The organism is Aquisphaera insulae, from assembly GCF_011064615.1.
In the GTDB taxonomy this organism is placed as follows: Bacteria; Planctomycetota; Planctomycetia; order Isosphaerales; family Isosphaeraceae; genus Aquisphaera; species Aquisphaera insulae.
In genome coordinates this window covers 1-50305 of the sequence record NZ_JAALJH010000067.1, presented here as the reverse complement: position 1 = coordinate 50305, position 50305 = coordinate 1, and the positions used below count along the sequence as shown (strand labels likewise).

At 66.5% G+C, this 50305-nt stretch carries 37 protein-coding genes and 2 tRNA genes; 19 read left to right on the top strand and 20 right to left on the bottom strand.

All coding sequences use genetic code 11. The annotated features are described in order from the left end of the window. Positions 1-135: 135 nt before the first annotated feature. From G6O54_RS38925 to G6O54_RS26855, 3 genes are all read left to right on the top strand, one after another. A complete protein-coding gene (locus tag G6O54_RS38925; protein ID WP_165230272.1) occupies positions 136-489 on the top strand; it encodes a HEAT repeat domain-containing protein in 354 nt (117 codons plus the stop codon). 1140 nt (positions 490-1629) lie between these two features. Beyond that, entirely contained in the window at positions 1630-2502 is an 873-nt protein-coding gene (locus tag G6O54_RS26860; protein ID WP_165230268.1) for an FkbM family methyltransferase, read from the top strand. A gap of 88 nt (positions 2503-2590) precedes the next feature. Beyond that, on the top strand, positions 2591-3334 hold the full coding sequence (locus G6O54_RS26855) for an RNA polymerase sigma factor (RefSeq protein WP_165230265.1): 744 nt from the start codon (positions 2591-2593) through the stop codon (positions 3332-3334). A gap of 17 nt (positions 3335-3351) precedes the next feature. Here G6O54_RS26855 and G6O54_RS26850 read toward each other — a convergent pair whose 3' ends face one another. The 7 genes from G6O54_RS26850 to G6O54_RS26820 all read right to left on the bottom strand — a co-directional run bounded on the left by G6O54_RS26850 (position 3352) and on the right by G6O54_RS26820 (position 10787). Beyond that, positions 3352-4185 carry a hypothetical protein gene (locus G6O54_RS26850; RefSeq protein WP_205679052.1) on the bottom strand — a complete coding sequence of 278 codons (834 nt, stop codon included), beginning with the start codon at positions 4183-4185 and terminating at the stop codon, positions 3352-3354. A 165-nt stretch (positions 4186-4350) separates the two neighbouring features. Beyond that, positions 4351-6120: a tetratricopeptide repeat protein gene (locus G6O54_RS26845; RefSeq protein ID WP_165230262.1), complete on the bottom strand. Its 1770-nt coding sequence runs from the start codon at positions 6118-6120 to the stop codon at positions 4351-4353. Between the two features lie 241 nt (positions 6121-6361). Beyond that, positions 6362-7201 (bottom strand): 3-deoxy-8-phosphooctulonate synthase, encoded by an 840-nt coding sequence (gene kdsA, locus G6O54_RS26840; protein WP_165230259.1) that lies wholly within the window; start codon positions 7199-7201, stop codon positions 6362-6364. Positions 7202-7341: 140 nt separating this feature from the next. Beyond that, the gene (locus G6O54_RS26835; RefSeq protein ID WP_165230256.1) at positions 7342-8397 is read right to left on the bottom strand and encodes a diacylglycerol/lipid kinase family protein; all 1056 of its coding nucleotides are present in this window, start codon (positions 8395-8397) and stop codon (positions 7342-7344) included. A 128-nt stretch (positions 8398-8525) separates the two neighbouring features. Further along, on the bottom strand, positions 8526-9050 hold the full coding sequence (locus tag G6O54_RS26830) for a hypothetical protein (protein ID WP_165230253.1): 525 nt from the start codon (positions 9048-9050) through the stop codon (positions 8526-8528). A gap of 338 nt (positions 9051-9388) precedes the next feature. After that, positions 9389-10426: a DUF1559 domain-containing protein gene (locus G6O54_RS26825; RefSeq protein ID WP_250847107.1), complete on the bottom strand. Its 1038-nt coding sequence runs from the start codon at positions 10424-10426 to the stop codon at positions 9389-9391. Positions 10427-10520: 94 nt separating this feature from the next. Continuing rightward, the gene (locus G6O54_RS26820) at positions 10521-10787 is read right to left on the bottom strand and encodes a hypothetical protein (protein ID WP_165230250.1); all 267 of its coding nucleotides are present in this window, start codon (positions 10785-10787) and stop codon (positions 10521-10523) included. A gap of 349 nt (positions 10788-11136) precedes the next feature. Here G6O54_RS26820 and G6O54_RS26815 point away from each other — a divergent pair, with 349 nt between their 5' ends. Further along, entirely contained in the window at positions 11137-11679 is a 543-nt protein-coding gene (locus G6O54_RS26815) for a bacteriohemerythrin (RefSeq protein ID WP_165230247.1), read from the top strand. 33 nt (positions 11680-11712) lie between these two features. Here G6O54_RS26815 and G6O54_RS26810 read toward each other — a convergent pair whose 3' ends face one another. Beyond that, complete coding sequence (locus G6O54_RS26810; RefSeq protein ID WP_165230244.1) at positions 11713-12858, bottom strand: glycoside hydrolase family protein; 1146 nt, start codon at positions 12856-12858, stop codon at positions 11713-11715. Between the two features lie 258 nt (positions 12859-13116). Here G6O54_RS26810 and G6O54_RS26805 point away from each other — a divergent pair, with 258 nt between their 5' ends. Beyond that, positions 13117-14154: an isocitrate/isopropylmalate family dehydrogenase gene (locus tag G6O54_RS26805; protein WP_165230241.1), complete on the top strand. Its 1038-nt coding sequence runs from the start codon at positions 13117-13119 to the stop codon at positions 14152-14154. Positions 14155-14336: 182 nt separating this feature from the next. Continuing rightward, positions 14337-17021: an amino acid permease gene (locus G6O54_RS26800; protein ID WP_165230237.1), complete on the top strand. Its 2685-nt coding sequence runs from the start codon at positions 14337-14339 to the stop codon at positions 17019-17021. Here the strand turns inward: G6O54_RS26800 and G6O54_RS26795 are convergent. The 3 genes from G6O54_RS26795 to truB all read right to left on the bottom strand — a co-directional run bounded on the left by G6O54_RS26795 (position 17016) and on the right by truB (position 20225). Then, entirely contained in the window at positions 17016-17753 is a 738-nt protein-coding gene (locus G6O54_RS26795; RefSeq protein WP_165230234.1) for a DUF5131 family protein, read from the bottom strand. The two genes, G6O54_RS26800 and G6O54_RS26795, sit on opposite strands and share 6 nt — an antisense overlap. 111 nt (positions 17754-17864) lie before the next feature. Continuing rightward, entirely contained in the window at positions 17865-19166 is a 1302-nt protein-coding gene (gene hflX, locus G6O54_RS26790) for a GTPase HflX (protein ID WP_165230231.1), read from the bottom strand. A 180-nt stretch (positions 19167-19346) separates the two neighbouring features. Further along, positions 19347-20225 carry a tRNA pseudouridine(55) synthase TruB gene (gene truB / locus G6O54_RS26785; protein ID WP_250847106.1) on the bottom strand — a complete coding sequence of 293 codons (879 nt, stop codon included), beginning with the start codon at positions 20223-20225 and terminating at the stop codon, positions 19347-19349. Between the two features lie 133 nt (positions 20226-20358). Here truB and nusG point away from each other — a divergent pair, with 133 nt between their 5' ends. Continuing rightward, positions 20359-20985 (top strand): transcription termination/antitermination protein NusG, encoded by a 627-nt coding sequence (gene nusG, locus G6O54_RS26780; protein WP_250847105.1) that lies wholly within the window; start codon positions 20359-20361, stop codon positions 20983-20985. A 28-nt stretch (positions 20986-21013) separates the two neighbouring features. On the opposite strand, the gene G6O54_RS26775 is transcribed toward nusG, so the two are convergent. Beyond that, the gene (locus tag G6O54_RS26775) at positions 21014-23257 is read right to left on the bottom strand and encodes a spermidine synthase (RefSeq protein WP_165230228.1); all 2244 of its coding nucleotides are present in this window, start codon (positions 23255-23257) and stop codon (positions 21014-21016) included. Between the two features lie 386 nt (positions 23258-23643). Here G6O54_RS26775 and G6O54_RS26770 point away from each other — a divergent pair, with 386 nt between their 5' ends. Both G6O54_RS26770 and G6O54_RS26765 read left to right on the top strand, forming a co-directional pair. Then, on the top strand, positions 23644-25524 hold the full coding sequence (locus tag G6O54_RS26770; protein WP_165230225.1) for an Ig-like domain-containing protein: 1881 nt from the start codon (positions 23644-23646) through the stop codon (positions 25522-25524). Between the two features lie 164 nt (positions 25525-25688). Further along, positions 25689-25761, top strand: a tRNA-Thr gene (locus G6O54_RS26765). Between the two features lie 20 nt (positions 25762-25781). Here the strand turns inward: G6O54_RS26765 and G6O54_RS26760 are convergent. After that, positions 25782-27110 (bottom strand): hypothetical protein, encoded by a 1329-nt coding sequence (locus G6O54_RS26760; protein ID WP_165230222.1) that lies wholly within the window; start codon positions 27108-27110, stop codon positions 25782-25784. A 221-nt stretch (positions 27111-27331) separates the two neighbouring features. Here G6O54_RS26760 and G6O54_RS26755 point away from each other — a divergent pair. The 3 genes from G6O54_RS26755 to G6O54_RS26745 all read left to right on the top strand — a co-directional run bounded on the left by G6O54_RS26755 (position 27332) and on the right by G6O54_RS26745 (position 29115). After that, positions 27332-27404: transfer RNA gene (locus tag G6O54_RS26755), tRNA-Thr, on the top strand. A 224-nt stretch (positions 27405-27628) separates the two neighbouring features. Continuing rightward, on the top strand, positions 27629-28327 hold the full coding sequence (locus G6O54_RS26750) for a hypothetical protein (protein WP_165230219.1): 699 nt from the start codon (positions 27629-27631) through the stop codon (positions 28325-28327). Continuing rightward, positions 28327-29115, top strand: a complete 789-nt coding sequence (locus G6O54_RS26745) for a PIN domain-containing protein (RefSeq protein WP_165230216.1) — start codon at positions 28327-28329, stop codon at positions 29113-29115. Before G6O54_RS26750 ends, G6O54_RS26745 begins: the two co-directional genes overlap by 1 nt. A 34-nt stretch (positions 29116-29149) precedes the next feature. Here G6O54_RS26745 and G6O54_RS26740 read toward each other — a convergent pair whose 3' ends face one another. Then, positions 29150-30511, bottom strand: a complete 1362-nt coding sequence (locus tag G6O54_RS26740) for a Gfo/Idh/MocA family oxidoreductase (protein WP_165230213.1) — start codon at positions 30509-30511, stop codon at positions 29150-29152. Positions 30512-30700: 189 nt separating this feature from the next. Between G6O54_RS26740 and G6O54_RS26735 the strand changes: the two genes are divergently transcribed. After that, positions 30701-31111: a CidA/LrgA family protein gene (locus G6O54_RS26735; RefSeq protein WP_165230210.1), complete on the top strand. Its 411-nt coding sequence runs from the start codon at positions 30701-30703 to the stop codon at positions 31109-31111. Next, positions 31104-31799 (top strand): LrgB family protein, encoded by a 696-nt coding sequence (locus G6O54_RS26730; RefSeq protein ID WP_165230207.1) that lies wholly within the window; start codon positions 31104-31106, stop codon positions 31797-31799. The genes G6O54_RS26735 and G6O54_RS26730 overlap by 8 nt, the downstream gene beginning before the upstream one ends. A 24-nt stretch (positions 31800-31823) precedes the next feature. Here the strand turns inward: G6O54_RS26730 and G6O54_RS26725 are convergent, their stop codons facing one another. Next, a complete protein-coding gene (locus tag G6O54_RS26725; RefSeq protein WP_165230204.1) occupies positions 31824-33404 on the bottom strand; it encodes a N,N-dimethylformamidase beta subunit family domain-containing protein in 1581 nt (526 codons plus the stop codon). 300 nt (positions 33405-33704) lie between these two features. Here G6O54_RS26725 and G6O54_RS26720 point away from each other — a divergent pair, with 300 nt between their 5' ends. Next, positions 33705-34604, top strand: coding sequence for a hypothetical protein (locus G6O54_RS26720; protein ID WP_165230201.1), 900 nt, complete (start codon positions 33705-33707; stop codon positions 34602-34604). On the opposite strand, the gene G6O54_RS26715 is transcribed toward G6O54_RS26720, so the two are convergent. Both G6O54_RS26715 and G6O54_RS26710 read right to left on the bottom strand, forming a co-directional pair. Further along, entirely contained in the window at positions 34582-36840 is a 2259-nt protein-coding gene (locus G6O54_RS26715) for a DUF3500 domain-containing protein (RefSeq protein WP_165230199.1), read from the bottom strand. The genes G6O54_RS26720 and G6O54_RS26715 overlap by 23 nt on opposite strands. Position 36841: 1 nt before the next feature. After that, positions 36842-38254: a protoporphyrinogen/coproporphyrinogen oxidase gene (locus G6O54_RS26710; protein WP_165230196.1), complete on the bottom strand. Its 1413-nt coding sequence runs from the start codon at positions 38252-38254 to the stop codon at positions 36842-36844. Between the two features lie 316 nt (positions 38255-38570). Between G6O54_RS26710 and G6O54_RS26705 the strand changes: the two genes are divergently transcribed. Continuing rightward, a complete protein-coding gene (locus G6O54_RS26705) occupies positions 38571-39785 on the top strand; it encodes an aldo/keto reductase (RefSeq protein ID WP_165230193.1) in 1215 nt (404 codons plus the stop codon). 90 nt (positions 39786-39875) lie between these two features. Here G6O54_RS26705 and G6O54_RS26700 read toward each other — a convergent pair whose 3' ends face one another. Beyond that, positions 39876-43220 carry a DEAD/DEAH box helicase gene (locus G6O54_RS26700; protein ID WP_165230190.1) on the bottom strand — a complete coding sequence of 1115 codons (3345 nt, stop codon included), beginning with the start codon at positions 43218-43220 and terminating at the stop codon, positions 39876-39878. A gap of 364 nt (positions 43221-43584) precedes the next feature. Here G6O54_RS26700 and G6O54_RS26695 point away from each other — a divergent pair, with 364 nt between their 5' ends. Then, on the top strand, positions 43585-45720 hold the full coding sequence (locus G6O54_RS26695) for a glycoside hydrolase family 32 protein (protein WP_165230187.1): 2136 nt from the start codon (positions 43585-43587) through the stop codon (positions 45718-45720). A 548-nt stretch (positions 45721-46268) separates the two neighbouring features. On the opposite strand, the gene G6O54_RS26690 is transcribed toward G6O54_RS26695, so the two are convergent. Further along, positions 46269-46412 (bottom strand): hypothetical protein, encoded by a 144-nt coding sequence (locus G6O54_RS26690; RefSeq protein ID WP_165230183.1) that lies wholly within the window; start codon positions 46410-46412, stop codon positions 46269-46271. Between the two features lie 408 nt (positions 46413-46820). On the opposite strand from G6O54_RS26690, the gene G6O54_RS26685 reads away from it, so the two are divergent. Further along, a complete protein-coding gene (locus tag G6O54_RS26685; RefSeq protein WP_165230180.1) occupies positions 46821-47705 on the top strand; it encodes a hypothetical protein in 885 nt (294 codons plus the stop codon). A gap of 49 nt (positions 47706-47754) precedes the next feature. Then, positions 47755-49398 carry an FAD-dependent oxidoreductase gene (locus G6O54_RS26680; RefSeq protein WP_205679051.1) on the top strand — a complete coding sequence of 548 codons (1644 nt, stop codon included), beginning with the start codon at positions 47755-47757 and terminating at the stop codon, positions 49396-49398. Positions 49399-49403: 5 nt separating this feature from the next. Here G6O54_RS26680 and G6O54_RS26675 read toward each other — a convergent pair. Next, the coding region (locus G6O54_RS26675) for a DUF1559 family PulG-like putative transporter (RefSeq protein ID WP_165230177.1) at positions 49404-50305 on the bottom strand (902 nt) is incomplete at its 5' end.

The window sequence follows — 50305 nt, the reverse complement described above, 5'->3', positions numbered from 1 at the left end:
CTCGACAGCGAGACCGAGATCCTGGACAAATTCTGGCCCCGTCACGAGGCCAGGGCCACCGGCTTCCGCCCTCAAAGGAAAGCGGGATAAACCGCCGTCAATACAAACCGTGTCGTGCGCCCCGAACTCTCGGCGATGGATCCGTCCATCTCACCCGTGATCGCTCGGGCCGTCCACGACCGCTTCGACCCGGTTCGCAGGGAGGCGGCCCTGGCCACGGCCATTGAGATGAAGGAGCGTGGCCTCCCCATTGTGGTCGCGGAGTTGAATTCCGAAGACCCCGTCATGCGAGAGGATGCCGCGAGCGCCTTGCAGTCGATGGCCGAGGTCGCCGCTCCCGCGCTCCCCGCCCTCCGCTCTGCGTCTCAGGATCCCGATCCCTCGGTGCGCGAAACCGCCGAGAATACGATCAAGGCAATCGAGACCGCCCTCCGGAAGGAGCCTTCGGGTGAAGGAGAATCCGATCAAGGGTCAGCGAAACCGCAGTGAGGAGATCACGTCCATGCGAGCGCGTGGTCAGGGCCAGATGAAGGTGCAATGTTCGATCCCGCTCGTTCTATTCGTGCTGGTCGCACAGTCACGTGCGAGTCCGCCCGCGGCGAATCACGAGCCGCGTTCACAGGTTCTCGTCCCTCTCCGGCAAGGGGATCTCGGATCGAATCTCGAAGACATGAGCAAGCTCAGTATGCTGGGGAATCGAGCTACGGGAGCGATCCCGCCCTGATCGCCGCGCTCGATGACCTCTCGCCGCGTGGGCGTCTTTAAGCCGGAACGCACCATCTCGCCCAGCAGCGACCGGACCCGGCAGCGAAAGGTCGATCCCGTCATTGTCGAGGGCAGGGCGGGCATCACCACGAGCCCCCGGTCCGATACCGGCTCAACTGCGGACAAGCCCTGAATGACACGGGGGCACCAACCCAAATTCGGAAGCCACGGATTGACAGTGCTGCGCGAGCGTTCTGGACAGGTGACCACCCCAGTGAGCGGGGGGTTCGGACGGGGCGCCGCCCTCCAGCCTCCGGCGTAAGCCGGACCGCCTTCGAGCGAGCGACGGACTGCCCCGCAGATCGCACTGACTTGCGGGGCTGGAGGCTTCGCCAGTCCGAATCACAATTTGACGATCGTGGTCACCCATGCTTGCAGGGCCGTGCCGGCTGTCAACCCTCGGGAGCCGAATCCTCACCGCCTCGGGACAATGCCGACACGGCCGATCGGGTGCACTCGACGATCGTTGTCATCGCCACCGCGATCTAATCCTGCCGTCACCTGAATGCTCCGACATGCTTCTTTCCCTGGCGTTCTGTCCACGGAGTGATGCGAGGCCTCCGAGCACCTCCTTGAGGTGGGTGACCATGGACAGGAAATTGGCCTCTTGCGGCTTTTCCACGTGCTTGTCTATGATCGATCGCCGAACTGAACCGGTTCACCCTGATGAGATTCGATTACCTAGCGGCTTTCGTGTGCATCGGGGGTATGGGCGCTCTGTCGAAACAAGGAGGTTCGGCGAGGGTTGGCTTCCGGCGAACTCCCCAGTCGTTTCGAGTTCCGCAAGCCTGATCGATCAGGTTCTTCACTGGGGTATGGTTGCCCGGTCGTGTCATGCTCTCGCCCAACAGGGGCAGACATCTCATGGAAGCGACGGAAGTAGTCCGCGAGGTCCGGACGCGAGGCAGGCGTGCGGTTGGTCGTCTGGCGAGGACCCTGCTCCCGAGCTGGCAGGTCTCGCTCTCGCACGTCGAGCCGGGCCTTCGCCTGAGGGTCGACCTGAAGCGGAACCTGATGTTCTGGTGGGGCGGCCTCGCGCACTTCGAGCGCTATTCCGTCAGCATCGCCCGTGCGGCGATCCGGCCCGGAGATACGGTCATTGACGTCGGTGCGAACATCGGCTTCTTCACGACTCTCTTCGCACGCCTGGCCGGCCCAGGCGGACAGGTCGTCGCGTTCGAGCCGGATCCGGACAATCTCGCCCTCCTGCTCTCGAATGTCGGCGACCTGGATCCCCGTGATACACGCGTCGAGGTGATTCGAGCCGCGGTCGCCGCCGAACCCGGCACGGCGCATTTCAGCCGCGACAAGGCAACCGGTGCCACGGGCCACCTTGGAGACGACGTGACGATGGGCGGTTCCCTGTATGGGGACGGGACCCCGTTGGTCGAGGAGACGCCCGTCGAGACGGTGGATGCGGTCGTTCAACGTCTCGGGCTGAAGCCGTCCTTCCTCAAGCTGGACATCGAAGGCGGCGAATTCGATGCGCTCCGTGGCGCTCGCGAGACTCTCGCGGCGTCCCACCCGGTGGTCGTCTCCGAGCTCGGAGGAGAGCGCGGGCAGGACGTCCTGGGTCTGCTCTCTGATGCGGGCTACAGGCTGTGGAACATCGAGACCGGGCAGGCCGTACCGGACGTCGATCCCGATCCCGCCATGGTCGTGGCCGTTCACCATCTCGAGATCGACGACGATCGCGGACGACGGATTCTCCGCGCGTTGGAGAGTCTTTCGGAGTAGAGACAACCCAGGTGGTGCCTGTTCGGATCGTCCGCGAACGATTAATATTGCTCCCGGGATCGGTCAGGGAATCCTGGGGGCCAAGGCCTTGAGTGCGAGACGACCCCACGAGCACGACTCGTGCGAGACTCAGTTCCCGGAGACTCAGTGGAGCCTCGTGCTGAAGGCCAGGGAGCCCGGCACGGTCCGGGTCGAGGCGCTGAACACGCTCTTCTCGCGGTACTGGTATCCGATCTACTCGTTCATTCGCCGGAAGGGGAATTCCCCGGAGAAGTCCCGGGACCTGACCCAAAGCTACTTCTGCGAGCTGCTGCGAAAAGACCTCCTGATCCGGGCGGACCAGGAGAAGGGTCGATTTCGGGCCTTCCTGCGGGCCGACTGCTCTCATTTCCTGATCGATCAGCATCGGCGGGAGACCGCGGCTCGACGCGCCCCGGAGAATCCTCCCCTGTCGATCGACCTGGAGACGGCGGAGGGGCTCTACCTGATGGAGCCCTCGCACGACGAGACACCGGAGAGGATCTTCGAGCGGAACTGGGCCTGGACGTTGCTGGACCGGGTCCTGGAGCAGCTTCGGCAGGATGCCGAGCGATCCGGCGATCGAATCCGGTTCAAGGAGCTGGCCGCGGTCCTCGGCGGGTCCGAGGAGCGCCAGTCCTACGCGGTGATCGCCGATCGCCTGGGGCTCACCGAGCAGGCCGTGGCCACCGCCGTCCACCGCCTGCGACGCAAGTACGGCGAGCTCCTTCGCTCCGAGATTTCGGCCACGCTGGCCGATCAGGCGGACATCGACGACGAGATCAAGGCCCTCTTCGACGCGCTGGCCCCGTGAGCTCGCTCCCACTCCGCTCAGCCCCGCTTCGGATCGGGGACGGGGTAGACCACTCGGATCGGCTCGCGGCGGTGCCGGTGGGCATGACAGAGCGTGCCCCCCATGCGCCGGTCGAGGGCCTCGATCGCGGCGTCCAGCACGCCTCGAGCGGTGTCCAGATGGCGAGGTCGTAGTGCGTAAGGATCGCGCGGAAGGCCGGTCCGGGGATAGGTCAGGGTCTCGGTTCGGACATAGGGCTTGAGCGGGCCGGGGACGTTGTGGGGCTCCATCGGCTCATAGTCGCTCTCCCGTCGGACCGCGCGGTAATACGCACGTCGGGAGGTCGGGGGGCCCGGATAGACCCAGGATGTCTGGAGCATCAGGAGCTCCGCGAACTGCGGCCACGGCGGGGCCTCGGGCTCGAAAGGGCGGGTCGGGACCCCGGGCTCGGCGACGATCGCCGGCAGGAGCCGCCAGGCCTCGGCCAGCGGCAGGGGCCGGCTCGGATCGCCGAGCAACCCTCGGAGCTCGGGCCGGCCGAGCTCCGCGGCCGCCTGCCGGACGAGCGCCTCCGCGGCCGAGATGTAGAGGGTCAGGGCCGCCCTCGCCAGCCTCGACGCATCCCCTTCCGACTGGGCCAGACGACTCTGGGTGTGGAAGAAGAGGGCGTCCTGGTAGAGGCAGTGGAAAGGGCTGATGGTCGTCTCCACCACCCACCCCGCCTCGGAGACCTCATGGCCGTTGCCGGCCTCGAGGGGTGACCACGTCTCGACCCCCTGGGCGGCCGACGATCCGTTGTCCCCACGACGGCCGGGTCGATCCGGCGGCGAATGGCCAGGAGGCGATGCGGCCCGAGACGGATCATCGATCATGAAAAGTCCCCGGAGACGAGGGGATGACTCGCAATCCGCGTGGCGGCGCCATTGATGGGCACGTCCGGGCTGCAAAGTCATATATCACCATCATTTTAACATGGGCCTCCCGTTGTGGATAGCGACGATTCGCCGAATCCTCGATCGCCCCGGCGGTTCCTGGGTTCAACGGGCCGTCGTCCCGGCGGCGGGAGAGTCGGCGGAGAAGGGGTGACGGAAGACCAGGTCGCGGGCCCGAAGGAGATTGCCGTGACGCTGCCACGTCGGGTCGCTCACGCCCGTCATGGCGTAGTGCCGGATCGCCTGCCGTTCGTCCCCGAGTGCCTCGTAGATCCTGCCGAGATTCGCGCTCGCCCCCCATCGGAAGGCGACGTAGAAGGGCTTGCTGGGATCCGGCTCCGGGGCCATGGTCAGCACCTGCTCGAACATATCCCTGGCCGCGATCAGGTTCTTCCGCTCGAGCTGGGCGAGCGCCATGTTGACGGTCGCATACAGGTCCAGGCCCTGCTGGATCGGCTGGGGAATCGTCTTCACGGGCTCTTGCTTGCCGGCGGCATTCCTGGCCTTGTTCCTCTCCGAGATGAGGGGGATGTCGCTCATGAGGCGGAATGAGATGTAGTCCTGCAGTGCGCCTTCCAGGTCGCCGCGAAGCTGCTTGATCCTGGCGTAGATGAGGGGGAACTCGGAGGAGAAGAAGGTGAGAGACTGCTTGGTGGACTCCACGAACTGGGCGTTGGTGAAAAGCTCCTGCTCCACCTGCAAGGGCGTGACCCAGAGCTTGACATCCCCGAGCCTGGCGCCCAGGACCTTGGCGAAATGGTCGCGTTGTTCCGCCGGGTTGCGATAGAGGATCGTCCGGTTCTTGCCGGCGAGCTCGCTCTGGAGGAGCTTCATCTTGGGAGAGAAGTAGCCCTTGCTGGAATCGATCAGGACACCGATCTTGGTGGGGCTGGAAAGGAGCGATGCCCGGCTCGTGCCGTAGGCGAACTGGCCGGGAAGGTCCATCCGCTCGAGGATCGAGGCGTCGGACATCGCGTCTTCGAGGGTGGCCACTCCAACTCCCGACGGCCCCGGGATGGGCATGCCGAGCCTGGCGTCGAAGAGGTAGGCCTTGCCGTTGATGAGCGCGGCACAGGCCCAGGGGACGGCCGGGCGAGACGCCGCCTGCGTCGCGGCCTCCGCGGATCCGGCCTGTGCCCGGGCGCGGGGGCCCAGGATGTTGCCGCGGGTGTAGGTCAGCAGGCCCGTATCGATGTCGAGCTGACGGCAGAGCTCCATGAAGAGCCAGGCCCGCTCCGACCAGAACCCCTCGGATTCCGTGCCCATGCCGCGGAGCACCACGTCGTAAGGGCGAGCCGGGACCTGCGGGAGCTGCCGGGAACCGAGCCAACCTGCCGGCACGAGCTGGACCTGCTCCACGACCCAGTCGAAGACACGCCGGACCCTCTCCAGGTCATCCCCGGTCCCCGCAACGCGCCCGGCCACGCTCGAATAGAGCATGCAGTCTTCCAGGTGCCGGGCGTCGCCTCGAGGGCTCCATGACGGGGATTCCAGGTCCTGGAGCATGTGGGGGGGGAGCTGCTCGGCCAGGTATGCGCGAGCATTCTCCTCGAGCGCATAGCTGGTCGCCGGGGTCCCTTCGAAGAACTGGTTGAGCTGCTTGGTCGCCCTGCCGAAATTGTCGCCGCCGGGGCGGAGGACGGAGTTCTGGATCAACTCGATCGAGCTCCCCAGGATCGCGACACGATCGGCCCGCTCGCGCGGGCCGGCGGCATCGACGTTGCGGGGCTTGCTCGGCAACGGCCCCACGCCGGGATTGAACGTGCCGGTCGAAGGCTCCTCGATCTGACGGGAGGAATAATCGCAGCCCGCGACGACCGCCAGGAGGGTGACGCAGGTGATGAGTCCGGGATCGATCCTGTACGGGCGATTCAAAGGTGCAAGCTCCTGGAGGGTGACGACGCGCCGCGCGCCGGGGCGACGAGGTTCAAGTCGGCTCTCGAGCCCAGCATCGGGCTTCGGCCGGCCGGGATCATCCCATTGTGCGGATTTCGCCGGCGCGCATCGAGGGTAGAGCGGCCCGAACGGCGACAGAAGTCGTACGCCTCAGGCCGGCCGAGTGTTCGTCGACGCTCGAACTCGGGCGGGTCGCGCCGCCGTCGCCTAGCCTCGCGATTCAGTCGCCGATCGCCTGGCGGATTCGCAGGCAGGTCCTGAGCAGCGGCTCGAGGTCCTCGAGCCGCAAGGAGTTGGGGCCGTCGGAAAGGGCCCGGTCGGGGTCCGGATGGACCTCGACGAAGAGTGCATCGCAACCCGCCGCGACCGCCGCCCGAGCGAGCGTCGGGATCATCTCGCGCTGGCCGGCCGTGGTGGTCCCGCCCGTGCCGGCACCGGGGAGCTGGACGGAATGGGTGGCGTCGAAGACCACCGGTGCGCCGGTCTCCTGCATCTGAGGGATCGCCCGGAAGTCGTTGACCAGCCGGCCGTAACCGAATGTCGTCCCGCGCTCGGTCAGGATCGCCCCGGCCGATCCGAACGTGATCAGCTTGGTCACCACGTTGTTCATGTCCCAGGGGGCCATGAACTGCCCCTTCTTGACGTTGACGGGGCGCCTGGTCGCCGCCACGGCCTCCAGGAGGTCGGTCTGGCGGGCGAGGAACGCCGGGACCTGGAGCAGGTCCACGGTCTCCGCGATCGTCGTGGCCTGGTGCGTCTCGTGGACGTCGGTGGTTACGGGGAGCCCGGTCTCGGCCTTCACCCGCTGGAACACCTTCATCCCTTCCGCGAGCCCCGGGCCCCGGTAGCTGCTCACCGAGGTCCGATTGGCCTTGTCGAACGAGGCCTTGAAGATCAGCGGCACCTCCAACCGATCGCAGATCTCCCGGAGTCGGACGGCGATCCGCATCGTGAGGTCATTCGGCTCCATCACGCAGGGGCCGGCGATGAGAGCCAGCCGGCTCCCCTTGCCGATCCGCACCTCTCCGACCGCGACGGGATTGGGGATCGAATCGACCACGCCTGACTCCTTTCCCTGCGTTGGATCACGCACCTGGGGCCTCGTGCCCGTGGATGAAGTCGGATTCTAGCCGGCCCGCCCCGCCCTGGCGAGGGGAAGCGGCCGGGCCGGGGACGCGAACCGATCGCCTTACTGATAGTTCATCGGGGCCGGTAACCCCTGGCCAGGGGAAGGGCAAGCCCCTGCGAGGCATCGAGATGCGGCGAGGCAACCAGGACTTGTAGCGCCCCCGGGACGACCTCCATGACCCAGCCTGGTTCGCCGACTGACGTTTCGGTCGCCCGTTCGTCCGGGCCCGATTCAGCACTCAGGGTGCCGGCCGGATCCCCGTCGAGCTGGACGGGGACGGATTCGGCCGAGCTGACGAGCAGTCGGCGGACCCTGCGGTGGAAGACGCCGGGATGGTCCAGGTGGGTGCCGCGGAAGACCCTCCAGAGGTAATAGAGAGCTCGGAACGGACCGGGGTCGCGGAAGATCACCAGGTCCAGGAGCCCGTCGTCCTGCCGGGCTTGCGGAGCGAACGGGAGCCCCAGCGCGTATCGCGGCAGGTTGAAGACGAAGATGGTCGTGCCCGAGAGTTCTTCCTCCGCGCCGACGTCGAGGATCCGGGCGGTGATCGGCGGGAATCGATAGAAGAGGCTCGACCGGAGGATCGGTTCCACGTATGCGGCGCGATGGGTCGGCTTGACGCGTCCCGAGGACGTCCTGGCCCGATGGTGACGGCTCACCACGTCGCCGTCGAAACCGAAGCCGACCATCAAGAGGAACCGCCGGCCCGCCGCGGAGCCGACATCCACCCGCTCCACGTGCCCGGCGGCGATCACGCGCGCCAGCCAGGCTGGGTTCCGCCTCAGCTTGAAGTGCTGGGCAGCCAGGTTCTCGGTCCCGGAGGGGAGGACGGTGATCGGCACCCTGGGCTGATCGTTGACCAGCGCCGAAACCGTGCCGTCGCCCCCGACGGCCACCAGGCAACGGCAGCCGGATGACCGATCGGCCCCGGCCACGAGCGTGCGCCGTTCGTCGGGCGTCCAGGCGATTTCCGTTCCCAGCCCACGCGCGCTCAGCTCGCGGCAGAGTCTCCGAACCAGGGCCTGGCCGGCTCCCCGACCCGAGCCGCGATTGGCGACGATTCCCACCCAGTCACGCGGCGGAGTCTCGACCGATGACCGTCCGGCGCTCGATGGCGAATACTCCAAAGGGTGTTCTCCGGGCCGCCGGGCAGCATCGTCTGCGCTGGCGCCATCTCCTAAAGGACGAGCGGGGCCGATCGGTTTCCCGAACGGTCCCGCGCCTCGATCCCTCCTGGACGTCGCCTCGATTCCGCTCAGCGACGGGTGAGTGCCTCGGTATTGGCCGTCACGGTCTTCTTGAACTGGTCGCGAAGCTGGGTCAAGCGATCCACGAGCTCCTTGTCCTTCGCCTTGAGCCCTTCCACGGTCTCGCGGTCCTTGGCGAGATTCCGCGTCTCATTGGCGACCTCCTCGGCCCGCTGCCCCTGGGACCGCTTGGCGCCCTCGGCGTGCTCCTGGACCACGGAAAGCTCGTACTGGACGCGGGCGAGCTCGTCGCGGACCTTGGACGCGATGCGCTGGACGTCATTATGACGAGAGAACAGGACGGCCGCCTCGCGGTCGATCCTCTCCTGCAGGATGGTGCTCTGATCCTTGAATTTCGCGACGCTGGCCTGTGCCGTCTTCACGTCCAACTGGAGCTGCTCGATCTTCTTTTCCAGCTCCACGAGCGTGTTGTTGGCATTGCGGTTGAGCTCGTCCACTCCGGCCGCGAGGAACATCCAACCGATGGTCGCCAGGACGATGAGAACGATCAGAACCTTACCCGCGGTGGACATCGGTCCTCTCCTACCAGGAGACTGGGAGCAGGAATTCGGTGGATGGTGTCCGAGACGGCATCAAATCTCGACCATGCCTGGATCGGCCGGTGCAGCCAGGGGAGCTCGAGCTTCACTCGGCCCGAAGGAAGACACGGCAGGGCCATTCCGGCATCCCGGTTGAAGTTAACCCAATATACCCTGCTTTCCGGGATCCTGCCAATTCCACGCCCGTCCCTTTTCCGGTCCGTTGACGTTGGGTCCCATTCGGAAGGGGCCGAGGCGAGTCGGTGACGACGGTCGCATCGATCGAACGAGATGCGCCCGTCATCCCGATTCGCATGGCCCGGCCGCGTCGTTCAATACTGGTCGGCGCTCAGGACCTCGCCGCCGGCTCGGGTGGACAGGGCCTGCCAGACTCCGGGCTTGGCCGTCCCGAGATTCCAGTCCCCGCAACTGCCCGCCCAGGAGTTGACTCCGATGGGCGTGGCATACCCGGAAGGGGTATTGTCCACCGGCCAGGAATTGATGCTGTCCTTGATGAACCGCACCGACCCGTCGGCGAACGCGGCGTTGACGCCGCCGGGGTGGAAGCTCGAGGCGTCGAAGTTCATGACCCACCACCAGCCGTTGTTGATCTGATCCTTGAGCTGCTTGCAGGCGTTGGGGGCCAGGGACGTATCGAAGTGCGAATAGTACCAGTACCCGTTCTGCCAGAGGCCGTAATCGCCGCGGCTGGAGGGGCTGATCATGCCGAGGGCCTGTTCCGAATAGGTCATCGTGTTGCTCGATCCGTCGGTGATGCCCGAGTAGCGGACCGCGCTGTTGGGATAGATGACCCCGTAAGCCGAGGCCGAGAGCGTGGGGATGCACGGGTCGGCGGGGTTCTCGCGGGACTCGATGAACCAGAGCCCCCGGCAAGCGGCGTAATTGGAGTGCGCCTGCATGCCGCCTTTGGCGTAATTGGCCGTCAGCGTCGTGAGTTCCAGGGCCGACGGGTCGCTCGGACAGGCGAGCGCGGAGACGACGATCCCCGCGATGGTCGAGTTCTGGGCATCATGGACCGAGAGTGCGAAGTTCATCGCGTTGTAGACTGCCGACTGCTCCATCTGCGGCAGAATATGCGGGAACACGCTGGGCCCCGAATAATACACTCCCGCCCAGACCGGGGCGCCGAGGTGCCCCGGCGGGAACACGCCGGACGCGGATTCATAAGTCGCCGTCGCCAGGCCGATCTGCTTGAGGTTGTTGGTGCACTGCGCCCTCCGGGCAGCCTCCCGGGCAGACTGCACGGCCGGCAGGAGGAGCGAGATCAGGACGGCGATGATCGCGATCACGACCAACAGTTCGATCAGCGTGAAGCCCGAGGAACGCTCGCGACGAGTCAGGGATTGCATGCGCAATGTCTCTCTTGATCAAGGAAGATGAACGTGATCAGCCTGGAACAAGCTTCCGGAGAGGATTCAAGCCCGGCGGGGAAGATACCTGCGTTCACCGGGGCGCGGGGGCGACGGGAGAGGAGCCAGGCTGGCTCGGCCGGGCCGAGGCGCCCTTCTTCGACTTGCCCGCCGGCACCGTCGGGCCGCCGCCTCCCGGGCCGATCCCTCGCTCCGCCGCGATCGCCTTCGACCTGGCCATGTCGATGCTCCCGACCTCCGCCGGAGCACATCCGGCGATGGCCAGGAACGCCCCGAGCAGCACGGCCGGGCGCCAACAGGCGCGATCCGACGCCGGCGAAACCACTGAAGTTCGATCCACCGTCAACACTCCCGCGAAGGTACGTGGCGCGACCGTCCGGCCCGTCATCGTCGGGCGCGCGAGAAGCTCCATGATCCGGAAGTCACGAAAGGAACCTCGACCGCGCCGCGAGCGGGGCAAGCCGAGGGCCGAAGGTCGCTGCTCTGTTCCCTTTCGCGGATCTCGGGCCTGACGAGGGGCACGATACGGCGGGCGGGGCGTGGGCAAGCTCGTGAGGAGAGAATGATAGTATTCGGACTCGCATCTCGGAATGTCAAGGATCGTGCCTCGCACCCCCACGATGAACCCGGCGCCGGGCTCCCTCGGGAGAGACCCTTTCCGTCGCCATCGATAAGGTGTACGCTTATGGATGGAAGTGGACGGCGACGCCGCCGGGTGCTTCTCGAACACGATACTCCGCCGGTCGTCGATGTGGACGCAGTCGTTGACGCTGGAATGGCGACCGGAATCCTGGGCCCGACGTCATGGGATCATCGCCATGGGAATCGCCTGGAACGCCGATCGGATGAGCACCGGTTTCAAGCTGGTCGATGACCAGCATCAGGAGCTGATCCGACGATTCAATGAGTTTCACGACGCGATGGCGCACGGCAAGGGCCAGGCCACCGCGATCCGCCTGCTCGGCTTCCTGGCCGAGTACACGGAGACGCACTTCAAGTGCGAGGAAGAGTGCATGACCCAGCACCGATGCCCGGCCGCCATCTCCAACCTCTCGGCCCATAACGGCCTGCGGCGGGAAATCGCGGCGGTGAAGGGTCATATCACGGAGGGGAAGCTCTCGCTGGCGGACCTGGTGAAGGTGGAGCAGATGCTCGGCAACTGGATCCAGACCCACATCTGCACGATCGATGTCAAGCTGCGCGAGTGCGTCGGAGACCGGTCCCATTCATGACCGGGCTTCCCTCGGCGATGAGCCTCGAGCGATTCAACGTGGGGCGCCGATCGGCCTGCTGGTCAGCAGGGCGATGCCCCGGCCGCCGGTCGGGCCGGGGGTGCCCGGGACGGCGTCGTAGAAGAGATAGAAGGTCTCGTTGCGCGGGTTGAAGGCGAGCGAGGCCTTGTGCGCGTGCTGCCGGTCCAGGCCGCGAGGATGCCCGCCCGCCTTGTAGAGCGGCTCCGGGTGGGCCGTCCAGTGGACGAGATCGCGCGAGAAGGCCGCCATGATATGTGCGGCCCCGCGGCCGACGCCGAAATAGAACATGATCCAGTGATCGCCGTCGCGGTACACCTTCGGGTCGGAGCAGAAGTCGGCGTCGAAGCCCCCGGGATGGTTGCGGAGCACGGGGTTGGCCGGATACCGCATCCAGTCCAGAAGGTTCGTGGAGAGGGCCAGGCCCGACTGCTCGGTCCCGCCGTCGGCCGCGTTGTAGAAGTTGAAGAACCGGCCGCGGTGTTCCACGAGCCAGGGCTGATAGATGCAGCTCCGCTCCCACTCGCCGACGTCCGGATCGTGCACCGAGAGGATGGGTGCCTCCTTCTCCCGCCGCCAGGTGAGGCCGTCCACGCTCGTCGCCACTCCTTCATAGCCCGGGCGGAGCTCGTAGCCTCCCTGCCTCGGGTAGGCGCCGTAGAGCGTCCAGAACTTGGCATCGCGCCTCTTCAAGAGCCGGGGGGATTTCACGTCATAGGACTGGAGCAGGAAGGCCCCGATGACGCGTCCGCCGTGGTCGAATGAGCCCTCCGGCCCGTAGCCCATGGCCAGGCGATGGTGCTCCCAGCGGATCAGGTCGCGGCTCTCGGCGACGAAGGACTGGTAGCCCTTGCCGTCGAAGCCGATGAAGCTCATGAAGAAACGATCATCACCGGGGATCTGGAATATGGTGGGGCAATCCGTGCCCAGGATCCGGGCGGCACCATCGATCTCCGGACTGGACGGGATCACGAACTCGGGGTGGTACGTCCACCCCCGGTAAGGCTTCGACCATCGGTCGAGCGTGGCGCGATCGATGGCCTCGCGGCCATCCTCGGCGAGGAGCGGCTTCCCTGCCGCCAGCATGACCAGGAGGGACACGGCGGCGAGGAGTCCAGGCGGCGATCCGATCGCTCCGCGACCCGTGAATCGAGCGAGCATGAGCAACTCCGGGTTGGGTGGCCTCGTGGCCCGATCGCCGGACCTTAACGCGCCGGCGAGCGAAGTGCCAGCGGCCGACGCGGGGTCCATCGGTCGGCGGGACCGCGTCCGCGCGCCGTTTGACGCTCCGATCGGCACGGCCGTACAATCGGGAGATCAACCGCGACCGCCCGAGGCGAGCGGCCTCCCCCGATGAGGCACCTGCCGAGCCTCGACCTCACCCGGTCGGCCTTGTTTCATCAGGAGTGTTGCGGGACGATGCGACCCACGTATCAGGTCACGGAGCTGCTGGGCGACGGGATCGGCGCCGAGCTCTCGCGGGCGATCCACGAGCTGGCCGCGGCGCTGCCGGTGGACCTGCAATTCCGGCCGGTGGACATCAGGCTGGAGAACCGGCGGGCGAAGAAGGCGGCGATCTACGACGAGGCCGTCGAGGCCGTGACCGAGACGCGAGTGGCCCTCAAGTACCCCACGACCACGGCGGAGGAGTCCCCGAACCAGGTCCTGCGGCGACGGCTCGATCTCAGCGTGATCCACCGGCCCGTCTACACGATCCCGGGGGTCCCGAGCAATTTCCGCCGCGAGCTCGACCTGGACATCGTGCGGATCGCCACCGGGGGCACCTACGACGACCCCGGTCGGATGATCGGCGAGGACGGCGCCGTCAGCCTGCGGATCGTCGAGCGCAGGCCGGTCCTGGAGGCGGCACGGTACGCATTCACCCTGGCCCGGAAGACCGGCAAGAAGGTGACGAGCTCCTCCAAGTACACGATCCAGAAGGCGACCGACGGCCTCTTCGAGCGGGTGGCCACGGAGGTCGCGCGCCAGTTCCCGGAGGTGGCCCACTCCACCGAGCTGTTCGACGCCCTGCTCGGCAAGGTGATCATGGCGCCGGAGAAGTTCCAGATCGTCCTGGTCCTCAACGAATACGGCGATTTCCTCTCCGACATGGCGTGCGGCCTGGCGGGCTCGCTCGGCATCGGCGCCAGCGCGAATCTCGCCTTCGACGCGGCGGCCGTGGTTCGCGTCGCGCTCTTCGACGCCGCCCATGGGACCGCCCCGGACATCGCCGGCCAGAACAAGGCCAATCCCACCGCCATCTTCCTGGCACTCTCCCTGCTCCTCTACCAGGTGGGCGAGATCGAGGTCGGCCGCACCGTCAAGGTTGCGACCCTGGACCTCCTCCGCGAGGGCGTCCGCACCGGCGACCTCGGCGGCAAGGAGACCACCGAGAGCTTCACCGCGGCCGTCGCGGCCGAGGTGAGCCGTCGCCTGGCCGGGACCGGGACGAAGTAGGGGACGGATTCCCTAACTCCCGGAGCTTGCAAGATCTTGCTGCGTCCAGCCCCTTGACGGCGGTGGGTCGCGGCCGTCTAATCACCATCTTCGCAGCGGCCGGAAAGACGGCCCGCACGACTCGCCCGGCACGACCAGTCCGGCGACGCGACTCGCGTCCGCCCTCGAGCCGGGAATGAGCGATGGATCCGCAGGACCCCCACCCCATGTCCGCCGGCGACGACCCCGCGCAGCGCCCTCGACGAGGACCCTCCCCCTCACAGGTCCTCGTCGTCACGAGCGTGATGTTCACGTTCATTTCGTTCTGGCGGACCGCCGCCATCGTCCTCTGCGACCTGGCCAGCACGGCCTATTACATCGGCGGCATCGTCGAGTCCCAGATCGGCAAGGCGGCCCCCTGGTTCATCCTCGCGGTGATGCTCTTCAGCTACGCGGTGCGGAGTGTCTACATCGAGAGCTGCGCCATGTTCGTGCGCGGCGGCGTCTACCGGATCGTCAAGGAGGCCATGGGGGGCAAGCTGGCGCGACTGGCCGTCTCCGCCCTGCTGTTCGACTACATCCTCACCGGGCCGATCAGCGGCGTGACGGCCGGGCAGTACGTGATCGGCCTGGTCAACGAGCTGTTCCACCTCGGCCCGGGCAGCGCGCTCATGGCCGCGCAGAACTGGCTCTCCGTGCTGATCGCGCTGGGGATCACGGCCTATTTCTGGAGGGTCAACACCCGGGGCATCCACGAGTCGAGCGACCAGGCCTTGCGGATCATGGGGGCGACCACGGTCATGGCGGTGATCATGATCGTCTGGTGCCTCGTCACTCTGGCCGTCCAGCCCGAGAAGCGACACCTGCCGCCGATCACGCCCGACCTCTCGAAGAAGGTGGATGCCGAGGGGAAGGCGATCCCGGATCCGTTCGGCAAGCAGGTCGACCCGCTGGGGATCGTCGGCGAGACGAAGCTCGGCGAGCAGCTCCGCCCCAACGAGATCAACGGCAACTGGTGGGGCCTGATCGGGATGTTCGGCATCCTGGTCTCGTTCGGCCACTCGATCCTGGCGATGAGCGGAGAGGAGACCCTGGCGCAGGTCTATCGCGAGGTCGAGAGCCCCAAGCTCACGAATTTCAAACGCGCGGCGTTCATCGTCTTCCTCTACAGCATGCTCCTGACGACCCTGATCAGCTTCTTCGCGGTCATGATCATCCCCGATGACGTGCGGATGTCGCAGTACAGCGGGAACCTGATCGGCGGCCTGGCGATGAGCGTCGTCGGCCCGCAGTGGGCCAAGCTGCTGCTCAACATCCTGGTCGTGCTGGTCGGCTCGCTCATCCTCTCGGGCGCCGTGAACACCGCGATCGTGGGCTCCAACGGCGTCCTCAACCGGGTCTCCGAGGATGGCGTCCTCCCCGACTGGTTCCTGAAGCCGCACCCCAAGTTCGGGACCTCGTCGAGGCTCATCAACCTGGTCGTGATCCTCCAGGTGGTCACGATCGTGCTCAGCCGGGGCGACGTGCTGGCCCTGGGCGAGGCGTATGCGTTCGGCGTCGTCTGGAGCTTCGTGTTCATGTCGCTCTCGATGCTGGTACTCCGCTTCAAGAAGCCGGGGCATCGCGAATACGAGGTCCCGCTCAACTTCACGGTCGGGAAGTACGACATACCGCTGGGCATGACCCTGATCTTCCTGGTGCTGGCCCTGTGCGCGATCACCAACCTCCTGACCAAGGAGGTCGCCACGATCACGGGCATCCTGTTCACGGCCGCCTTCTACGCGGTCTTCTGGATCAGCGAGCGTTGGCATCACCGCCGCCTGGGGAGGGGGCACGGGGAGCACGAGCACCTCGAGCAGTTCAATCAGAGTGAGGCCGACCAGCTCAGCGTCGCGTCGCTGAACCTGACCCATCCCTACCGCAAGCTGGTGGCGATCCGCTCGCCTCACAACCTGGGGATGCTCGAGCAGTGCCTCAACGAGACCGACCCGGAGACGACCGACGTGGTCGTGATGACGGCCGTCGTCCTCCCCAAGGGCTCTTCCGACTTCACCCCGACGATCACCGAGTACGATCGCCAGCTCCTCACCGCCGTGGTCAACATGGCGGAGCACGTGGGCAAGACGGTGAAGCCCCTCATCGTGCCCACTAACGAGCCCTTCTACGCGATGGTCCAGACGGCCCGGACGATCGGCGCCCAGGAGCTAATCATGGGGATGTCCAACAAGTTTCCCCCTGAGGACCAGCTCGACCAGGTGGCGCTCTACTGGATCAACGCCTGCGGCAAGAAGGCCGACCCCCTGTCCATCCGCGTCCTCGGCGGCAACAAGGACGTCCGCCTCGACGTCGCCGGCGGCAGCCAGATCCCCAAGCCGGGCGCCGCGGCCGCCGACGTCGCCCGTCAGCTCATCGAGCTCCGCAAGAGCTGGCACGGCGTGGAACGCCTGTTGATGGCCTACGACGGCAGCCCGCTCTCGGCGGACTTCCTCGATACGGTCATGAGCTTCCTGGATCCGGCCATCGGCGTGACGCTCATCGACATCGCCGAGGCCGGCGAGGATCCCGACGAGACGCCGGAGGCCGTCGTCGGCGAGGCCAAGCGGATCCTCGAGCGCGGGACGCTTCGGGCTCGCGAGCTCGGTCGGACGGTCGAGTCGATGGTCGCGACCGGCGATCCCGGACCCCAGATCGTCAAGGCCGCCGTCGAGGGGAAGTTCGACGCCATCTTCATGAGCCTGCGCGGGGTCTATCGTCGCGGCGATACCACGGCCTTCGCCTCCAACACGAAGTACGTCCTCGAGCATGCCCCGTGCCGCGTCATCCTCGGCTTCGCCCCCAAGAGCATCGCCTCCGGCGGCGCCGAGAACGCCCCCGCCAACGGGTCATGAGTCGGCGTGGACGGGCGGCCGTTCGTCATGAGTTCGGCCGTCGAGCTCTCTGCCGGCCTTCGCCTTGCGCACGCCCCCCCACTGCTTGAAGAAGAAGGGGACGCCCTGCTCCTGGCACTGGTCCCGAATGGAGCGCGCCCATTCGATGGCCATCGGCCGGGCGCGTGGGCCGCTCTCGCCGCCAAGGATCACCCAGCCGATGCCGTTCAGGTTGAGCGTGCCGAGGTCCTCCAGGAGCGGCTCGACCGAGAGCATCCGCAGTCCCGCCGGGGCATCGCGAAGGTGCTCGATGCGGGGGAGGCCGTATTTCCGATCTTCCACGCTCACGCCGAACCAGATGTGCGGAGCCTCGGCCGCGAACCCGAGCGGCCCCTGGAGCAGGTCTCGCATCCGCTCGGATCGCTTGGTCAGGACCTGGAAGGTGTGCCGGTTCGCCTCTTGCATGACCCGGCAAACCCGGATGATGTACTCTTCGGGGACGTCCTTGTGGAAGAGGTCGCTCATCGAGTTGACGAAAACCATCCGAGGGGACTTCCGCCGCCGCGGCTCGTCGAGCTTCTCCGGGACCAGCCGCAGGTCGAAGCCCTGCTCATAGGGATGCCCAGGCACACCCCGGAAGCGCTCCGCGAAGGTCTCGGCATAGCAATGGACGCATCCGGGGCTGATCCTCGTGCAGCCCCGGATCGGATTCCAGGTGGCGTCGGTCCACTCAATCTTCGTCCGCTCGCTCAAGGTGGACTCTCGTTCTCTCTCCTTTTCAGTTTCCCATCTCTTCCCTCGGTCCGAATTGTCTTCGCTTCCGTGTCTTCTCCGTGTCCTCTGTGCCTCGGTGGTTCGTTTCCTTTATGCATACATCCTTTGACCGTTGGAGCGGACCTCGACCCCGTTCTCCTGGAGATAGTTCAGGCACCGCCGCGGGATCCGGCATTTGAGGATGACGCGGTCCTCGTCGTAGGCCCGGTCCTGGATCTGGGCGTGCTGGGCGAGGTACGCCAGCACCCTCCCGTTGGAGACCCCCGTCTCCACCTCCGCCTCGAGCTCGCGTTCGAGCAACGCCTCGCGGACGGCCGACTCGAGGTCGTCGAGGCCTTCCTGGCCGCGAGCGCTGATCGTGACGGAGTTCCTGTGATGGGCCCGCAGGACGTCCAGGAACGAGCGGTCGGGTACCTGGTCCGCCTTGTTCAGGACCAGGAGCGTGGGGTGCTCTTCGAGGCCGAGCTCCCTGAGGACCTCGACGACGGCCTTCACCTGACTCTCGGCCTCGGGGCTGGAGGCGTCGACGACATGGAGCAGCAGATCGGCCTGGCGGGCCTCTTCCAGGGTCGCCTTGAATGAGGCCACCAGCGCGTGCGGCAGATTGCGGATGAACCCGACCGTATCCGACAGGAGCGCCTGACCGCCCCCCTTGAATCGCCACTTGCGGGTGCGGGTGTCGAGCGTGGCGAACAGCATGTCTTCGACGAGCACCCCGGCGCCGGTGAGGGCGTTCATGAGGGTGCTCTTGCCGGCGTTCGTGTAGCCGACGAGCGAGATCGTGGGGATGTCGGCCCGGCCGGCGACCTCCCGCTCCTTCCGAGCCTGGATCTTGGCGAGCTTGGCCTTGAGCTCCTGGATCCGATGGCCGACCAGCCGCCGGTCCTCCTCGAGCTGCTTCTCGCCGGGTCCGCGGACGCCGATACCCCCCTTGTAGCGAGAGAGGTGCGTCCACATTCGCTTCAACCTCGGCATCGCATATTCGAGCTGGGCGAGCTCCACCTGGAGGTGGGCCTCATGGGTCCTCGCATGGGTGGCGAAGATGTCGAGGATCACCTCGGTGCGATCCACGACCTTGGCCCCCAGGGCCCGTTCCAGGTTCCGGGTCTGACCCGGGCCAAGGTCGTTGTCGAAGACGACGACATCGGCCTCGTGGGCCTCCACCAACCCCTTGAGCTCCTCCACCTTACCCGACCCGATGTAGGTGGCGATGTCCACCTGGTGACGCTTCTGGAGCATCGTGCCGACGACCTGGAGAGAGGCCGTCTTGGCCAGCCCCCGGATCTCCTCGAGAGGGTCCTCCGGGTTGCCGTCGAATTCCGGGAGGATCACCCCGACCAGGATCGCCCGCTCGTGCTGATCCGGCCGCTCGGTTTGCTTGATATCGATCAAGAAGTTCTGACCTCGTTTCCGCGAAGGGACACACCCACGACACCGACCCGTCGTGGGAATCTTATGCCAGTCGCCCGGGGGCGTCAACGAAAGTCAGGCCCCGAGCCCGCCGGTTCGGACACCCGCGATCGATCGCAGGTTCAGGGTCCGACGAGGGTCAGGGGCTCCGGCCGCCCCGACTCAGATCAGGACCTTGCGCGGCCGGACCGCGCCCATCGCGAGATCCGCCACCCCGAGCGCCGCCAGCGAGCCGTCCGGCGCGATGAGCGCCACGTCACCGTCGGCCGACGGCCGCACCGAGAGCCGCGCGGCGTCGAGCGGCCGCCCGTTCGCCACCAGGCCGAGCTGGACGTCGTCCAGGGGGATCGCCGCCAGGTGGGACACGGCGGCCCGCGGCGAGAGCAGCGATCCGCGGATGTTCTCCTCCGTCAGGTCGTCCGGGTTGAGGGAGTCGGCGATCGCGAACATGCCGATGCGGGTCCGGCAGAGCACCTCGATGAACCCGCCGCAGCCGAGGGCTTCGCCGACGTCCCGGGCGATCGAGCGGATATACGTGCCCCCTCCGCAGTCCACCTCCAGCTCGAGCCGAGGCCATTCGTAGGAAAGCCTCTCGACGCGGTCGATTCGGACGGGCCTCGGGGCGAGTTCCGTGGCCCGGCCCGCCCGCGCCAGGTCGTAGGAACGCTTGCCCCCCACCCGGATCGCGGAGTACGCGGGCGGCCGCTGGAGGATCGTTCCGACCTGGGTCTTCAGGGCCGAATCCACCTGCTCGACCGTCGGAATGGGCGCAGATTCCTCCCAGACGACCTCGCCGTCGGCGTCCAGGGTGTCGCTCCGCCCGCCGAGCCGGATCGTCGCTCGATAGGTCTTGGGCAACTCCTGGATGGTCTCGACCAACCGCGTCGCTCGTCCCACTCCCATGACCAGCACTCCGGAGGCCAGGGGATCCAGTGTCCCCGCATGACCGACCTTCGTACGGGGCAGCAATCGCTCCACGCGATCCACGACCGACCTCGAGCTGATCCCCACCGGCTTGTTGATATTCAGGATCCCGATCACGACCCTTCCCACTCCCATCGTGTTGCCCGGGCGTGACGAATGACGCTCCGCGGCGCTTGTTTTCTGAAATATCCTGGAAATTACCGATGCGTCGTTTAGGATGCACGTTTGTGGACCCGATGAAGCGGACACGATGAATCTGCTACCGGTGCGCGGTCTGGGCGACACCTCCATGCCGATCCTCCGTCCCGAGCCAGATTACTACCCGCCGTGGTTATGGGACGAGCCCGAATCGAAATCGGGACGATCGCGGACTTCTCCGGAATGCGGAATCACCTGGTGGTGCCTCCATACGCGGTCGCGACAGGAGAAGGCGGTCGCCAGAGACCTCCTGAAGCATGGGATCGCGTATTATCTCCCCCAGGTCGTCCGTGAGCACTGGACTCCGCAGGGTCGGAAAGTCCGCTCGATCATCCCCCTCTTCCCGGGCTATCTCTTCATGTATGGCTCTCAGGAGGATCGACTCGCCTCGCTCCGCGGAGGACGCTTGATTGCAGCCCTCGCCGTGGGGGATCAGCCGGCCCTGGAGCATGACCTGCGACAGGTTCGAATCATGATCGCGTCCGGCCTCGGCATCCAGCCGGAGCCCGCCGCGCCGGCCGGAGCCCGGATCCGGATCGCATCGGGGCCCCTCGCCGGCATCGAGGGTACCGTTCTTCGTCAGGCCTCTCGCGAACGCCTCGTCGCAATCGTCCGATTCCTGGGCCGTGGCGCATCGGTCGATCTGGAGGGCTGGCAGGTCGTACAGCTCCTGGATTGACGCCCCCGTAGCGTCAAGTCGAGGGGCGTCAGGCAGGTGCCAGGACCGACGCCGTACCCCGCCGACCCATGACGACGGAGATCGCGTAGAAGACCACGGCCGCGAGCAGCAGGCGATCGAAGCCGAGCACCATCGACAGATTCTCGCTCAGGCCGCCGAGCACCACCCCCGCCACGTTCCATCCGAAGGCCACGTCCGGGTACGTCCGATCGCGGAAGGTGGCGGCGAAGATCACTCCGGCGAAGAAGACCGGGACGAACACCACCGCGCACGATGCCAAGGTCTTCCAGGTACCGGGGAGGTCCAGGAAGGCGTGCATCGGCACGAGTGCGTTAACCGCCAGCGAGCCCAGCAGCAGGACGTAATAAGGCCAGAGCTTATGCGGCCGGACGGTGGATACGTAGAGATTGCTCAGCAGGATCATCACCAGGATCGAGAAGAAGACCAGGGAGTTGACCACCCACGTCGCCCCGAAGAGGAGCGCCATGTGGACCACGCCCTTCGTCTCCAGGAGCATGAACCCCGCGCCCAGGAAGAACATCCGGCCGTCGAACCGAGCCAGCGATCCACGGGGCGCGAAGGCCATCAGGAGGGACGCGGAGAGGATCGCGATGATGGCCATGCCACGGAGATTCAGGTCAGGAATCCGAGCCCGGCGGAGGTAGAGGAACGGCCAGTCATCCGCCGGTAAGGGGGCGACGTCGGGAGTGTTTACGGCGGACTCGGCGATCTTCTGCCAATCGCCCGCTGCCCCTTCTGCGAGCGGGGGCTTCTCGCCGAACCCATTTACCGGGCCGTTCCTCGACGGCACCCCATTCGCCCAGAAGGCCCCATGCCTTTCCAGCCGCTCGCGGATCTTCGCCACGGGGGAACCGTCCGAAGCCCCGACCAGGATCAGGGTGAAGCCCCCCGCCGCGCGGTCGTCGATCGTCGCCTGATACGGGAGCGAGATCACCAGCGGCTTCGTCCCGAAGACCTTCTCCGCCAGTTGCACAAGCCGACCGATGACCCAGCCCTGCCGATAGTAATTGCACATCAGGAAGACGCCGTTCGGCTTGAGCCGAGCCTTCACGTCCCGCATCGCCTCCTCGGTGAACAGGAAGCTTTCGAGCCTGAGGCTCGTATATCCCGAATGGAGCACGAGCGAGTCCACCAGGGCGTACTTGATCAGGTCGAAGGTCTTCTCGGTCCGGCGGAGGAAGCTCCTCCCGTCGTCCAGTCGGATCGTCACGCGAGGATCGCCGTAGGGGCGGGCCGGATGGTCGCGGCGGCCGATCGCGTTGAGGACGGGCTCGATCTCCACCGCGTCCACCGATTTCGCCCCGTAGGCCAGGGCCGCCGCCACGTCGTTGCCCGACCCCGCGCCGATGATCGCCACGTCGGCGAAATCCCCAGTCCCGGCGTCGCGAGCCATGAGATGGGGCAACGAGTAGGCGCTCCCCGTCCTCGGGACGTCCACCATCTGCTGATGGCCGATGTTGTTGGTCGTCAGCAGGCCGAGCCTGGGATCGTAGACGACCTTGTAGTACGGGGACCAGAAGACCTCGGCACGTCGCCCTTCGTCGTAGGCCGTCCAGGCCAGGGCCAGGAGGAGCACCCACTGGGCCGTCGCTTGCGGCCAGGTCAGGTTTCGGACCAGGCCTATGCCCGCGGCGCCGATGATCGCGAACCAGGCATACGCCGGCAACTCCTGGTAGGAACAGAGTCCGAAGGCGGCGATCCCGAACAGGCTCCCCAGGACGTCGGTCGTGTACGCGGCGATGCGGCCCGGGATGGCGTCGAAGGCTCGGCCCATCGCCTGCCCCAGGCCGATGAAGGACGCGGCGATGAGGACGAAGAAGCAGGCCGCAGCCGCCTCGATCGGCACCAGGAACTGCGCCGGGTTTCGGCCGGAGTTCTCCGCCCCGAAGAAGATCTGCTGCGGCGACTTCTGCTGTCCGCCGACCTCGATCGCCAGTTGGCCCCAGTGGTCATGGGCTCGAGCCGCCAGCAATGAAATCACCACCGCCGTCGCCAGCAGCGGCAGCCAGGTTCGCGTCAGGTCCGACCGGCCGGAGGCCGTCATCAGGCCGATCGACATGCCGAGGAAGCTCGCCAGCAGGACGATGTTCGTGAAGAACGTCAGGAAGGCGACCGTGCTGCCAAACCATCGGATACACGCCAACTCGGCGAAGAGGATCAGGAAGCTGATCAGGAAGAGGTCGAGATACGGGCGGATCTCGACCCACCGCGACGTCCCGACGGCCTTCCTCGATTCGCGATCGTCCCCCACTCGAACCTCCACGCAGATAGCTCCCGAAAGGCCCTGCCTCCGTAGGCCCTCGTCCGACGGGGCCGATTAGACCCGCCCTCCGACCGACTGGCAAGTCCCGGGACGCCGCGCCCCGAGCCGACCGGCCGAGGATCTTTCTCCTCCTCCAGCTAGAATGTGGACTCCCGCCGGGATATCATGGAATTGTGGCGTCACGAATCGGTGCAACCGAAGTTGACGGCCCCCGACTCGACTCGGAGTCGTTCCCGGACCCCCCGCTCGATGACGGCGGTGCGTGGACGGTGCCCTCGAGGTGACGAGGCTGCACCCTCCCCCGGACTTTGAGCATCTCTCTCGCGAAGCCATCGGTGTCCTACCCCGGATTCCACACCTGGGAGGTCTCGAAAATGGTCCTCACATCTCGGCACGCGCGTGGGTTTCGCCTCCTGTGTGATGCGCTGGAGGAGCGCGTCCTGCTCACGATCGGCCTGCCTCACGACGGCTACCTCGACATCTCGTTCATCGGGGACAGGTACGCGGACATGGCCCAGTTCCACGCCGACGTGGACCGTGCCGCGTCGGCGCTCATGACCTATGAACCATTCAAGAGCCGGGCGGATCAGATTCGGGTTCACGCGGTCGAGAACACCACGTCGCTGGGATCAGCCTATTCCGGCGGGCCGATCGAGCGGTTGCTCGTGGTCAACGAGGCGACGGCTCGCTCGATCGTCGACGCCTCCGGGTTCCCGACGGATGTGGTCGGGGTCCTCGTCAACGCGTCCACCTACGGGGGCTCGGGAGGCTCGGTCGCGGTGAGCTACAACGGCGACCAGATGGGGCCGGTCTTCGCCCATGAGTTCTGCCACTCGTTCGGACGGCTCTATGACGAGTACTCCTACGGGACGAGCGGACCACTCGACGGCCAGATTCACGATCTGGATGGCGCGGTCCCCGGCGGAAACGTTTACGCGGGAGTCCCCCCGGCGGCCTCCTGGAGCGCCCTCGTCGCTCCCGACGAATACTACCTCGGCGCGGGGCTCACCAACTGGTATCGAACCTCGCTGACCAGCCTCATGAGCTCGGTTCAGGCCAGCCTCAATCCGGTCTCGATGCTCCAAGTCGAATCCCAGATCGACTACTGGGCGGGGCCATCGGCCGACCATCAGGCGCCGCATGTTGCCATCACCGGCCTCCACGACGGCGACGCGGTCTCCGGCATGGTGTCCGTCAATGTGGCCCAGGACGACGACCGGTCCGTGATCTTCACCCAGCTTTGGGTCGACGGCTCGCTCGCCCGCAACTCCTGGGAATCCCCCTTCACGCTCGCCTGGACGACCGGCCATACGACGCTGGGGCCTCACACCCTGGTGGTGAAGGCTTTCGATGCGTCGGGCAACGTCGGCGTCTCCGCGCCGGTGCAGGTCAACCTGACGAGCGGTGCGGACCTGCAGATCGTCAGCCCCGCGAGCGGGACCGTCATTTCCGGCTCGATGTTCCCGTTACAGGTCTCCTTTTGGAGCGGCGGGGTCTCTCAGGTCAGCGTCTACCTCGAAGGTGCTCCGGTAGGATATTCCCCCCAGATCACCCCCAACTCCGCCGTCACGGCCTTCCTGTTCAGCCCGCTCGGAGCGGGGAGCCATACCCTCACGGTGATCGGCTCGGTGATCGGCGTCGACGGACAGCTGACGGAACGGTATCGGGCCTCGACGACGATCGTCTCGTCCGCGAGCGTCGATCAGCCGAGTTTGGCGCTCAACTCCCCGGGCGACGGGGCGACGGTCAAGGGGGTTGTTGGGGTCTCGGTCCAGGCCGTTAACGGGACGCCAGCGAATGTCCAGTACCTGATTGATGGTGTCCAGATTGGGACGAGCAACAAGGCGCCATTCCGCTTCTCCTGGAACACCAAGAAGCAGAAGGATGGTCCGCACACGTTGCAGGTGATCGCGCACTATGCCGATGGATCATCGTCCACGGATCAGCACTCCGTCGTCGTCAAGAACGTCGTCGATCGCAAGCCTCCCAAGGTCAAGCTCATCGCGCCGAAGATGAACGCGAAGTACTCGACCGGTAGCATCGTGATCGCGGGCAACGCGACGGACAACGTGGCCGTGGCCCTGGTGAGCCTCTACGTCGACGGCAACCTGGTCGGTGCCGAGACCTCGCCACAATTCTCGTGGAGCTACGGGGTCGATGCCCTCACGATGGGCAAGCACAAGGTTCGGGTTCGCGCCACCGATACCTCCGGCAAATCCGCATGGTCCTCGATCGTCACCATCCGGCGCGTGTAGGGCGGCGAACGATCGGATGGAACTCGGGAGCAGACTCGCGATCCTCGGACGGCCCGGATGTGTCGGTATGCGGTAGGTCGGGGCGGAGCGTTCGCGCCGCTTCGCCCGTTGATCCCCAAAGTGTCGTCCGATACGATGTCCTGCATCCGAGGCATGCACGCACCGCCACCTTAGCTCAGTCGGTAGAGCGCAGCTTTCGTAAAGCTGAAATCCAGGGTTCGAGTCCCTGAGGTGGCTTTTCCTGGCCAACCACCCGGTCAGACGTGGTTGGGCGACGGATCGGTCAGAGGCGCCCGGATGAATCCGGAGTCCTCCGGGGCCTCATAGTCGATGCCAGCGAGCTCCGGCGTCTCGACGGCGACGTGGCCTCGGATCCGGCTGTCCATGGCGGCGTCGAGGATTCCGGTGGTCAGGAGCGTGCGCTCGATGGGGTAGGGGGGCCGACCGGTCCGGAAGAAGTCCTCGATCCGCAGGACGAGCGGGTCGAAGAAGCGGGCACCCGGCGGCGCCGGGAGGTACGTCAACGTCGAGGCGATCGTCTCCTTCCCCTTCGCATCCACCGTGCGGACGGCGACGGTGCCGTCCTGGACGTGGCCATTGAGAAGCAAGACCGTGCCGCGAAGGCCGTCGTCGTAATCGACCACGAAGCCGACCGGACCCTTGCCGGAGACCCCCAGGTCCCGGCAGTTCTGGCGGATGTCGCCGATGTTCACGGTCCGGCTCCGGCCCAGGGCGTGCCTCAGCAGCTCCCACGACCAGATTCCCTTGTCGCCAGCCTCCCAGACCGCATCTCCCTCAAGACAGGTGACCGCCTTCGCGCCCTGTGACCTGCCCCTGCGATCGCGACGCTCGGCCATGCACTGGAGGATCTCCAGGCCGTGGAATCCATAGGGTTCCGTCGGACCGTAGAAGGCCGTCAGGATGTCTCGGATGGGACGCTTAAGGGGAATCTCGAGTGCCGGATAGCGCCAGGTGACCGGCAGGCTCGAACCGGCCATGAACGGCACTTTCAGTGCCCGCGCCTGGTCGACCATCTGGAGGGCCTCGGTCCGGCTGAAGCTGAGATGTTTGTCGTTGAAGACCGGGACGACGCGGCCGGAAGAGCGGAAGACGTCGAGGATCTGGCGGAAGAAGGCGCCGCGGGGATACTGCCGCTGGAGCTTCTCGTTCTCCGGGTAGTTCCCGTGTTCGCCGATCAGGAGGACGGCGTCGACGGCGAGCTTTCCGGTGCCGAGGGTGAGCGCATCCTCGATCGTCGGGCTCAGCCGGATCGCGTGTCGCTTCGCCTTGGCCCGGCCAAGGTCGGTGGCGTCGGGCGTCTGGTCGATGAACAGGCTCGAGACCTCGAACTCGGGACGGTGGAGGACTTCCCCCGGGGCCTCTCCCTCGCGATGGACGGGGAAACCGTCGATGAATCGGCCGACGATGTGGTAGGCGTGCGAGAGATAGAAGTAGGTCGTCGCGATCGCGGCCACGCGGGGCTTGCGGCCGGGCTGGCTGGCGAGCGACGCCGGGGCATTCGCCCCGAGCACCGCGACGGCCGTCGTTTCGAGGAAGTGGCGGCGGGAGGGATGGGGTGGCTGCATGGCGGCTGGCTCCGTGGTTCGGCGGGGTGGGCAAACGGGAGCGGATGCAGGAGTGCGGGCGACGGACGTTGTCGCCGCCACGATACTCGACCCTGGAGGCGATTCCAACCCGCCAGGCCCGCTGCCCGGCCGCCGGACCGGGCTTCGTCCGGCGGGATCTTGCGGTTGATCCCCGCCGCACGGTCGGCTAGCATGGTTCTCGGTCGACGAACGATCGCATCGCCACCTTAGCTCAGTTGGTAGAGCGCAGCTTTCGTAAAGCTGAAGTCCAGGGTTCGAGTCCCTGAGGTGGCTCTTACTCCTCGCCGCGGGTTCCACTCGCGGCGTTGCTGCTCCCAACACCTTCGAGATCACACGCGAAGTCTCCATCATGCTCAACTCGGTGGCCTCGTCATCGACTTTGCTGTAGCCCGACGCCAGCGCATCACGGACCGTTTGAGGTAGGACGCCCTCCGACTGTTCCAGGGTGTTAGAATCATCACGGTTCGCCCTTTCCAGTCTGGTTGAGGGGAGAGAGCATGGAACCCATCGATGCCAGTTCGCGCTGGAATGCGTGGTCGGTGTCGGGCACACCGACGCAAATCGACGATGTCCTGAATCGGCTGAATCGTTCTCTCCCCCCGGGGTGGCGCTCGTTGACCCGGAGTGAAATTCTCGAGCTCGGTCTGAATCCATTTCAATCCGCCTTCTCTCCGGCGACGCCAGCCTGGTATTCACTAGATCCGGCATCCGACCATCTCGGCGCCATAGTCACCGTAAACCGGATTCAGCCGACTCAACTTCGCGGAGGGACCGTGTGGTTCCGGGAAGGCCCAGATCGGCCCGCTCGGCCACTCGAGGAATCCGACTGGGCACCCCTCGTTTCGCTCGTGGACCACTCCATCGTCCCCGCGGCGATGGCGGCCGGAGCCATCGTCAAGGCGCCGGAGCCCGAGGAAATCTTCTTTGGGGATTTGCCGCTCGCGGTCAGGAGCAAGCTGCGCGGGTTCTCTGATTTTGCGCGAAAGACCTTGCCGTTGAATGATGGGGAAGCAGAGAAATGGCGAGAGTTCGTGGTAACGACCTTTCGCGCAGGTGCGGTCATTGATTCTCGATTATTCGTGAACTGGCTGGTTCGGGAAGGCTGGAGCCGGACAACCTCGGAGGAGCTAGACCATCTCTTCTTCGATCAATGCCTCCTTCTGTCACGATACTCCGAGCAACTTCAGGTGGTCTGATGCTGATCGTCGAGGCCGCCCGACGGATTATCGAGAATCCATCTCCAGTCATTTTCATTGATACATGTGCGTTTGTGGACCTATTTCGCCACCAGGAAAAAGAACCGCTTCCGACGTTCAAAGCCGATGATCTGAGCGCTGCGATCGAGGTCCGCAACTCGATCCAGATGGAATTCGTCGAAGGTGCTCGCAGGTCGCTTGAAGGCTCCGTTCATCTCGTCGTGCCGGAATTGGTGCCAATCGAATTCAAAGATCATGTGGATAGGATTGAGTCGAATTTCCGAAGGTGGGTCGAGGCCCAGAACGAGAGCCAGAAGTGGCTCGGCGAGGTGATGGCGATACTTCCTCAAGTCGCTCCGAGTGAAACGGCATCCGTCAGCCTGGAGATCTCAAGAAGGTGCCGGTCGATCGCGGAGGAGTTGCTCGACGCAGCCGTGGTACTTGATCGCGACCGTGCTTGCCTCGATCGGGCCATAGGGAGATTGATCGGGAAAATACGGCCATCGCATTGCAAGGAGGTGAAGGACTCGATGAACCTCGAACAGAGCCTGGAGCTTTGTCGGCAACTCAAGGCGGGAGGGCACTCGCACCGACGCGCTTTCGTGAGTTCGAATACCAGCGACTTTGCAGCCGCGAAGACCAGTTCTCACGTCCACCCCGATCTTGATCGTGATTTCCGCAACGTCAGCCTCGAGTATTTCACGTCGATTCGAGCCGCATGGGGGGCAATTCGGTCCCAACCACGAATCCAGGGAGGACCCACCGGTCCAGCCGCTCCTGCGACGTAATCAGTTCATGAGAGATTCCCGCAGCCGATACGACCTACAAGCGATTCGGTCTCGGTTCCGCCAGGGGCGTCCGGATGAATCCCGAATCCGCAGGCGCCTCGTAATCGATGCCGGCCAGCTCCGGCGTCGGGACGGGGACGTGTCCTCTGACGCGGCTGTCGAGTGCGGCGTCGAGGATGCCGCCGGTCAGGAGCGTGCGCTCGGCGGGGTAGGGGGGCTTTTTCGTCCGGAAGAAGTCCTCGATCCGGAGGACGAGCGGGTCGAAGAAGCGGGCACCCGGCGGCGCGGGGAGGTACGTCAGGGTGGAGACGATCGTCTCCCGACCCTGCGAATCCTGCGTGCGGACGGCGACCGTGGTGTCGTCGACGTGACCATTGAGGATGATCGACGTGGCCCGCAGGCCGTCGACGTACTCCACCACAAACGCGTTGGGGCCGCGGAGGATCGTGGACGCGTCACGAACCGAGGGCGTCGCGAAGTCGCGGCAGTTCTGACGGATGTCGCCCGGATTGAGCGTGTGGCTGCGGCCGAGGGCATGCTTCAACAGCTCCCACGACCAGACCCCCCGGTCGGCGGCGGCCCAGACCTCCTCGCCTTCGAGGTAGGTCACCGATTTCACGCCCTGAGGCTTGCCCGCGCGATCACGTCGCTCGGCCATGCACTGGAGCGTCTCGAGCGCGTGGAAGCCGAAGATCTCGAGATTCCCGCGCGAGGCGACGAGGACATCGCGGAACGGCCGGCCCAGGGGGATCTCCAGCTCCGGTAACCGCCAGGTGACGGGCAGGCTCGAGCCCGCCATCAAGGGGACTCCCAGCCCCCGGGCCTGGTCCACCATCCGCTGACCCTCGGCCCGGCTGTAGCTGAGGTGCTTGTCGATGAACACCGGCGCAACCTTGCCGGAGGCACGGAACACGTCCAGGACCTGTCGAAAGTAGGCGCCGCGGGGATAGAGCTTCTGGAGCTTTTCGTTGAGCGGGTAATCTCCGTGCTCCGCGATCAGCAGGACGGCGTCGACCGCGAGCTTGCCGGTGCCAAGGGTGAGGGCGTCCTCGATCGTCGGGCTCAACCGGACGCCGTGCCGCTTCGCCTTCGCGCGGCCCAGGTCCGAGTCCTCGGCAACCTGCTCGATGTACAGGCTGGCCACGTCGAATGCCGGCTTGTGCGAGGTCGCTTCCCGCCCGGCGGGAGCCCGGTCATCCCCGTAGACCGTGAAGCCGTCCAGGAACCGGCCCACGATGTGATACGCGTGGGAGAGGTAGAAGTACGTGCTCGCGAGCGCGGCGATCCGCGGCCGACGGTTCGGCTCCTCGCCGCATGCGGCTTCGGCCATCGGCACCAGCATCATTGCGGCGGCCGTGGATTCCAGGAACTGACGACGACTCGGAGGGGTGGTCATGGAATTACCGTCGGGATGTTGGCGGCGGAAGGGCCGGATCACGAGCTTCCTCCACCCAGGATACTGCCATCCGGATGCCGGACCAAGGTCGAGGTCGTCTTACCACGACGGACCAGCGGGCCTACACTTGAGCCTTCGGTCGCCGACCAACGGGTGGCATCGCACGCGGTTTCTCACATGGATTCTCGGATGAAATTGCGAGAATTGGCTGACTGGTTGCGTCAGTGCCTGAGGTCCAGCGGGGTGCTCCAGGTCGCGGTCCTGGTCGCGCTCTGGCAGGCGGGGGGGCTGCTCTCGGCGGTCCTCGGGGTGCCGATCCCGCCGGCGATCCTGGGGATGTTCCTGCTCCTGGGCTTGCTGGCGGGGCGGGTGATCGACGTGAGGAGCGTCCGCCAGGGGGCCCACTGGCTGCTCGGTGAGATGCTGCTCTTCTTCGTCCCGGCCGTGCTGGGGATCCTCGGGCAGGAGGAGCTGTTCGGCTGGATCGGGCTGAGAGTCATGGCGACGATCATCCTGGGCATCGTGATCGTGATGGTGATCACCGCGTTCGTGATCGAAGCCTGCGTCATCCTGATCGGGAGGTTCGCGGCCCATGAGTGACTCGCTCCGGTCGACGGCCTTCTGGTCGGCGGCAACCATCGGGCTCTACGCGGCCTCGAAGCTCATCCACGCCCGGTTTCCCAGGTGGTGGTCCGCACCTCTGGCTCTCACGCCGCTCCTCCTGATGGGGCTCGTGCTGGCCACGAGGACGAACCATCGCGACTACCTGGACGGCACGCGGTGGTTGGTGGCGATGCTTGGCCCGGCGATCGTCGCCTTCGCGGTCCCGATCTACGAGCAACGCACCTTGCTGCGGCGGCAATGGCCGGCGATCACGGTCGGCGTGCTGGTCGGCAGCGCGACGGCGATGACCTCGGCCTGGTTCCTGGCGAGGCTCTTCGGGCTCGACGGCCCGTTGCGGCTGAGTTTGCTGCCCCGGTCGATGAGCACGCCGTTCGCCATGATCGTGTCGGATCGACTCGGGGGCTCGCCGGACCTCACCGCGATCTTCGTGGTGATGACCGGCGTCGTCGGCCCCGCGATGGGAGAAGCGCTGCTCCAGCACCTCCCCCTGCGGACGGCCATGGCTCGTGGTGCCCTCCTCGGCATGGGGGCCCACGGCGCGGGGGTGGCGAAGGCCCACCAGCTCGGCGACGAGGAGGGCTCCGTCGCCGGCGTGGTGATGGTGCTGGTGGGCGTGGTCAACGTCCTGGCGGCTCCAATTCTCGCCATGCTGATGCGCCCGTGATTCCGTCGTATGCCTCCGGGACGACTATGCTTGCCGGCCCAGCGCCCGGCGGAGCAGGTTGTGGGTGATCCGCTGGACACGCTCGTCCGGCCCGTGGGGGCGCGACCAGTGGGACCAGGGCAGGGTGTGGCCGGGCGGGGAGGAGAGGCCCTGGGACCAGAAGATGGTCGAGGCGTTGAAGACGAAGTTCCCCTTGGGGCCGGGATAGATCGTCGCGGCCCACTTCTGCGGGACCTCGCCGCTCACCCAGGCGGTCCCCGCGCCGACGATCTCCAGGCCGGGGATCGAGGCCGGATCGCCGTGGTACTCCCAGCCGATCAGGCCCGGGATCCGGTCCCCCTTCTTGACGCCGGTCCCCTCGAAAATCCAGTGCTCGGGCTTGACGACGATCCAGTCGCCGCCGCCGTTGACCGGCTCCACGTTGCGGGCGCCCAGGAGCAGGCCCTCGTCCGGGCCATGCTCGGGGAAGGGGCCGTGCAGCTTCTCGCGGAGCAGGGCGTAGTCGTTCTCCGCTCCGTAGGGTCCGCCGCGGAAGAAGACGCGATTGGGCCGGCCGTCGCTCGACGGCGTCATCGGCGCGACCCAGCACATGGCATTGCCTGACAGATACAGGAGGCTGACCCCGGCGTCGCGCATCGCCTCGACGCTCCGGAACATCCGGATATCCCAGTATTCATCGTGGCCGACGCTGAGGAACGCCTTGCACTTCAGGCCCCGCTCGGGCGTCATCATGTCGCTGTTCGAGCAGTAGGTGACGTCGTAGCCGTGCTGCTCCAGCCAGTAGGCCAGGGGAAACTCGAGCGGCAGGAACTCCCCCGCGCCGATGGTCAGCGGATCGTTGACGACGGCCTCGTACTGGCCCTCGCGGGCATAGGGGCGGTCGAAGCTGACCTGGGCCCACGGGCCCTGCTCGTCCTTCGGGTGGGTGTAGATCGAATAATGGCTGGGCCATTTGTTGTAGGCCTGCCACGTGTTGTCCGAGCACTGGAAGAGGATGTCGGCGGGGCGATCGTCCTTGACGATGAAGAGGATGTAGCTCTGCCAGTACGCCTCGGCCTCGCCCGCGGGGATCGTCGTCAGCCGGGCCAGGTAGACGCCGCTCGTCCAGTCGGCGGGGATCTTCAGCGTCGTCGCCGGTTGCCAGCGGCACTCGTGGATGTCCTTGATCCCGGGCTCGGGCGTCGGCTGGACCTTGCCCGAAAAGGTGCCGAGCTTCGCCATCAGTCGGGCGCCCCGGCCGCCGTAGTAGCCGGTCCGGAAGACCTCGATCTCGAAGGGCCGCGCGGGGTTGGTCGACACCATGAGGTCGATCGTCTCTCCGGCCCGGACGCTCTGCTTCGAGGCGTAGCCCTCGATCCAGGTCGACCGATACCCCGAGCCGTCTGCCCTGACTCGCGTCAATTGCCAGTCGGTCGCACCCGCCTTGCGATTCTCGGCCCGGATCAGGTCCGACTCGCCCGCACGGGCCGGCACGACGGCCGGCGCGTCGCCGTGTGCCCTGTGCCGTAGGGCGAAAGTGAGTGCGCCGAGGCCCCCGGCGAGCCGGGACAGGAACGGGCGGCGGCGGAGCGTTCCACGGGCGCTGGCGTTGGGACGGTCGGACATGACGACTGGACCTCCTTCGTCTCTGCGGCGAGTCGAGTTCGGATGGCGGGAGGGACGCGGCGCGTCTCGGTATCTGTCGACACCATACCACGAATCGCCCGGCAGGAGGCCAGACGTCCTCGCTCGCGATCGCCCACCGAGGTTTCGATGCAATCAGCCGCGTGATGGCGGATGATCTGTATCGACAAGAGTTCAGATGAAACGCGATACCAGGACGGGGTACAATGTTTAGTTAGGAGGAGCCACGGACGGGCCGCCAGCCCCGCGCCGATCAACCACGAGAATGACGGATCGATATCCATGATCACGGAACGCATCCGGGAGATGCTCGAGGCGTGCGAAGCCGGTACGCCGTCGTTCCCGCCGTCGGTCCTCTTCAACGAGGGCTGGTTGCTGCGGATCGTCCTCGACTGGTTCGCCCGGCACGGGGGAGATCGGTATCCGCTCTCGCCGAAGCCGGGGGCGCGATGGTTCTCCGAGCCCTGGCTCCCCTCGGCGTTCCTGCCTCGATACCGGGGCGACCGGCTGGCCGAGGCGCGTTCGCATGCCGACGGCGTGCTCGGGCATTTCCTCATCGGGGACCCCGGCACGGCCGGGCTAACCCTGAGGCCGGACGGCACCCAGCTCGTCGTCCTCGAGGCCAAGCTCTATGCCAGGCTCTCCGCGGGAGTGCGCAACGCCCCGTATTACGACCAGGCGGCGCGCACGGTCGCCTGCATGGCCGAGGTCCTCCGGCGCTCGGGGCGTGCTCCGGAGGCGATGGAGGACCTCGCTCTCCTGGTCCTGGCACCCAGGGCCCGGATCGAGGACGGCGTCTTCACCTGGGACGCCGCGCTCGAAGCCGTCCGCCGGAAGGTCCGGCGCCGGGTCGAGGACTATGCCGGCGAGCGCGATGACTGGTTTCGCGACTGGTTCGAGCCGACCTGGCGACGGCTCGAGATCCGCTGCCTGAGCTGGGAAGAGATCATCGAGATCGTCGCCTTCCACGCCCCGGAGGAGGGACAGGTCATCGACAGCTTCTACGGCCGATGCCTGCATTACAACCGCCCCCGGATCAAGGCGGCCTTTCCCGGGCGTGGAGCCGGGTTCTCGGGCGATCGGTCGCTCCCCGCGTTGACCGGGACGGTCGCCCGTGCCGCCGATCCGCAGCGGATGAGTCTCGAGGCCCCGATCCCGGTCAACGACCCCGCGCCCGCGTGACGTCGGGCCGCTCCTCGGGGCGTCGGCGACGCGCGAGCAGCCCGCGGGCCACCCTGCGAGCGTGGGCGGCCGGCCAGACCGCGGCGGAGCCGACGCGCCAGGTCCACGAGCGACGGAGGTCTCGCAGGTGCCCCTCGATCTCGGCGGCCTGTCGCCCCAGCGCCGCTTCGAGCTCGCGCACGCGGGGATCCACGACCGGGGCCTCCGGATCTGCGGGCGAGAGGGGAGTCGGTGGCGAGTGGGCGACGACTTCGTTCAGTTTCCTCTCCCTGGCGACTCGCTGGTCGGGGCTGAGACCCGCATTCAGCGCCGCGTACCGGTCCGCGAGCGACTCGGCATAGCGGATCACCGCGTGCCAGCCTCGCTCGCGGTCGTTGACCTTGGGAGTATGGAGGATCGGGCCGCCGTGATAGGGGAGCGGATCCAGCACGGTCTCCGGGTGGAACGGTGCTCCGGGAGGGACGGCAAATCGGCGAGCCCCCTCCGCGAAGCTGGCGGAGAAGGCCTCGATGTCTCGCTTCAAGAGCTCATAGGGCTCCCAGAGGTGGAATGCCAGCCCGGCCGCCTGGGAGCCCATCGCATGGTGCTGGAAGGCGCTGATGGCCACCTTGGCAAGATACTGGCCCTCGCCGCGGGCTGGGAAGTGGCCGAGGCATGCGCCGGTTGTTCCGACGGCGTCGCAGGGTCGATCGCCGATCCTCACCGCGTGATTGCCCTGGGTCAGCACGGCGTCGGGCAGGACGGCGAGCGCCCGCGGGACGATCGCCTTCACGTAGGGAAAGGCCTCCTCGACGAGCCGGTGCCGGATGCGAAGGACCGGGTTCCGCCGCGCCGCGTCGTCGCTCGCCTCCGGGACATACGTCCGCCATGGGAGCGAGATCGTCGCGTCGGCCCGCGCGTCCTCCGGGATCAATGAATGACCCTCGTCGACGATCGGGAACTCGTCCGCGTCGAGCGGCAGGATCCAGTCCGCCCCGAGCTGATCCACCGCGAACTCACGCATCAGGCGCGTCATCCTCTGGGACAGGTACTTGCCGGCCGACGGATCCTCGACGATCGTCAGCGGCAGCCCCTCGCGTTCGAGCGCCCGGAGGATATCGAGCGTGCCGTCGGTGCTCCCGTTGTCGGCGACGACGATGCGCTCGGCGAACGTCAGCGCATGGCGGACGAACGGCTCGATGATGTCAATCTCGTTCTTGACCGAGGAGATGGCGACGATTCGGCCGGTTCGGGGTCGCGAGCTTCGTCGAGTCAGGACCGAAGGTTCCGGCATGGGATCGACCACCTCGCGGATGCTCGCGTTGAAGGGGACATCCGGTTCGTCAGCCACGTTCACCCAGACATGGGCATGGGGAGAGCCGCGAAAATACCAGGCGAACGCCGGCCCTTCGAGCCGCCAGTTGTCCCAGGGCCCGGAATCGCCGGCGGCGAGCCTGCCTTCGCGATAGAAGGCCAGGTGGCAGGAGTCCAGGCCGCCCTGGGCGTCCAGGCAGGCGAGCACTCGTCGCCGGTCCGACGCGCGGAACGGATCCAGGAGCGCGGCCAGGACCTTCCGCAGCTCGGTCCGCTGATCCGCCGTCATCTCGGCAACGGCCAGGCCATCTCGCTCGCTCGCGGTGCGGAAGCTCATGTCGGCCTCGTGCCGCAGACGGTCGACGATCGCCGCGGAACGCTGGGGGCCGTCGAGGAGATCGAGCACGCCGGCGGCGAGTTCCGCCTGGTGCCAGAAGACGTTGCCCGGGTGGCCGGACCGCTCGGTGTAAGTCGCCTCGGGATCGTGCCCGTAGAGGATCGGCCCGCCGAATGCCAGCCGATCCTCGCTGCCGCCGTCGGCCCGCAGCGTCATGTGCCTGCCGGTCATCACGAACTGGAACTTCCCGGAGCCCGGCGTCCCAAAGATCGCGAGGCTCTGCTCCTCGCCCCAGTCCTGCCCGTACGTGTCGTCCCGCGTCTGCTGGAGGAACCTGTCGTACCACTCCGGGTTGATCAGCCCGGTGTAGATGTCGTGGACAAGGTCCTGCTGGGCGCTCGTGTAGAACGCGCTCCGGATGAACGGCCGGGTCACGTACCAGTGATTCGACACAAAGCTCCGGAGCAGTCCCCGACGCGGATCCACGTGATTCCAGGGGAAGCAGACCTCGGCCCGCTGATCAGGGCCGAGGCTATCGAAGAGGGCCTTCACCGCGGTCTCCGCGGCGGCGTCGGGACCGGCGCCCGGGGGCGTTTTCTCCGTCATGTCATCGGCCCCTTGATCCATCGGAAGCGACGATTCGCGCCGAATCCAGGTGTGGACGCGTGACCGAGGCTCGGGGTTCGCCCCGCGATGCCCGCAGGGGTCGTCGTGCCGACCTCCCCTCGGCGCGGAGCTCCGCGCGGAGTGATCGGCCCAGGGCCAGGCCCCGAGCCATCGCCTCATCGGCATTGATGTAGGCCCACTCGGCAAACCGGCCGACCGTGAAGATCCCCCGCTTCTCTAGCCAGGCACGCACATCCCGGACGATCTCATTCCGGTCGTGGGTCGGGATCGGGTAGCCGTCGGGAGCGACGAGAACTCGCGTGCTCACGACCTCCTCGGGGCCACCGACCAGGCCCATCTCCCGCAGGCATTTCAGGACCATGGCGGCGAGATCCGGGGCTGGCTCGGTCTGCCCCGGCGAGAGCGAAACCTCAGCCATGATCCCGTGACGCGGCTGGGCGCGGAGGAAGTCCGACGAGTTGTGGTTGACGACGATCTTGTGAGCCGGGCAGTCGGCCTCTGCGCTGTAGATTCGCTGGATGGGCGTATCCACGGCGTGACCGACGACCACCATGACGAGGGCCACCGGCAGCGATCTCAGCCGGCCGGCCGCTTCAAGAAGGTCCGGCGGAACTCCCTCGGTGATCGCCAGCAGTCGAGGCAGGGAGAGGGTGGAGACGAGCCGGGTCCAGCCTCGCGACTCTCCATCCCGCAGGGTCACTCGCCGCGCCGCCGGGTCGATCCATGCCGCGGCTCGCCCGGGCTCGAGTCGCTGCAGCCGGCCGGCCAGTGCCCCGAGGATCTCGCCGAATCCGCCTCGTGCCGGATAGGCCACGCTCGTGTCATCGCGTAGGGGAGTCCGTTTGCCGCCGGAGCGAGCGAAATGGCCGTCTCCGTCCCTCCGGGTCGTCCCCGCGACCCGCTCCCCGGCCCACTCTGGCGACATCTCGGCGAGGTCGGTCTTCCAGAGCTTGCGGTTGTATGGGAGCAGGAAATGACGCGCGATGCCCGCACCGAACTTCGCCCGCAGGTAGCCTTCATAGTCGCCGTTTTCGACGCTCCCGCCGGCCGCCTCGAGGCCGGCGTCGCACTCGGCGATTAGATCCTTATCCGGCAGGTGGCGATAGTGCTGCTGGAAGGGATAGGGGATCAGGGTCCCTCGTACGAAGCATCGCGCGTCGCGCCTCTGCTCGAACATGTCGACCGCGCCGAAGACCAGCTCGCGGACTTCCGGATGCGGGGTGTGGAACGAGTGGCCACCGAGGTCGAAGGTCGCGCCGTCCACCTCGATCGTCCGGCAGAGACCTCCCGGAACCGTGCTCCCCTCGAACACGACGCCCAGCTCGCCGAGCTCGAGACCGGTCGCGATCCCCGCCGGCCCGGCTCCGAGAACGACGACCGGCAGATCGTGCATGCGTTCTCGCTCCAATGCCCATGCGGTTCCGCGGGCCCGGATCAGTCGCCATCGAGCGACCGCGACGCGATGACGTCTCGCCATGCACTATCGGTCGAAACTCGCCCCTGCATTCAGCAGAATCGTGACAATCCGCAGCCACGGCGCAAGCACCGCGGGATCGCGGCCCCGGATTGCTTACGAGTACGCACGGGATTGACGTGGGCAATCCGAGTATGAATCGAGTAGGATTCCGGTGTTTCACACTTGTTCAATGGGTCTCGCCCGTCCAGCCGGGAAATCCAGCCTCACATCCCAAAACGCGGAGAGTGGACTGATGAATCGTGCCCAGGAGCACTCCATCGATCGCCGGCAGTTCCTTCAGACGAGTGCGGCGGCCACGGCGGTGGCGTCGTCCGCGAGCCTGATCGGCGGTGAGGCCCCGGCGCAGGAGGCCAGGGCGAATCAGGCCAAGCCGGTCCTGACCACGCGGAAGCTCGGCAAGACGGGCGTCGAGGTGACCTTGCTCAATCACGGCACGGTCGGTGAGCCGGCCGGCCTGGCCCGATTGCTTCGGACCTCGTATCGCGAGGGGGTTCGCTACTACGACACGGCCGAGGGTTACAGGAACTCGGAGAAGGTCATCGGCGATTGGCTGGCGGCCGAGCCCGAAGTCCGCAAGACGATCTTCCTGGCGACGAAGAGTCACGTCGGCACGCCGTCGGCCATGCTCAAGGTGCTCGATCGCCGGCTCGAGTTGCTCAAGACGGACACCATCGATCTCCTCTTCTTCCACGGCCTGAACACGGCCCAGACCGACTGGCCGAAGAGCAAGGAGCTGAAGGAGGCCGCCGAGGCGCTGAAGAAGACCGGCAAGGTGAAGTTAGTCGGCTTCTCGACCCACGACGCGAAGATCGCGGAGCAGATCCAGAACGCCGCCGAGGGCGGTTTCATCGACGTGATCATGCTCAAGTACTCGCCCTGGCTCGATAAGGATTCCCCGCTCAACCGGGCCCTCGACGCCTGCCACGCGAAGGGCATCGGGCTGGTCTCCATGAAGCAGCTCGCCGGCCAGACCGAGTTTACGGCCGACCATGTCCCGTCGATCAAGGCGAAGGGCCTGACCCCGGCCCAGGGCCTGCTGCAGGCGATCTGGACCGATGAGCGATTCTCGTCCTCGTGCGTGACCTTGCGGAACACCGAGCAGTGCGTCGAGAATGCGGATGCCGTCCGCCGTTTCGAGCCTCTCAAGCAGGCCGAGATCGACGAGCTCCGCGACGCGGTCCTCGCGTCCAATCCCACCATGTGCCCCGGCTGCGACGGTCGCTGCTCGCTGGCCGCTGGCACCAAGGCGAAGCTTGGCGACCTGACCCGGTTCTACACCTACTATGACTCGCACGGCATGCGGACCGTGGCGCGAGAGTCCTACGCCGAGCTTACCGAGGAAGATCGCGGCTGGCGCGGGGCCGACCTCGCCGCCGCCCGCGAGGCGTGCCATCACAAGGTTGACTTCTCGCGGATCCTCCCGGAGGTCGATCGGCTGCTGAGCTGATCGACCGCCGGCCCGGATTGAGGCCGGAGCCGGCGCGGAGAGCCGGCTCTGGCCGATGATGCGTGAGTATCCGATACCAGGCCGCGCGAGTCAGGAAAGCAGCAATTCCAGGTCCTCTCGGCCGAGGCTTCGGATCAGGCTGTTGTCGGCGTTGATGATGGCATCGGCCAGGGTCCGTTTCTGGGACTGGAGCTGGAGCACCTTCTCCTCGACCGTATCCCGCGCGATGAGGCGGTAGGCGAAGACCGGCCGGACCTGCCCGATCCGGTGGGCTCGGTCGATCGCCTGGCTCTCCACCGCGGGGTTCCACCAGGGGTCGAGCAGGAAGACGTAGTCCGCGGCCGTGAGGTTGAGGCCGAGGCCACCGGCCTTGAGGCTGATCAGGAAGACCTTGCAGTCGGGGTCCTCCTGGAACTGCTCGACTCGCGCCTGTCGGTCCCGGGTGCGGCCGTCGAGGTAGGCGTAGGGGATACCCTCCTCGTCGAGCCGCCGCCTGACGATCGCCAGCATGCTCGTGAACTGGGAGAACACCAGGGTCTTGTGCCCCTCCTCAAAGACCTCGCGGAGTTGAGGCAGGAGCACGTCGAGCTTCGCGCTCGACTCGCTCGTCGCCTTGGTCTTGTCGATCAGGCCGGGATGGCAGGCCGCCTGGCGGAGGCGCAGCAACGCTTCGAGGATCTGGATCTTCGATCCCGCGATCCCGTCGCGGTCAACCAGACCGAGCAGCGAGTTGCGGTAGTGTTCGCGGAGCTCGTCGTAGAGCTTGCGCTGGTCCGGCTCGAGGTCGCAGTAGATCGTCTGTTCGGATTTCTCCGGGAGGTCCTTGGCGACCTGCTCCTTGGTGCGCCGAAGGATGAAAGGCCGGAGGACCCTCGCCAGGAGCATCCGGCTCTCCTGATCGCCGCTCCGGGCGTCAGGTCCGAACTCCGCGGCCTTGCCCAGCATGCCGGGGTTGAGGAACTCGAAGAGGCTCCAGAGCTCGCCGACGTGATTTTCGATGGGAGTGCCGCTGAGCGCCAGGCGATGATCGGCCTGGATCAGGCGGGCCGCCTTCGCGGACTGGCTGGTGGCGTTCTTGATCGCCTGGGCCTCGTCGAGGATGGCATAGTCGAACGTGTGGTCCTTGAGGGCAACGATGTCGCGCCGGAGCGTGCCGTAGGTCGTCAAGATGACGTCCGACTCCTCGAATCGCTCTCCCAGCTTGTCGCGGCCGATACCGGTATGGTCGAGGACGCGGAGTTTGGGGGCGAACCGAGCGGCCTCGTCTTTCCAGTTGAATACGAGCGAGCGCGGAACCACGACCAGCGATGGCGGCGTCCGGCGGTCCTTGCTGGCCCCGGCCCGCAGTTCGCGGCGTTCCTCCAGCAGGGCGAGCACCTGCACGGTCTTGCCCAGTCCCATGTCGTCCGCCAGGCAGCCGCCGAAGCCGAATTCCCGGAGAAAATGGAGCCAGCCAAGGCCGTCACGCTGGTAGCCGCGTAGCTCGCCCTGGAACCCTGCGGGAGGGTCGGCCGGCGCAATGCCCTGGAACTGGCGCAACCGCTCACGGGCCCGTTCGTAACGTTCATCGAAGCGCACCTCGGGCTGTTCGGAGAGCAGGACATCGAGCAGTCCGACCTGCGTCTCGCGGAAGCGGAGATGATCCCCCTCTGGTGTCCCCATCCCGGCCAGATGCGCGTACTTTTTCAGCCACTCCTCCGGCAGCAGGCCGAAGCTGCCGTCGCCCAGCGTCACGAGGTTCTCGCCGCGCCTGAGGGCGGCAAGCAGGGCGGGGAGCGGCACCTCATGTCCGTCGAAGCTTGCGCCGCCGTGGAGCTCGAACCAGTCGATCCCGGACGTCACCTCGATCCGGAAATCGCCCGCCTGGCGATACAGCTTCCCCTCGGCCTCGACCTTCCAGCCCTCCTTGATCAGGGCACTCGCCGCCTTCGGAAGCTGGGTGGCCGACAGTTCCAGGACCTCACCCCGGCTGTAGTCGTTCCTGCGGCGGAAACCGACCTGTTCCAGCCTCGATTCGAAGGTCCGTTCGGCCTCGGGGTCGCGCAGGAGCAGGCGCCGATTCTCGGGCTCGAAGACGTGCCGGGCGGAGCTTCGTGCGGGGAGGACATGACCCTCGTAATCGAAGGAGAGCTGGCCCACCAGCCAGTTCGGCCCCCGCTCGTATCGCCGGCCTTGCTGGTCGCGGGACGTGATCGTCAGGCAAGGACGGGGCATCGACGCGACCTCTTCGTACCTGAGGTCCTCGGGTACGTCGAGCCGGGGCAGGTCCTTCATCCGGAGCAGGTCCTCGAGGAACTCGAGCTTCTGCTCGGCGGGGACCCGCAGCTCACCGTTCTGCCGGAGCAGGACGATCCAGGGGAACGCGTTGAAGTCCCGGAGCGGGGCGACCCGATCCTCCCAGAAGATCGGCCCGCCGCTCAGGAGCAGCAACGGCTCCTTCATCGAGAGTCTCTCCTCGCCTCGCCGGAACTCGCCCGTGACCACGTAGTTCTTGCCGCCGGCGTCCGGCTTCACTCCGAGCCAGAAATCCCACGGCTCGCCTCCATCCCAGCGGAGCACCCTCAGCATGCCGTCCTCTTCCGAGGGACTCTCCAGGCATCGGCCCGTGGCGCAAAGCAGCGGCAGCATGGCCTCGGCCATCGCCTGCGTGAGCTGGAGGCGTGCGCGTGTGTCGGCGTAGTAACCATATCCATAATAGGAGCTGCTCGCCTGTTCGTGAGCGCCGGCCAGGAGCGAGAGCAACCGACGATCCTCCGCGTCGGGCAACTGCATGATTTCGGTCCGGCCGAAACGCCGTGGCTTCGGCTTGCTCCATTCCCCGTCCTTCTTGCGATGGCGAGTCCCGACCTCGAGCACCAGCCCGTTACCCGCCAGCGAGGCCGCCAGGTCCACCACATAAACGATCTCATGTCCGGGCATGAGGGACGAGAGGGCCGTTGCCGCCTCCGGCTCCGCCATCGAGCTCAGGCTAGCCAGCGTCCGCTTCCACAGGGGAGTCGTCTCTCGAGGTCCACGGGACCGGGCCTTCCGTTTCGTTGGTTTTCCCCGACCGCGTGGATTCGGTGACGGTCGAACCGGTTCGAAGAGATCCCAGTCCTCGAGATCGACATCGCCGTCCGAGAGAATCAGCCTGAGACGCCGCACCGTCCGGCTTCCGTCCCCCAGGAGATGGCCCGCGCCTTCGGCGGCGAGCAGGGTGGCCCAGATGTGCTGGCAGTGGTCGAGAGAGTTCTCGCAGGTCGAGCACGTACAGCTCGCCTCGATCGTGGATCGCTCCCTGATGAGATGCACTTCATAAGGGCGATCTCCCTGGACCGTCGCGGTCACGCCCCACGGATCGCCCTCGACGATCTTCACCTTCCGCGAGACGAAAAGGTCGTGGCCGGATTCGCGCTGCTTTCGCGAGACATAGGGGGCCAGGGCCGCTGTGAACACTTCGTGCAGTCCTCCGAGTCGAATATCGAGGACACCGCGCTCGATCGTGAGATCATTCTACGAAGATCGAGGAGCGGTGCACCATGCGGGCCGCACGCTCCCCGCGGAGCGGGCCGGGACGGTGACCTCTCGACAGGGACATGCGGCGATTGCATCATGAACCCTCGGCAACCCGCCCTCGGGTGGTTCCGGCGGTCCCCCTTGCCGGACAACTACCCTGCGTTTCACGCCCTTCCCACCGCATCGATCCCCGGGAGACGATCCCGTCGCGGACCGATGTTGCCGCTGGGACCGCGACATTCCAAGCATCCAGGACCATCGTGTGGATCAGATCGCCTCGCCGACCCGGACCGCGATCAGGGTCATGTCGTCGTTCACCCTGGTCGTTTGCCTCTTCGCCGGTACGGCGATGGCCGCCGACCGCGGGGACATCGCCGTTGCGGACTTCGAGGGCGAGGATTACGCAGGCTGGGACGCGAAAGGCACGGCGTTCGGCAAGCACCCGGCTCGAGGGGCCTTCCCGGGCCAGTCGTATCCGGATGGCTTCCTGGGACGGGGCCTGGTGAATTCCTACATGGGAGGCGACGCCGCGACCGGGACGCTCACGTCTCCCCCGTTTCGCATCGAGCGGACTTACCTGAATTTCCTGGTCGGAGGCGGTGGGTTCGCGGGCGAGACCTGCGTCGACCTTCTGATCGACGGCCGCGTCGTGAGGACGGCCAGCGGACCCAACACGGAACCCGGCGGCAGCGAGCGACTCGAGTGGGCGACGTGGGACGTGCGCGAGTTCGAGGGCCGGGCCGCCACGCTGCGAATCGTCGACGCCCGGACCCTGAACTGGGGGCACATCTGCGTCGACCAGTTCGTCCAGAGCGACCGCAAGAAGGCACCCGAGCCGGCGACGCGGAAGCTGGTCGTCGGCCGCCGCTACCTGCACATCCCGGTCACGCGGAACGCCAGGGTCCGCAGGGTCAGGGTGGAGTCCGACGGCAAGGCGCTCCACGACTTCGACGTCAATCTGACCGATCAGGGCGAGGCCGTCGACTTCTGGGTGTTCCTGGATCTCGAAGCCGTGAAGGGCCGCGATCTGACCGTGAAATCGATGCTCCCACCGGCGTCGAGGGCCCTGGACCAACTGAAGCTCGATGATGACGTCCCGGGGGCGGAGGGCCATTACCGCGAGCGATATCGCCCCCAGTTCCATTTCACGGCCAGGCGGGGCTGGCTCAACGACCCCAACGGGCTGGTCTGGGAGGACGGCCTCTTTCACCTCTTCTTCCAGCACAATCCCTTCGGCTGTGGCTGGGGGACGACATACTGGGGGCATGCCGTCAGCCCGGATCTCTTCCACTGGACGGAATGGCCGTTGCCGCTCTCGCCTCGCGAGTACGGCGACGGCGTCTATTCAGGTAGTGCGGTCGTCGACCTTCCGAACACGTCCGGATGGGGACGGCCCGGGCATCCCGCCATGGTCGCGGCCTTCACGAGCGTCCGCCGTGGCGAATGCCTCGCGTACAGCATCGACCAGGGCCGCTCCTTCGTGGACTACGCGGGAAATCCGGTCGTCACGCACGCCGGGCGCGACCCGAGGCTACTCTGGCACGAGCCCACGAGGCGCTGGATCATGGCCGTCTACGACGCGATCACCGGCCACGAAGGCATCGCGTTTCATTCCTCCGCGAACCTCAGGGCGTGGAAGCTCGAAGGTCGCCTTGATGGCTTCTTCGAGTGCCCGGACCTGTTCGAGCTGCCCATCGAGGGGCACCCCGGCGAGTCGCGATGGGTGATCTACGGGGGCGACGGCGCCTACCTGGTGGGCCGGTTCGACGGCCGCGAATTCACGCCCGAGACGACCGAAAAGCGGCGGGTGTGGTACGGCGACTTCTATGCCGGACAGACCTTCAGCAACGTCCCGGGCGGGAGGCGGATCCAGGTTGGCTGGGGACACGGCATCAGCTTCCCCGACATGCCCTTCAACCAGCAGATGACGGTCCCCGTCGAGCTGACGCTGAGGCAATCGCCCGACGGTCCTCGGCTCCATGCCAACCCCGTCCGCGAGCTGGCCGGGCTCCGAGGCGTCCGGCATGAGATCACCGCTCGAATGATCGAGCCTGGCAGGGACGTCCGGCTGGACCTTGGCTCGGACCTGATCGAGGTCGAGGCCGAAGCCACGGTCGATCGGGCGGCGTCCCTCTCGCTCACCGTCCGCGGCGTGCCGGTCGAGCTCGATGGACGGACGGGAACGCTGCGAACCGGGGAGATCGCCGCCCCGCTGCCGATCGAAGGGGACCGGGTCTCGCTCCACGTCCTGGTCGATCGCGGATCGATCGAGGTCTTCGGGGACGACGGCCGGGTCGGGATCTCGCGCGGGGTCATCCCGCCCGCCGACGGGAAGGGCCTGGTGATCTCCGCTCGGGGCGGACCCATACGACTGACGAGACTGGTGGCCCACGAGCTCAGGTCCGCCTGGCCGATGCCGACCGACCGAACGTCGCACTGAGAGCAACATGACGCGAGTGGAGGTAGCAACATGTCGGTCCGAATCCTGCGGCTCTTCGTCCTGGTAAGCACGCTGGCCGGCGGGGCGGCCCGCTCGGACGAGCCGCCTCTGATCCTGATCCCGAAGGGCGTCTCGCGGGGCAGGATCGCGATGGCCGTCGGCAAGGAGAGCCCCGCGAGACTGGCCGCACTTCGACTCCAGGCAGTCTGTCGCGACGCTCTGAAGGTGACGATCGAGGTGAGCGACGCCGATCCCGGTCTCAAGGTGCCCGAGACGACCGTCCTCGTCGTCCAGGGGCCATTCCCTGGGGAGCGCGGTGCGCTCCTGAGGCAGGCCGGCGTGAAGCTCGACGCCGACGGCAAGCTCGCCGGCCTGGGCGAGAATGCGGATCAGGGCTTCGCGGCCGTCCGAGCGAAGGGGTCCGGTGGTCAGGCCCTGATCCTCGCGAGCGACACGTCCGTCGGGCTTCGCAATGCGATCCTGACACTCTGCGATCGCCTCTACCGCGATGAGGCGGGGAACGTCGTGATCGACCCCTTCGAGGGCCTTCACACGCCCGCCTTCTCGAGCCGGCACATCAAGACGGACGCCATGTTCGCCGGGCCGTTCAACATGGCGCTGGAATACTGGGATCCCTCGACTCCCGAGGGCGTGAACGCCTTCGCCGACTGGATCGCCGCGTTCCGGATCACCGACTATGAGCTGCTGGCCTTCGCCCGAGGTTGGGGGCTCACCTATCCGTCGTCGCGATTTCCGAAGCTCGTCAATCCGAGGCACCCGAACGCGCAGCGTGACTTCTACCCGGCGCTCATCGATCGGATGCACGCCTGGGGCCTGAAGGTCTGGGCATCCGACATCTACATCGCCTCGGGTTACTCGATGGAGGTCGGCACGGTCCCGGAGATGCTCTCGCCGGCCGCGGACGCGTCCAGGGTCAAGCCCTACGAGGCCGGCACCGGGACGTTCGCCGACGTCCTCTACGCGCCGCAGACGATCGCCTGCCTCTCGCACCCGGCCGCCTCGAAGTATTACGCCGCCGTCGTCGATGCCTGGTCGGCCGTTATCCCGGCATCGACGGCCTCGATTTCCACATCGGCCACATGTTCTCGGATTCGGCCCACAAGGTATGCCGCTGCCCGAAGTGCCGCGACCTGGTGGGCAATCGCGAGGCCGTCTATCAGTGCTTCCGCGCCGCCTACGCCGCGGCCGTGGCCCGCCGACCCGAGATCCGGATCAAGGCGCCCATCCGGATGTTCGGCGATGCCACCCGGCGGATCGAAGAGCATCACGCCGAGTTCCCCAGGCTCGAGTTCTTCGGCTGGCTCCGCTGGATCGGCGACGACGTCAAGTCTCAGGTCGATGCCCCGGTGGTCATCGGCCACGAGGACGGCGGCGGCGGCCTGGAAGGTTACCGCTTCGCCGACGCGAAACAGACCATCGCGGACGTCCGCGGCTTCCATCGGGGCTGGGAGCCGGTGGTCCGGACATACGTCGCCGTGGCCGCAAGTGCCGGCCTCAAGAAGATCTCCTGGGAGCCCGCCTTGCAGAAGGAGCTGGAGCCGGTCTACTTCGCCTACGATCAGTTCACCTGGGAGCCGTCGCTATCCTGGGCAGAGCTGGCCCGCCGCTACGTGATCCGCTCGGAGCGCCGACTCGATCCGGACCTGGCCAGGGCTTACCAGATGGCCCTCGAGGCCGGCGCGTCGATCACGCACTGGGGGCTGATCGGCTATGGACCCGGGTACGCGGCGTTCGACCGTCAGACCATCCTCCAGCCCGATCCGGCCTCGGGGATGCTCGTGGAACGTCGACTCTCGGAGAGCGTCGAGTTCCGCGATCGGGTTTCGGCACTGCGGAGGCAGCTCGACGCGATGGGCCTGCTGAAGGGGAAACAGCCCCCCGTGCCGATCGCCAGCGACCTCCGCTGGTCGCTCGTCAAGAGCCTTGAATACTATGGCGGCAACGCGGGTCAGGCTTCACACTGACCGGAAGGTCATACCTTGCCTCGTGTGTTCTGTCCTGGGGACCTCCGAGATGCTGCCCGGAACGGCCTTGCTCCTGATGGTGACCACGGCGGCCGTCGTCGCCGCCGAACCCGCCCGTCATGACGTCGTGATCTATGGGGGTACGAGCGCGGGCATCGCGGCGGCCGTGCAGGCGAAGCGGATGGGAAAGACCGTGATCGTCGTCAGCCCCGACGGGCATCTCGGTGGGCTTTCCAGCGGCGGGCTCGGCTTCACGGACACGGGCAACAAGGCGGCGATCGGCGGCATCGCTCGCGAGTTCTATCACCGCGTCTGGCTCCACTACCAGGACGACTCGGCCTGGAGGTGGCAGAAACGGGCCGAGTATGGGAACAAGGGGCAGGGGACCCCGGCCGTCGACGGCGCCGCGCGGACGATGTGGATCTTCGAGCCCCATGTGGCGGAAGTCGTCTTCGAGGACTGGGTGAAGGAGAACGACATCTCGGTCGTCCGAGACGCCTGGCTCGATCGGTCGCCGGGGGGCGTGACCAAGCAGGACGGACGGATCGTCTCCTTCCGGACCCTCGACGGCCGGGCGTTCGCGGGCAAGGTGTTCCTCGACGCCACCTATGAGGGGGACCTCGTGGCCGCGGCCGGCGTGACCTACCACGTCGGGCGGGAGTCGAACGCGACCTACGGAGAGTCCCACAACGGTGTCCAGCTCGAGGACCGCCACCACGGTCATCACTTCAAGAAGCCCGTGGATCCGTACCGCGTGCCGGGCGACCCGTCGAGCGGCCTCCTGCCGCGGATCAGCCCCGAGCCGCCCGGGAAGACCGGCGAGGGGGACCGAAAGGTCCAGGCGTATTGCTATCGGATGTGCCTCTCCTCCGCGCCCGAGAATCGGCTCCCGTTCCCGAAGCCCGAGGGCTACGACCCGAGCCAGTACGAGCTGATCCTCCGCGTCTTCGCCACCGGCTGGCGCGAGACCTTCGAGAAGTACGACCCGATCCCCAATCACAAGACCGACACCAACAACCACGGGCCCTTCAGCACCGATAACATCGGCATGAGCCACGATTACCCCGAGGCCGGATACGAGCGACGCCGCGAGATCCTCGCCGAACATCAGCGATATCAGAAGGGGCTGATGTACTTCCTGGCGAACGATCCTCGCGTCCCGGACGACGTCCGTTCCCAGATGGCCCGCTATGGCTTGCCGAAGGACGAATTCACCGACAACGGCGGCTGGCCCCACCAGATCTACGTCCGCGAGGCCCGGCGGATGGTCGGGTCCTACGTGATGACCGATCGCGACTGCCTGGACCTGAAGGAGACGCCGGAGTCCGTCGGCATGGGCTCGTACGCGCTCGACTCGCACAACGTCCAGCGGTACGTGACCTCCGGCGGCCACGTCCAGAACGAGGGGGACATCGGTGTGGCCGCGCCCCGGCCCTACGAGATTGCCTACGGTTCCCTGACGCCGAAACGTGACGAGTGCCGGAACCTCCTGGTCCCCGTCTGCCTGTCCTCGTCTCATGCGGCCTACGGCTCGATCCGGATGGAGCCCGTCTTCATGATCCTGGGCCAGTCCGCCGCCACCGCCGCCTGCCTCGCCATCGACGATGGCCAGTCCGTGCAGGACGTCCCCTATCCGAAGCTCCGTGACCGCCTGCTGGCGGACCGGCAGGTGCTGCACCTCAAGGGCCGCTGAACGAATCAGGGCGTGATGTCGTCCTGGCTCATCGGCAATTGCCGACAGTAGAGCGGCAGGCGGCTCCCGCCCGGAGTGATCGCCTTGTCCCAGACGGTGCCATCGATCTTGGCGTTGATGAACCGGGTTGAGCCGTCGCAGAAGAAGCAATTGACGCCGCCGGGGTGGCCGCTGTTCGGCGACATGGACGAGCCTTCCACCGTCGAGTTGTACGAGTAATTGATGTTGTCCCTCGTCGCGATGTTGTTCCCGGCCGCCCAGCCCGATCCGTCGACGGTCCCGTTCAGGCCGGCGGTCAGGATCCCATCGGTGCAATCGTAGTAACCCGAGACCGCCGTGCAGACGTGAGGGGAGCCGTTGAACATGCAGAAGTTCGGGAGCGGACAGGCCCAGTTCGTCACCGTTCCTCCCGACAGCGACGACCCCGCGGAGTAGCCCGCCAGCGAATTCTCGGAAAGCAAGAGCGTATTGCTCGCGCCATCGACGAGGTCCACGTCGCGGGTCTTGATGTCCCACGGATATTTGCCCGTCGATGTCCCCAGGAACATCACGCCGAGCAGGCGGGTGACGGCCGCATTGGACTGCCAGGACAACCCGGTGATCCCGCTGGTGGCCGGAGACCACTTGGCGAGCACTCCATTCGACCCGCCGCTATCCTTCGGTCCCACTTCCCAGCTCAGGGGGAAAGCGTGCCAGCGGGAGAAGCCGCCGTTGACCACGTAGCTCAGGTTCCCTTGCTGGGCGGCGACGGTGCGATCGTCCGGGCAGGTGAGGACGCTGAGGTTCGTGGAGGAGATCTGGAGATTGCCGGGGATCGCGGGGCTATCCGAGCTGGGGTCGATGTAGGTCTTGGTTGGGTTGCAGTTCGTCGACAGCTCTGTCGAGTCGAGATAGGGCAGGATATCGA

Coding starts and splice junctions, on each gene's coding strand:
- G6O54_RS38925 (WP_165230272.1), top strand. CDS start 136: ATGGATCCGTCCATCTCACCCGTGATCGCTCGGGCCGTCCACGACCGC.
- G6O54_RS26860 (WP_165230268.1), top strand. CDS start 1,630: ATGGAAGCGACGGAAGTAGTCCGCGAGGTCCGGACGCGAGGCAGGCGT.
- G6O54_RS26850 (WP_205679052.1), bottom strand. CDS start 4,185: ATGATCGATGATCCGTCTCGGGCCGCATCGCCTCCTGGCCATTCGCCG.
- G6O54_RS26830 (WP_165230253.1), bottom strand. CDS start 9,050: ATGTCCACCGCGGGTAAGGTTCTGATCGTTCTCATCGTCCTGGCGACC.
- G6O54_RS26825 (WP_250847107.1), bottom strand. CDS start 10,426: ATGCAATCCCTGACTCGTCGCGAGCGTTCCTCGGGCTTCACGCTGATC.
- G6O54_RS26815 (WP_165230247.1), top strand. CDS start 11,137: ATGGAAGTGGACGGCGACGCCGCCGGGTGCTTCTCGAACACGATACTC.
- G6O54_RS26810 (WP_165230244.1), bottom strand. CDS start 12,858: ATGCTCGCTCGATTCACGGGTCGCGGAGCGATCGGATCGCCGCCTGGA.
- G6O54_RS26805 (WP_165230241.1), top strand. CDS start 13,117: ATGCGACCCACGTATCAGGTCACGGAGCTGCTGGGCGACGGGATCGGC.
- G6O54_RS26800 (WP_165230237.1), top strand. CDS start 14,337: ATGGATCCGCAGGACCCCCACCCCATGTCCGCCGGCGACGACCCCGCG.
- nusG (WP_250847105.1), top strand. CDS start 20,359: ATGAATCTGCTACCGGTGCGCGGTCTGGGCGACACCTCCATGCCGATC.
- G6O54_RS26770 (WP_165230225.1), top strand. CDS start 23,644: ATGGTCCTCACATCTCGGCACGCGCGTGGGTTTCGCCTCCTGTGTGAT.
- G6O54_RS26760 (WP_165230222.1), bottom strand. CDS start 27,110: ATGCAGCCACCCCATCCCTCCCGCCGCCACTTCCTCGAAACGACGGCC.
- G6O54_RS26750 (WP_165230219.1), top strand. CDS start 27,629: ATGGAACCCATCGATGCCAGTTCGCGCTGGAATGCGTGGTCGGTGTCG.
- G6O54_RS26745 (WP_165230216.1), top strand. CDS start 28,327: ATGCTGATCGTCGAGGCCGCCCGACGGATTATCGAGAATCCATCTCCA.
- G6O54_RS26740 (WP_165230213.1), bottom strand. CDS start 30,511: ATGACCACCCCTCCGAGTCGTCGTCAGTTCCTGGAATCCACGGCCGCC.
- G6O54_RS26735 (WP_165230210.1), top strand. CDS start 30,701: ATGAAATTGCGAGAATTGGCTGACTGGTTGCGTCAGTGCCTGAGGTCC.
- G6O54_RS26730 (WP_165230207.1), top strand. CDS start 31,104: ATGAGTGACTCGCTCCGGTCGACGGCCTTCTGGTCGGCGGCAACCATC.
- G6O54_RS26725 (WP_165230204.1), bottom strand. CDS start 33,404: ATGTCCGACCGTCCCAACGCCAGCGCCCGTGGAACGCTCCGCCGCCGC.
- G6O54_RS26720 (WP_165230201.1), top strand. CDS start 33,705: ATGATCACGGAACGCATCCGGGAGATGCTCGAGGCGTGCGAAGCCGGT.
- G6O54_RS26715 (WP_165230199.1), bottom strand. CDS start 36,840: ATGACGGAGAAAACGCCCCCGGGCGCCGGTCCCGACGCCGCCGCGGAG.
- G6O54_RS26710 (WP_165230196.1), bottom strand. CDS start 38,254: ATGCACGATCTGCCGGTCGTCGTTCTCGGAGCCGGGCCGGCGGGGATC.
- G6O54_RS26705 (WP_165230193.1), top strand. CDS start 38,571: ATGAATCGTGCCCAGGAGCACTCCATCGATCGCCGGCAGTTCCTTCAG.
- G6O54_RS26695 (WP_165230187.1), top strand. CDS start 43,585: ATGTCGTCGTTCACCCTGGTCGTTTGCCTCTTCGCCGGTACGGCGATG.
- G6O54_RS26685 (WP_165230180.1), top strand. CDS start 46,821: ATGTTCTCGGATTCGGCCCACAAGGTATGCCGCTGCCCGAAGTGCCGC.
- G6O54_RS26680 (WP_205679051.1), top strand. CDS start 47,755: ATGCTGCCCGGAACGGCCTTGCTCCTGATGGTGACCACGGCGGCCGTC.